Genomic DNA, 56,554 nt, shown 5'->3' with positions numbered 1-56,554 from the left:
CACCGAGGCGGACGTGCCCGACCTGGTGCCGGGCACGATGAAGCAGCAGCGGCTGCTCGCCACCTGCCCGCGCACCCCCACCGAGGACGACATCGCCGGCATCCTCACCCGCTCGGTCGAGAACTGGTGAGGGCGGGGCGCGTCACGGCGCGATGAGCTCGATGCCGGGGAAGTACGTCCGGTAGCGCGCGGCGTCCCGGGTGAGCAGCCGGTGTCCGCGGACGGCGGCGTGCGCCCCGATGTAGAAGTCGGGAAGCGGGAAACGCCGCTCACCGCCCCGGCGACGGTAGGCAAGGAACGCCTTCCCGGCCACGAATCCGGCCTGCCACGGCAGGTCCTCCCTGCCGACCGCGGAGTGCGGCACCGCCTCGTCGAGATCCTCCACCCGCCCGAACCCGGTGGAGATCTCGGCGTAGATCAGCGGATTGATCAGGACCGGTCCGTTGTCGGCGGCGTCGGCGAGAGCCGTCGAGGACCAGTCCGCCCATCGCGGATCGTCGGTCAGGACGTCGAGCAGCACGCTCGAGTCGATGAGCGTGGCGGGCCCGGTCACGGCTCGCGCAGCAGGCCGAGCAGCTCGTCGGTGCTCAGGCCGGTGTCCGCGCGGCCCCGCATCCCCCGGACGAGCCGCCGCCCCCTGGTCGGTGCGTCCTCGGTCCGGACGATGCACAGCACCCCGTCGCGCTCGACGACGTCGATCTCGTCGCCTTCGTGCAGGCCGTGCCGGTGGCGCAGCTGTGCCGGGATGGTCACCTGGCCCTTGCTCGTGAGGCGCACCGAAACCTCCGGGATGGTCGAGACCTGCCGGATCGAGGTCTCCGACGTATGACTGCTCCCACGTCATACTACGCCGCAGGCGGTAGCGTCGCGGACGTCCCGAACTGCTGGGAGGAGCTCCGTGAGCACCGCTGCGCGTCCCACCACCGCGTACCGCACCCTCGAGAACGACCTGCGTGCCGCCGTCGGCGGCGACATCCGGTTCGACGCCGCCAGCCGCGCCATGTGGTCGGCCGACGCGTCGAACTACCGCGGCGTCCCGATCGGGGTGGTCGCGCCCCGCGACGCGGACGACGTCGAGGCGGCGATGGCGGTCTGCCGGGAGCACGGCGTGCCGGTGCTGCCGGTCGGGTCGCGCACCTCGATCGCCGGGCAGGCGGTGAACACGGCGGTCGCGCTGGACTTCCGCACGCACATGGACGCGATCCTGTCCGTCGACCCGGACGCGCGGACCGCGACCGTGCAGCCCGGCGCGGTGTGCGACGCCGTCCGGGACGCCGGCAGGCCGCACGGCCTGACGTTCGGCCCGGACCCGTCCACGCACAACCGCTGCTCGATCGGCGGGATGATCGGCAACAACGCCTGCGGCTCGCACTCGGTGGCCTGGGGCAAGACCGTCGACAACGTGCACGCGCTCGACGTGCTGACCTACCGCGGCGAGCGGATCACCATCGGCGGCTCCGGCACCGAGTCCGGCGCGATCCCGGACGCGCTGCGCCGGCTCGGCGCCGAGCTCGCCCCGGAGATCGACGCGCACGTCCCCGAGCTGACCCGCCGGGTGTCCGGCTACAACCTCGACCAGCTGGTCCCCGGGAACGTCAACCTGGCGAAGGCACTGGTCGGCACCGAGGGCACCTGCGCGACGATCCTGGCCGCGACCGTCGATCTCGTCGAGTCGCCGCCGGCCCGCGCGCTGGCCGTGCTCGGCTTCCCGGACGCCTACCACGCCGCGGACAACGTGATGATCGTCCGCGAGCAGCGGCCGCTCACCATCGAGGGGATGGACGCCGGGCTGATCGCGTCGCTGCGCGCGCTGCGGCCGAACGAGACGACCAGCCGGATGCTGCCCGAGGGCAAGGGCTGGCTCTACGTGGAGACCGGCGGCGAGGACCGCGCGGCGGCCACGGCGGCGGCGCAGGCCGTCGTCGCCGCGATGAAGCCGTACACCACCGGCGCCGTCGTGGTCGCCGAGCCGAAGGAGATGGCCGCGCTGTGGCGGGTCCGCGAGGAGGGCGCCGGGCTGGTCACCCGCTCGCCGGAGGGCGGCGAGGCCTGGCCGGGCTGGGAGGACGCCGCCGTCCCGCCCGAGAAGTTCGGCGCCTACCTGCGCGAGTTCGACAAGGTCCTGGAGCGGCACGGCCGCAAGGGCATCTACTACGGCCACTTCGGCGACGGCTGCCTGCACGTCCGGATCGACTTCGACCTGCTCACCGAGCCCGGGATCGCGAACTTCCGGGAGTTCATGACCGACGCCGCCGACGTCGTCGTCGCGCACGGCGGGTCGCTGTCCGGGGAGCACGGCGACGGCCAGGCCCGCGCCGAGCTGCTGCCCCGGATGTACCCGCCGCAGATCATCGCCGGGTTCGAGCGGTTCAAGGAGATCTGGGACCCGGACGACCGGATGAACCCGGGCCGGGTCGTCCGGCCGGCCACGATGGACGAGAACCTGCGCACATGGGTCGGCATGCCCACCATGCCGGACGAGCCGAAGCTCGCGTTCGGCCACGACCGCGGCAGCTTCCACCGGGCCACCCGGCGTTGCCTCGGCGTCGGCAAGTGCGCGATCGACACCGGCTCCGGCGTGATGTGCCCCAGCTGGAACGTCACCCGCGAGGAGAAGCACTCCACCCGCGGCCGGGCCCGGCTGCTGTTCGAGATGGCGAACGGCGAGGTGATCACCGACGGCTGGCGCTCCGACGAGGTCGCCGAGTCGCTCGACCTGTGTCTGTCCTGCAAGGGCTGCAAGTCCGACTGCCCGGTCGGTGTCGACATGGCCGCCTACAAGACCGAGTTCCTGGCGAACCGCTACCACCGCCGGATCCGGCCGCGCGCGCACTACTCGATGGGCGCGCTGCCGCGCTGGCTGCGCGCCGCCGGGGTGCTGCCCGCCGCGCTGGTCGACGGGATCAACCGGCTCGCCCGGGTGCCGGCGCTGGCGCGGGTCGCGAAGCGGATCGGCGGGATCGACGCCCGCCGGGACATCCCGCCGATCGCCCGCGAGACCTACACCTCCCGGGCCGCCCGCGGCGTCCCGATGTCGGCGGTGCCCGATCTCGGCGTCGAGCCGGGCTCGCGCGGCCCGCTGTTGCTGTGGACCGACACCTTCACCGACCACTTCGACCCGGACGTCGCCGCCGACGCCGTCGCCGTGCTCACCGCGCTCGGCTACCGGGTGGAGCTGCCGCCGCGCAACGTCTGCTGCGGCCTGACCTGGACCTCCACCGGGCAGGTCACCGCGGCCCGCCGGGTGCTGGCGCGCAGCCTGCGCGCGATCGGCCCGGCGCTCGACGCCGGCGTCCCGGTGGTCGGGCTGGAGCCGTCCTGCACCGCCGCGCTGCGCAGCGACGCCGCCGAGCTGCTCCCCGACGAGCCGCGGGTGAAGCTGGTCGAGCAGCAGGTGTCGACGTTCGCCGAGCTGCTCGCCCGGCACGCCGACGAGCTGTCCGCGGCGGCCGGCACCGGCAACGGCGCCGCCCTGGTGCAGATCCACTGCCACCAGCACGCCGAGCTGGGCAGCGAACCGGACCGCGCGGTGCTGGGCGCGCTCGGCGTGGACGCCACCGTGCTCGACTCGGGTTGCTGCGGGCTCGCCGGGAACTTCGGCTTCGAGGACGGCCACTACGACGTGTCGATGGCCTGCGCCGAGCGCGCCCTACTGCCCGCCGTCCGGGCCGCAGGCGACGCGGTGGACGTGCTCGCCGACGGGTACTCCTGCCGCACCCAGGTACGCCAGGCCGGGGAGCGGGAACCGGTGCACCTGGCCCAGATCGCGCACCGCGCGCTGCGCGGGTGAGCGCGCGGCTGCTCGGCACACTCGGCGTCGCCGGCGCCGTGCTGTCGGTGCTCCTGATCGGCGCCCAGCACCTGGCCGATCCGTCGATCGACCCGGTCCGGAGCACGATCAGCGCCTACGGCCTCGGCGGCTTCACCCCGCTGTTCGACGCCGGCGTGCTCGCCCTCGCGATCGGCTCGGCCTGCGTGCTGGCCGGCGGCGTCCGGTCCGGGCTGGTGCCGGTCCGCTCGGCGGCCGCCGCCGGGTTCGCGACGTGGGTGGCCGCGCTGCTGCTGGTGGTCGCCTTCGAGAAGGTCGACTGGTCGGTCGGGGCGACCCCGTCCGGGCTGGTGCACCTCTACGCCGGGCTGGTCGCGTTCGTCGCGCTGCCGGTCGCGGTGGGCGCCCTCGCCCGGCTCCGGTGGGGGCCCGGCTGGCCGGTGCTCGCCGCGGCCGCCGCGGTCGCCGCGCTGCTCTGGTTGTCCCCCTTCGTGATCGGCGTGGTGTCGGCGCCGTGGACCGGTGTCCCGTGGTGGCGGTTCGTGCCGATCGGGTTGGTCCAGCGCGGTCTCGCGCTGACCGAGGTCGTCGCCGTCGTGATCGTGGCACTGTGGGTGCGGACACGGGAGACGGCCGAGCTGGAGGGGGCGCGATGAGCGACGACCGGCGGGCGCTGGTCCTGGGTGGCGGCGGGGTGACCGGTGTCGCCTGGATGTACGGGCTGGTCGCCGGACTGGCCGCGAACGGCGTCGACCTGGGCCGGGCCGATCTCGTCGTGGGGACCTCGGCCGGATCGGTGGTGGGCGCCAACCTGGCCGCCGGCCGGGACCCGCAGGCGTTGCTGGAGTCCCAGCTCGCACCGCCGACCGGGGAGGTCGCCGCGCAGCTCGGGATCCGGGCCGCGGCCCGGATCGGGATCGCGGCGCTGGCCGGCCCGCGCGACGCCGAGCGGGTCCGCGCCCGGCTCGGCCGGATGGCGCTGGCCGCCGACACCGGCCCGGAGTCCGAGCGGCTCGCGGTGATCGAGTCCCGGCTGGCGGGCGTCGACTGGCCCTCCGGGGGCGACCTGCGGGTCACCGCGGTGGACGCGCGCACCGGCGCGTTCCGGGTCTTCGGCCGAGACGACGGCGTCCCGCTCGCCACCGCGGTCGCCGCGAGCTGCGCCGTCCCCGGCGTGTGGCCGCCGGTCAGCGCCGCGGGCACCCGCTGGATCGACGGCGGCGTCCGGTCCACCGCGAACGCCGACCTGGCCGCCGGGTACGGCCGGGTCGTCGTCCTCGCGCCGCTGGGCGGATCCATCGGCGGTGCGGCCCGGCCCCGGGCGCAGGCCGAGGCGCTGGCGGCGCTGGCCCGGGTGGCGTTCGTCGAGCCGGACCGCAGGTCCCGCCGGGCGTTCGGCCGCAACGTCCTCGATCCGGCCCGCCGGGCCGGATCGGCGCGGGCCGGGCTGGCCCAGGCCGCGTCCGTCGCCGCGGAGGTCGCCCGGGTCTGGGCCTGAGTATTCCCGGCTGAGAGCAGTCCGACTCGCGGGCATGGCCGGCCGGTGGCGTGGGTAGCCCGGACACATGTCTGTTCCCACCATCAAGCTGAACGACGGCCGCGAGATCCCGCAGCTGGGCTTCGGTGTCTTCCAGATCGAGGCCGGGCACACCGCGGAGAAGGTGAAGGCGGCCCTGGACGTGGGCTACCGGCACATCGACACCGCCCAGATGTACGGCAACGAGGAGGGCGTCGGGCAGGCGATCGCCGACTCCGGGATCCCGCGCGACGAGCTGTTCGTCACCACCAAGCTGAACAACGACGGGCACGGCCGCGCCGAGGCCGTCCGCCGGCTCGACGAGAGCCTGGCCCGGCTCGGGCTGGACCACGTCGACCTGTACCTGATCCACTGGCCGCGGCCCGGCGAGAACCGCTACGTCGAGACCTGGCAGGGCCTCGAGGACGCCCGGGACGCCGGCAAGGTCCGCTCGATCGGCGTCTCGAACTTCCAGATCCCGCACCTGGAGCGGCTCGCCGCGGAGACCTCGACGGTGCCGGCCGTCAACCAGATCGAGTTCCATCCGCAGCTGGTGCAGCGCGAGCTGCGCGAGTACCACCAGCAGCACGACATCGCGACCGAGGCGTGGAGCCCGATCGGCCAGGGCAAGGGCCTGCTGGAGGCCCCGGAGCTGGCCGAGCTCGCCGAGCGGCACGGTCGCTCGGCCGCCCAGGTCGTGCTGCGCTGGCACATCCAGCTCGGCAACATCGTGTTCCCGAAGTCGAACAACCCGGACCGGATCCGGGAGAACTACGAGATCTTCGACTTCACCCTGTCCGACGACGACATCGCGGCGATCGAGAAGCTGCACACCGGCACGCGGATCGGGCCGGACCCGGACACCTTCGGCTGAGCACTCACGCCCCGGGGTAGGGGGCGTCCGCGCGGGCCTGCGCCAGCGCGGCCGCCCACCAGGCGAGGCTGTCGAGGACCAGCTTGGCCTGCGTCTCGGCGGCCGGGTCGTCCGGGCGCCCGTCGTCCCAGTGCAGGTAGTACTCGCCGAAGCTCAGGCCGTCGCGCACCGGGACGGCGTGCAGCTCGGCCAGGACGTTCTCCAGGTGCAGCACCGCGTGCCGGCCGCCGGACGGGCCGCCGTACGACGCGAACGCCACCGGCTTCGCCGTCCACTGGGTGAAGTGCCAGTCGATCGCCGCCTTCAGCGAGGCCGGGTAGCTGTGGTTGTACTCCGGCGTCACGATCACCGATGGCGCCCGCCGCCTCCAGCGCGTCGGTCAGCCGGGCCATCCCGGGCGGGCGCGGGTGCGCGCCGGCCCTCGGCGAGAGATCGGGCAGCGCGAGCGGCAGGTCGACGTCGGCGAGATCGACGACGTCGACGTCGAACCCGCCGTGCACCCGGGCACGGTCGGCGACCCAGGACGCCACGACCGGTCCGAACCGGCCGTTCCGGACGCTGCCGACGACGATGAGCAGTGACGATGTGGTCGTGGACCCACGGTGGGCCCGGCCCGGGGCGCCGGGGAGACCGTGCCCGGGCCGGCCCCGGCAGGGCCACCCTCCGGGACCGGTGCCGACGTAGCCTCGGTCGGGTGGCCGGATCCCCGCTGGGCGAGTTCCTCCGGACCCGGCGGGACGGCGCCCGGCCGGGCGACTTCGGGCTGCCGCTCGGCCCCGCCGCCGGGCCCCCGGGTTGCGCCGCAGCGAGCTCGCCGCGCTCGCCGGGATCAGCGTCGAGTACCTGGTCCGGATCGAGCAGGGGCGGGACCGGCACCCGTCGTCGGCGGTGGTGCGCGCGCTGGCCGACGCGCTGCGGCTGGACGCGGCCGACCGCGAGCACCTGCGGCACCTCACCAAGGTCACCGACGGGTCGGAGTGCCTGGCCGGGTCGCCCGTCCCGCGCGACGGCGTCCGGCCGGGCGTGCAGCGCCTGCTCGACCTGGTCGAGCCCGGCGTCGCGCTGGTCACCGACCGGCTGGGCACCGTGCTCGCGCACACCAGGGCGTTCGCCGTGCTGGCCGGCGCCTCCGGCCTGCTCGACGACCCGCGGCCCAGCCTGACCCGCTACCTGCTCGTCGACCCGCGGGCCCGGGAGGTCTTCCCGGACCGGGACCGGCTCGCCGACGAGCAGATCGCGCAGGTGTGGCTCGGCCCGCCGCCGGAGCAGCTGGACGGGTTCCGCGCCGGGCTGCCCGCCGCGGCGCTGGCCGAGCTCGACGACCGCCTCGCCCGGCACCCGCGAGGTGCACGGGGGGCCCTGCGCTGGCGTCATCCGGCGGGGGAGCTGCGGCTGGACCGGGAGATCCTCGAGCTGCCCGCCGACGACGGCCTGCAGCTGACCGTCCTGCTGCCCGCCGACGACCGGTCCGACGAGGTGCTGCGCGCCGTCGTCCGGGAGCGCGGCCTGCGGGTTGTGACGTAGAGCACATTCGATGTTCCCCGAGCGCACGGGCCCATCGGCGACCCGAACGGGGCCGGTGCCCGGGTGCCGCGGTGGACGCGACCGGCCGCATCCGTACGGTGGGGACGATGTTGGCGATCACCGAGAACGCTGCCGAGGCCATCAAGACCCTGAGCACCGACGCGGAGCTGCCCGAGGAGGGCGGTCTCCGGATCACCGCTCCGGACCCGGAGCAGGGCCTGGAGCTGGCGCTGGCCCCGACCGGCGACGCGCAGGACACTGTGCTCCGCGGCGAGGGCATCACCGTCTTCCTGGAGCCGGCCGCGGCCCAGATGCTCGACGACAAGGTGCTCGACGTGCAGCCGGTCCAGACCGACGCGGGCGAGCAGGAGCTGCGCTTCGCGATCGTCGCCCAGGGCGACGCCGAGGAGCCGGCCCAGAGCTGACGCCGCCGGGCGGGGCCGTGCCCGGATCAGGACTCCAGCAGGGCCCCGTCGCGGACCTCCCAGCGGCGGGTGGCGCGCACCGTGTCGAGCATCCGCCGGTCGTGGGTGACCAGCAGGACGGTCCCGGCGAACCCGTCGACCGCCTCCTCCAGCTGCTCGATCGCGGGCAGATCGAGATGGTTGGTCGGCTCGTCGAGCACCAGCAGGTTCACCCCGCGGGCCTGTAGCAGGGCGAGCGCGGCGCGGGTCCGCTCGCCGGGTGACAGCGACGCCGCGGGCCGCAGCACCGCCTCGGCGCCCAGCGCGAACTTCGCGAGCAGCGTCCGCACCTCCGACTCCGGCCAGTCCGGCACCTGCTCGCCGAACGCGCGCAGCAGCGCGTCGTCGCCGAGGAACGCCCCGCGGGCCTGGTCGATCTCCCCGACCAGCACCCCGGAGCCGAGCCCGGCCGAGCCGGACTCCGGCTCCAGCCGCCCGAGCAGCGCGGCCAGCAGGGTCGACTTCCCGGCCCCGTTCGCGCCGGTGACGACCACCCGGTCGGCCCACTCGACCTGCGCGGTCACCGGGCCCAGCACGAACCCGCCGCGGCGCAGCACGGCGCCGTCCAGCCGGGCGACGACCGAGCCGGAGCGCGGCGCGGACGCGATCGTCATCCGCAGCTCCCACTCCTTGCGCGGCTCCTCGACGACGTCCAGGCGCTCGATCGCGCGCTCGGTCTGCCGGGCCTTCGCGGCCTGCTTCTCGCTGGACTCGGCGCGCAGCGCGCGCACGTTCTTGTCCGGGTCCTTCGTCTTGCGCCGGGCGTTGCGCACGCCCTGGGCCATCCAGTTCCGCTGCATGACGGCGCGGTCCTTCAGCGACGACAGCTTGTCGGAGTACTGCTCGTAGGACTCGCGGGCGTGCCGGCGGGCGGTCTCCCGTTCCGCCAGGTAGGACTCGTAGCCGCCGTCGTAGATCCCGATCCGGTGCTGCGCCCGGTCCAGCTCGACGATCCGGTTCACCGTGCGGGACAGGAACTCCCGGTCGTGGCTGACGAGCACGGTCGGGGTCCCGCCGCGCCGGCCGAGCGCGCCGACGAACGCCTCCAGCCGGGCCAGGCCGTCCAGGTCGAGATCGTTGGTCGGCTCGTCGAGCAGCAGCAGGTCGTAGCGGGACAGCAGCAGCGCGGCCAGGTTCGCCCGGGCCGCCTGCCCGCCGGACAGCCCGGTCATCGGCGCCTGCGGGTCGATCGCCAGGCCGACCTCGCGCAGCACGTCGCCGGAGCGCTCCTCCATGTCGGCGCCGCCGAGCGCCAGCCAGCGGTCCAGCGCGGTCGCGTACCGGTCGTCGGCGCCGGGGATGCCGTCGCCGAGCGCCTCCGCCGCTGCGTCCATCGTGGACTGCGCGTCGGCGACGCCGGTGCGGCGGGCGAGGAACCCGGCCACCGTCTCGCCGGGGCGCCGGTCCGGCTCCTGGGCGAGCAGGCCGACGGTCGCGTCCGGCGGGGCGAGCGTCAGCGTCCCGGCGTCCGGTGCCCGGGAACCGGCCAGGATCGACAGCAGGGTGGACTTCCCGGCGCCGTTCGCGCCGACCAGGCCGATCACGTCGCCCGGGGCGACGACCAGGTCGAGGCCGGAGAACAGGGAACGGTCGCCGTGCCCGGCGGCGAGGCCGGAGGCGTGCAGGGTGGCGGTCATTTCCCGCGGAACGTTACCCGCAGGCGCCGCGCGTGATCACGGATCGGGCACCGATCCGGTCGCCCGGCGACCGGCCCGGTTCCCGATCCGTGATCACCGGGCACGGCCGGTCAGAGGTGCGCGGCGAGCAGGCGGTGCAGGGCCTCCCAGTGCCGCTGCTCGGCGGCCGCGTCGTGGGCGGGGGTGTCGGCGACGGCGAAGCCGTGCGCGGCCGGGTAGATCTCGACGGTGTGCTCGACGCCGGCGTCGCCCAGCGCGGCCTCGAGCCGGGCGCGCTGCTCGTCGGGGAAGCCGCGGTCGTTCTCGGCGCCCGCGACGTACACGGTCGCCCGGATCCGGTCGGCCAGCCGGTGCACGCTCGCCGGGTCGTCGGTCGCGACGTTCCCGGCGTGGAACGACGCCGCCGCGGCCACCCGCTCCGGCTGGGTGCCCGCGGTGCGCAGGCTCATCACCCCGCCCATGCAGTAGCCGGTGACCCCGATCCGGGGGCCGGCCACCTCGGGCCGGTCGAGCAGCGCGGTCACCCACGCCTCGGCGTCGACGGCGACCAGCCGCGGCTCCAGCGAGCCGACCATGCCCATCAGGCGTTCCCGCTCGGCGTCGTCGGCGAAGACCGTCGACATGTCGAACGGGGCCCAGTCGCCGTGCCGGTGGTAGACGTCGGGCAGCAGCACCGCGAAACCGAGTGCCGCGAGGTGCGCGGCCATGTCGTGCATGGCCCTGCGCACCCCGCCGGCGTCGACGTAGAGGATCACGCCGGGCCAGGGCCCGTCGCCGTCGGGGGTGTGCAGCGACGCCGGGGCGTCGCCGTCCGGCGTGGCGATCGTCAGGTCGGTGCGTGGCATCGGTCGGCTCCCGGGGGACGGAGATCGGGTGGTACCCGTTCTACGCCCCCGGGAGCCGGGCCGCTCAGCTGCGCTGCAGCTCGGCGCCGTCGAGCCGCCGGGTGCGGGTCTCGGAGTAGGCGGCGACCGCGATGATCGTCACCACCGAGCTGGCCGCGATGTAGGCCGCGATCGCGTACCCGCTGCCGGTCGCGACCAGCAGCGACGCCGCGATCAGCGGGGCCAGCCCACCGGCGAACACCGAGGCCAGCTGGTACCCGATCGAGATGCCGGAGTAGCGCACCTTGGTGCCGAACAGCTCGGACAGGAACGCCGCCTGCGGGCCGTACATGGCGCCGTGCAGCACCAGGCCGACGGTCACCGCCAGCGCGGTGAGCGCGAAGCTCTGGGTGTCGATCAGGTAGAAGAACACGAACGCCCAGAGCCCGACGCCGACCGCGCCGAACAGGTACACCGGCTTGCGGCCGACCCGGTCCGAGATCGCCCCCCAGACCGGGATGGTCACCAGGTGGACGGCGGCGCCGATCAGCACCGCACCCAGCACGAACGACGACGGCAGGTCGAACCGTTCCTGCAGGTAGGTCGCGATGACGATGGTGAAGATGTAGTACGAGACGTTCTCCGCGAAGCGGGCGCCCATCGCGGTGAGCACCTCGCGCGGGTACTCGCGCAGCACGTCCAGGATCGGCATCGTCTCCTTCTCCCCGGCGGCGCTGCGCTCGGCGGCCTTCGCCTGCGCCTCCCGGAACACCGGGGACTCCTCGACGGCGAGCCGGACGTAGAGCCCGATCAGCACCAGCACCGCCGACAGCAGGAACGGGATCCGCCAGCCCCAGGACAGGAACGCCTCCTCGGACTGCACCAGCGCCATCACGCCGAGCATCGCCTGGGCGAGCAGCTGCCCGGCCGGGGCGCCGGCCTGCGGCCAGCTCGCCCAGAACCCGCGGTGCTCGGGCCTGCCGTGCTCGGAGACGATGAGCACCGCCCCGCCCCACTCGCCGCCGAGCGCGAAGCCCTGGATGATCCGCAGCAGCACCAGCAGGATCGGCGCCAGGATGCCGATCGTGGCGTAGCCGGGCAGCAGGCCGATCGCGAACGTCGCGAAGCCCATCATCAGCAGCGACAGCACCAGCAGCTTCTTGCGGCCGATCTTGTCGCCGTAGTGACCGAACACCAGGCCGCCGAGCGGGCGGGCGATGAACCCGACCGCGAAGGTGCCCATCGACAGCAGGATCCCGACGGCGCCCTCGCTGTCCGGGAAGAACACCATCGGGAACACCAGCGCGGCCGCGACGCCGTAGAGGAAGTAGTCGTACCACTCGACCGTCGTGCCCAGCATGCTCGCGGCGACGACCCGCACGATCGGCGTGTGCGGCCGATCGGCCGCGGTCTGGCCGGGTTGTGTGTCGGACACGGTCTCTCCCCATCGTGAGACTGGTTACCTCGGTCGGTTGCGTCACGATAGGACGAGAGGGTGACGTTTTCACCGGTTGTGACCACATCCGCGGTCGGTGCCCGACGTGGCCGGGCCACACCGGGTCCCCGGCGACCGTCAGACTGGGGCACATGGCCGACCACGAGTACCTCCCGCTGCCGGACGCCGACCGCGCGCCGGCGGCCGCGCGGCCCGGGCGGCCGGGGCCGTGATCGGCGTCGCGGCGGGAACCGCGGCGACCGGCCTAGGGTCGGGACGGTGAACGGCTCCACCGCCCAGGCCAGGGTGATCGTCGACGAGCTGGTGCGCTCCGGCGTCACCGACGCGGTGCTCTGCCCCGGGTCCCGCAACGCGCCGCCGGCGTTCGCGCTGGCCCGCGCGGACGAGCTCGGGCTGCTCCGGCTGCACGTGCGGATCGACGAGCGCACCGCCGGCTTCCTCGCGCTCGGCCTGGCCGTGGCGTCCGGCCGCCCGGTCCCGGTCGTCGTGACGTCCGGGACGGCGGTCGCGAACCTGCACCCGGCGGTGCTGGAGGCCGCGCACGCCGGGGTGCCGCTGCTCGCGCTGACCGCGGACCGCCCGCCCGAGCTGGTCGGCACCGGGGCCAGCCAGACGATCGCCCAGGCTGGGATCTTCGGGACCGCCGTGCGCTGGTCCGGCTCGCTCGCGGTGCCTTCCGGGGTGTCCGGGGTGTCGGAGGCAGAGGTCCGCCGCTGGCGGTCCGGGGTGGCCCGGGCACTGGCCGCGGCGACCGGCGGCGGCTCCGGCGGGCCGGGCCCGGTCCAGCTGGACCTGCCCTACGCCGAGCCGCTGGTCCCCGACACCGACTCTGCCGATCCTGCCGCTGTCGCCGGCTCCCCGGGCGCGCCGCGCCCGGGGTCGCGGGACCTGCTCGGCCCGGGGATCCCGGGCGGGCGCCCCGGTGGCGCCGGCTGGACGGTGGCGCCCCGGCCGGTCCGCACGCTGCCGCCGCTGCCGCTGGACCCGGCCGCCCGCACCCTGGTGATCGCCGGATCCGGCGGTCCGGCCGCCGATCCCGGGCTGCTCGGCGGGGCCCCGCTCGCCGCGGAGCCGTCGTCGCCGTGGTGGCGGCACGCGCTGCGCGCGGCGCCGTGGCTGCTCGACCGGCCGGAGCTGCGGCCGTCCCAGGTGGTGGTGCTCGGCAGGCCGACCCTGCACCGCGCGGTCGCCCAGCTGCTCGCGGACCCGGACGTCGCGGTGTACGCCGATCCCGGCCCGGACGGCGACACCTGGACCGACGTGCCGGGCACCGTCCGGGCGGTCGGCGCGCTGCCCGCGCTCGCCCCGCCGGACGACTTCGCCTACGCCTGGGGCGCCGCCGACCGGGCCGCGTCGAAGGCCCTCGACGCCGCCCTGGACGGCGAGCTCGCCGCGGGCGCGCCCGGCCTGCGGCTGGCCAGGGACCTGGTCGCCGAGCAGTCGGACGGCGCGCAGCTGGTGCTCGGCTCGTCGAACCCGGTGCGCGACGTCGCGCTCGCCGCGGTGCCCCGGGACGGCCTGGTGATCCGGTCCAACCGAGGGGTGGCCGGGATCGACGGCACCGTCTCCACGGCCGTCGGCGCCGCGCTGGCGCACGCCGGGCCGACCACGCTGCTGCTCGGCGACCTGACCCTGCTGCACGACACCACCGGTCTCGTGCTGGGCCGCTCGGAGCCCGCCCCGGACCTGACCGTGGTGGTGCTCGACGACGACGGCGGCGGCATCTTCCACCTGCTGGAACAGGGCGGGCCGGAGCACGCGAGCGCGTTCGAGCGGGTGTTCGGCACCCCCACCGGCGCCGATCTGCTCGGCCTGGCCCGCGCGCTGGGCTGGACGGCCGTGGACTGGTCCGGCGACCCGGCGGAGCTGGCGGCCCGGACCGGGTCCGGGCGGCGGCTGGTGCGGGTCGCCGCCTCCCGCAGCGGGCTGCGGGACGCGCACGCCGCGCTGCAGGTAGCTGTGGGCGAGGCCGTGGTATGACTCCGCGGCCGCGGAGGCCCGAGCCGATGCACAGTCGTGAACTGACCCTCTTCGGTGCGTGAATTATTACTTGCTAGTAAGTAATAACCGCGGATTTGGGCGAGCCGGCGTGGAACAGCGCCGGGCGATGGCCGTGGCGGCGGTGGCGGCACTCGGGGTGGCGACGGTGGTCGCGACGGCGCTGGCCGCGCGCGGTCAGGCGGCCGGGCGGGACCGGCTCGACATCGAGGTGTTCGCCGAGATCCCGGTAGCGGGACAGCAGCACGTCAGTGAGCCACGCGCCGGACCGTCGAAGATCTTCGCGCTCGATCCACCGTGGAGTCCCTCGTCCCGCTCTACATCGCGGCCACGGGGTTCCTGTCCGCGGCCTTCTGTGCGCCGATGGTGCTCGGGATCTGGTCGCGGCGGTGCACCTCGGCCGCCGCCGCGGCGGGCCTGATGGTGGGAGTGGTCTCGTAGGCCGTGGTGTCCTCGTCCTGGACACACCCAGCTCCTCGGAGATCCCCGTCGGCATCCCGATGTCGTTCCTCGCTGTCGTCGTGACGGGCTCGCCGAGCCGGTGCTCATGGCGGAGGAGGTGGTGATGGCGGAGCGGGCGCGCGCGCCCGCCGGACCGGAGTGAGCAGCCGGACCTCTGGGTCCCGCCCGAGGCGATAGTCGACGGGTGAGGTCCGTCGACGTTGACGGGCATAGGGTCAATTATTACTATCGGGTTAGTAAAGATTAGATGCAGTAGTGGATGCCGACGGCTCGGGCGGGATCCGGAAGAGCGACGAAGGGACCGACGCAATGGTGCGGATCGGGATCGACACCGGTGGAACGTTCACCGATCTCGTGGTTGCCGATGGGGACGAGATCCGGATGGCGACGAAATCGCTCACCACGCACGGGGAGCTGGCCGCGGGGTTGCTGAGTGCGGTGGGCAAGGCCGAACTCGAACCCGGCGAGGTGGAGAGCGTCGTGCACGGCACGACGGTCGCGTTGAACGCGATCCTCACCCGGCGGGGCGCGTTGGTCGGGTTGCTGACGACGCGGGGCTTCCGGGACCTGCTCGACATGGGGAGGGGCTGGCGCTCCGCCGACGCGCTCACCGACCCCCGCTGGCGACGGCCGCACGAACTGCGGCCGATCGTCGAGCGGCACCTGCGCCGCTCGGTCGCCGAGCGGGTACGCGCCGATGGATCGGTGCTCCTCCCGCTCGACGAGGCGGGCCTGCTCGCCGAGGTGGACGAGTTGTACGAGCAGGGCTGCCGGAGCATCGCGGTCTGCTTCCTGCACGCCTACAAGTTCCCTGCCCACGAGGAGCGGGCGGCCGAGCTGATCCGGGAGCGCTATCCCGACGTCGGGGTCAGTCTCTCCTCGGCGGTCGCCCCGTTCCCGCGGGAGTACAACCGGCTCTCCACCTGTGTCCTCAACGCCTACGCCCGGCCACTGATGCAGAGCTACACCCGCTCGGTCGAGGAGCGGCTCGCCGGTGCCGGGCACGCTGCACCTCTGAACTTCATGACCAACGACGGCGGGGTGAGCAGTCCCGCCGCCGTCTCCGCACGCCCGGTGACCACGCTGAACAGTGGCCCCGTCGGCGGCGTGATGGGGGTGCAGAGCTATTCCCGCTCGTTGGGACAGCCGAACCTGGTCGGCTTCGACATGGGCGGGACCAGCACCGACGTCGCCGTTATCACCGAGGGCAGGGCCTCGACGAAGCGTGAGCTGGAACTGGAGCACGACCTGATCGTCAGCATGCCGGTGCTCGAGATCCACAGCATCGGGGCCGGGGGCGGCAGCATCGCCGCACTGGACGCCGCGGGCGGGGTGGCGGTCGGGCCGCAGAGCGCGGGCAGCGTCCCCGGGCCTGCTTGTTACGGCCGCGGTGGGGAGGTCCCGACCGTGACCGACGCGCTGCTGCTGCTCGGCTGGCTGGATCCGAAGATCCCGCTCGGTGGGGAGATCCGGCCCGACACCGCGGCGGCCGAGCGCGCGTTCGGTCCACTTGCCGAGGGGCTCGCGACCACTCCCGAGCAGGTTGCGGGCACCGTCGCCCAGGTCGCGATCCACAACATGGCCGAGGCAATCCGTCAGCTCACCGTCTACCGGGGCGTTGATCCTCGCGAGTTCGGTCTGCTCGCTTACGGTGCCGCCGGACCGCTCGCCGCGACCCAGGTCGCCCGGATCCTGGAGATGCCCCGGGTGGTCTTCCCTGCGCTGGCCGGCGTGTTCTCGGCGTTCGGCCTGCTGGAGGGGGCCGGATTCGACGAGGAGGTCGTCCCGGTGATGGCGATCGCGACTGAGGAGGTAGCCGCCGGCGCGTTCGCGACGATGCGTGAGACCGCCGTGAAGGTCCGCGAACGGTTCGGGCATCCCGACGCGCACGCCGAGTTCGTCGTCGACGGCATGTACGCCGGGCAGCGGTGGGAGCTCCCGGCGCTGGTCGACCCGACCCAGCCGGATCCGGCCGCGCACCTGGCGGAGCAGTTCGGCGAGGCGCACCGGCGCCAGTACGGCTACCAGCTGCCGGCGCCGGTGCAGATCGCCAACCTGCGGGTCCGGCTGGTGGTCCCAGAGTCCCGGGCGCCGCGCCCGCCCGCGTTGACCCGGACCGATCCGGCACCACCGCGCGCCGGCCGGGACATCGTCGTCGGCGGAGAACGCGTCACCGCGTCGGTCTTCGGGGCGGAGGAGCTCGCGGCGGGCCAGATCGTGCGCGGCCCTGCCGTCATCGAGGCACCCAGCTACACCGGCGTCCTGGTCCCGGGCGACGTCGCCCGGGTCAACCAGGTCGGCGACATCGTGGTCGAGCTTGAGGAGAGCGTCCGATGAGCACGAGCATCACCCCGACCGCCGACGAGATCCGGTCCACCTACGGCCTCGATCTCACCACCGCCGAGGTGCTCCGGCACGCGCTGCGGTTCGTCTCCCTGCAGATGCAGCTGAAGATCAACACTGCTGCGCTGAGCCCGCTGCTGAACGAGGTCAACGACTTCGGGATCGGCCTGCTCGGGCCGCGCGACCCGGATCGCGACCTGGACTTCGACGCGATCGCGATGGCGACCGCGGCGCCCGGGCACTACGTGATCAACCAGTTCTACGCGCGGATGGCGATCGAACACTTCGGAGCGGAGAACTTCCGGCCCGGCGACGTGGTCGTCTACAACGACCCGTACCGCGGCGGTAGCCATGTCAACGACGTCGGTGCCCTGATGCCGATCTTCGACGGCGACGAGCTGATGGGCTTCGCCGTCAGCATCACGCACTGGCTCGACATCGGCGGCCCGGTCCCCGGCGGCCTGGGCGCCGGTCTGCAGCGGGACATGTACGCCGAAGGAATCAAGATCACCCCTCGGCGGCTCTACCGGGAAGGGGAGCTGGTCACCGAGACGCTGGAGCTGTTCACCGAGCAGACCCGGATCCCGGACCTGTCGGTGAACGACCTGCAGGTGATCCGGTCGGCGCTGCAGCTCGGTGCCGACATGGTCGGGCACTATCTGCGGCGCTACGGCGCCGCCGCCTACCGCAGCGCTGCCCAGTACACGGTGGACTACTCCGAGCGACTCGTGCGGCACGCGCTCACCCGGATCCCGGACGGCGTCTACGAGGCGCAGGACCACCTGGACAACGACGCCGCCGGCAATCCGATGCTGCTGCGCTGCACCGTGCGCAAGCACGCCGACCGGGTGGAGGTCGACTACTCCGGCAGCTGCCGCGCCGAGTGGTTCGGCTACGCCTCGCAGTGGTCGGACACCGTCTGCGCCGCGCACCTCGGGGTCGCCGCGATCCTGGACCAGACCGGGATCACGCCGAACGCCGGCGGTTACCGGCCGATCGACGTCGTCGTCCCGCCCGGATCGTGCCTGCACGCTCTGCCGCCAATGTCGACCAACGCCGGGCACACCATGCTGCTGACCAAGGCGTTGAACCTGGTCAAACAGGCCCTCTCGCAGGCCGACCCGGAGCTGGCCGTCGGCGAGAACTACGACGACGTCTCGGTGATCGGGTTCGCGGGGCTCGACGACCGCGGCCCGGCGCCGGTGCCGTTCGTCGCGATGCGGCCGTTCTCCGGCCCCTACGGCGGTACCCGGCGCGGCGACGGCTGCGCGTTCACCCTGGTCGAGGGAGGCAACTGCGTCGAACCCTCGATCGAGCTCGACGAGATCGCCTACCCGGTGCTGATCCTGGAACGCGAGTTCGTCGCCGACACCGCGGGACCCGGCGAGCACCGCGGTGGCCCGGCGAACCGGGTGCTGCTCTCCCCGCAGGTCGACGTCGAATCGCTCTACCAGGTCGACCAGTGCCGGTTCCCGACCAAAGGGGTGATCGGCGGCGGTGCCGGTGCCCTGGCGTCGATCACCGTGTACCGCGCCGCCGTCGGGGAGTGGGCCGCCGGCCGGGAGCTGGCAGATCCGGAGGTGGTGGCCGGGATCGCGGACGCGGCGACCGGTCGTCCGGTTGCGTCCGAGGACGTGCCGGGCGCCGAGTTCCGGCTGAGCAAGCGGGCCGGGGTCCAGTTCGGCGCCGGTGACGTAATCGCGGTCCAGCTGCCGGGTGGTGGCGGCTACGGAGCGCCGTCCCGGCGCAGCGACGAGGCCGTCCGGCGGGACCTGCGGGACGGGATCTACACGACCGAGACGCGGGCCCGCGGTGCGGTGTCCGGCGCGGAGGGAGAGTGACATGCTGTACCCCCAAGCAACCGAGAAGACCCTGGACGAGCCCGTCGAGCACGTGGACGGTGTCTGCGCGGCCTGCGGCGCGGCCGAGCTGCACCGCTACCGGCTGGCCGACTACCGGGGCTGGCTGCGGGTCGTGAAGTGCCGCGGCTGCCTGACCACCGCGGAGCGCGAGCGTGTCCCCGCGCCACCGCAGGGCACGTCGTGAGCTGGACACCGCCGACCTCGCTGGACGCACCGCTGCCCTTCGAGCTCGACCCGATGGACCGGGTGTTCAGCGTGGTCGTCGAACGATGGGCCGCGCATGATCCCGACCGCGAGTGCCTGGTGCAGGACGACGGCAGCACCCTGACCTACGGCGAGCTGGACCGGTCGGCGAGCACCATCGCCGCCGGGCTGCGTGAGCTCGGGATCGGGATCGGGGACCGGGTCGCGACCCTGCTGGAGAACGACCTGCGGGTCGTCCAGGTCGGGATCGCACTGTCCAAGCTGGGGGCGGTCGAGGTCCCGGTGAACCCGGCCCTGGTCGGCGCCAGCATGCGGCACGTGCTGGCCGACGCCGACCCGACGGCCTCGGTCGTGGCACCACGGTTCCGGGACGCGCTGGTCGCGGCGCTACCCGACGGCGGGGCCCCGGTGCTGGTGTCGGCCGGGCCGCTCGACGGTTCGGCGGAGCCGGAGCCGGGGCCGTCGCCCTCGGTCGAGGAGATGCTGGCCGGTCCCACGGTGGAGCTGCGGACCTCCGCCGAGATCCGGGCGAGCTCGCCCACGGCGATCATGTACACCTCTGGGACGACCGGCCTGCCCAAGGGAGCCCTGCTCCCGCACCACCACTGTTTCCGGATCGCCCAGCGCACGGCCGGTGCCCTCGCCCTGACCACCGAGGACACGCTGATCTCGATCCTGCCGCTGTTCCACGCCGGCGGCCGGTACATGAACGTCGGCGCCTGCCTGCTCTCCGGTGCGCGGTGCGGCTTCGTCCGCCGGTTCAGCGGCGCGGCCTACTTCGAGCAGGCACGGGCGTTCGGCGCCACGGCCATGCACGCCGTCGTCTCGGTGGGGCACTTCCTGCTGGCACAGGAGCCCTCCGCGGCCGATCGCGACCACACGATCACCAGGGGCCTGCTGGCCCCGCGTCCGACGGCGGTGGGGGACGCGTTCACCGAGCGCTTCGGGTTCGAGGTGTTCGAGGCCTACGCCAGCACCGAGAGCAACATCTCGGTGTTCAACCTGGACGGGCGCAAGGGCGCATGCGGGCGTGCCTACCTGCCGTACCGGGTCCGGATCGTCGACGAGCACGACCGGGAGCTGCCCGCCGGGGAGACCGGCGAGATCGTGGTCGGCTGCGACGAGCCGTGGTCGACCTTCTCCGGCTACTGGAACCAGCCGGCAACGTCGCTCGAGGTCCTGCGGAACTTCGGCCTGCACACCGGCGACGCCGGCTACCTCGACGCCGACGGCTTCCTGCACTACGTCGACCGGATCAAGGACATGATCCGGCGCCGCGGGGAGAACGTCGCCGCCCAGACCGTCGAGGACGTGGTCAACATGATCGACGGGGTGGCGGAGTCGGCGGCCTACCCGGTCCCCTCGGAGTTCGGCGAGGAGGAGATCGCGGTCGCCGTGGTGGCCCGCGCCGGGCATGCCCCGACCTCGGAGGAGATCGTCACGGCCTGCCGGCAGAAGCTGCCGCGTTTCGCGGTTCCCCGCTACGTGCGCCTCGTCGACGACCTGCCGCGGACCGAGACCGGAAAGATCCAGAAGTTCCGGCTCAAGCAGGCCGGAACCGCCGGCGCCCACGACCACCCGGAGGTGCGCACATGAAGTTCCTCGTCCGTCAGGCGCTCGGCGAGGGTGGTGACGTCACCCGCGACCACCTGCAGCCGATGGCCCGGGTGGTGGCAGGCTCGCTGGAGGACCCGCCGCGCGGACCGGTCGTCTGGCTCGGCGGCTGCGGCGACATCGAGACGAGCGAGTTCTTCATGCTCTTCGAGGCGCCGGACCAGGCGACCATCGACTCCGCCGTCGCCGAACTGCCCGGGCTCATCTCCTGCAAGCGGGTGATGGCGGTGGACCGCTCTACGCTGGCCCGTGGACTGATGCTCGGCCTGGCCAAGGACTATGAGGACCGTCGCGGGACCGAGGATGAGCACCGTGCGTGAGGTCGTCGTCAGCGGGGTCGGGATGACCCGCTTCGGGAAGCATCCGGACCGGCCGGTCTCCTCGCTGGTCGCCGAGGCGACCGGAGAGGCGCTGGCCGACGCCGGGAGGACCGCGGCCGATCCGGCGATCGGCGCGATCTACTACGGCAACGTCCTCGGCGGTCTGTTGCAGGGCCAGGAGTCGGTCCGCGGCCAGCACGCGATCCGGGCGACCGGGCTGTCCGGGGTCCCGCTGGTCAACGTCGAGAACGCCTGCGCCTCCGGGGCGACGGCGCTGCACCAGGCGTGGCTCGCGGTGGCGTCCGGGCAGACCGAGAGCGCGGCCGCGATCGGGGCCGAGAAGCTGGTCGTGGCGGAGAAGGGACGAGCCCAGGCGGCGCTGACCTCGGCGCTGGACCAGGAGCGGCTCGACGAGATCCGCGACGAGCTCGGGAGCCGGGACACCGGATCGGTGTTCATGGATGTCTACGCCCGCTTCGCCGCCCGGTACCAGGAGTCCTCCGGCGCGACGCCGGAGGACTTCGCCACGGTCGCGGTCAAGAACGCCGCGCACGGGGCGCTCAACCCGAAGGCGCAGTACGGCCGGGAGCTGACCGTCGCCGACGTGCTCTGCGCCCGGCGGGTCACCGGTCCGCTGACGGTGCCGATGTGCGCCCCGCTGTCCGACGGCGCGGCGGCGGTCGTGCTGACGACGCCCGGTCGCGCGCGGCGGGACGGTGCGGACCCGGTCCGGCTGCTCGCGACCGCGCTCGGCTCCGGGAGCCCCGGACAGTACGGCGAGCTGGTGCCCGAGGTGGCCCGGCGGGCGTTCCTGGCGGCCGGCGTCGAACCCGGCGATATCGACGTCGTCGAGTGCCACGACGCGGCCGCGCCCGCCGAGCTGATCGTCCTCGAACAGCTCGGGCTGTGCGCCGAGGGTGCGGCCCCGGCCCTGCTCCGCGACGGGGCGACCCGGATCGGTGGCCGGCTCCCGGTCAACCCGAGCGGCGGGCTGCAGTCGAAGGGACATCCGCTGGGCGCCACCGGGCTTGCTCAGGTGGTCGAGCTGGCCGACCAGCTGCGCGACCGAGCCGGGGCCCGGCAGGTCGACGGCGCACGGTACGCGATCGCCGAGAACGCGGGCGGCTATCTCGGACCAGACGCCGCGGTCGCGGCCGTCACCGTCCTGGGAAGGAACCGGACATGAACGACGAGGACAGCACCCGGCCGCGGGTGCGGCTCGAACACCCCGCCGACGGGGTCGCCAGGGTGGTGCTGACCCGCTCGGCGAAGCTCAATGCGCAGGACCGGCGGATGCTGCACGAGCTCGACGACGCCTACCAGGCTGCCGTCCGCGACGAGTCGGTCCGGGTGATCGTCCTCGCCGCCGAGGGGGACGACTTCTCCGCCGGTCACGACCTGAACCTCGACCGGGCCTTCGACATGGACGGCGTCACCCCGCGCACGCTCACCGGCGGCTTCGCCGCCCCCGGCGCCGAGGGCTGGTACGCCGTGGAGGAGGAGGTCTTCCTGGGCCTGTGCCTGCGCTGGCGGGAACTGCCCCGGCCGCTGATTGCGCAGGTGCAGGGCCGCGCGATCGGCGGGGCGCTGGAGCTGATCTGGCCGTGCGACCTCATCGTCGCCGCCGACGATGCCGTCTTTCTCGACCCGACCAGCGCGTTCGGTGCGGCGGCGGCCGAGTACTTCGTGCACCCGTGGGAGCTGGGACACCGCCGCGCGAAGGAGATGCTGTTCACCGGTGAGCCGATCGGTGCACAGGACGCCCGTGCGCTCGGCATGGTGAACCGGGTCGTCGCACGGGCGGACCTGGAGGCCGAGACGCTGGCGCTCGCCCGGCGGATCGCAGCCCGCCCGCAGTTCGGCATCCGGCTGGCCAAGCGTGCGGTCAATCGGGCGCTCGACCTGCAGGGCATGCGCTCCACGGTGGAGTCCACCTTCGACACCCACCATCTCGCGCACGCACACAACCGCGAGCTCTTCGGCAGCATCGTCGACCCGTCCGGGCCGGCGATCATCCGCGCCGACGCTCAGCGCGGACCCGATCACCGCACCACCGAACGGAGTGACGACGCGTGACACAGGACGACGTCCGGTTCGAGGTCCGGGGCAGCGCCGCCTGGATCACCCTGAACCGGCCCGAGCGGCGCAACGCGCTGTCGGTCGAGCTGCTCGACGGCGTCGCGTCCGCGCTGCGCACGGCCGAGGGAGATCGTGCCGTGCGCTCGGTCGTGTTCGCCGGGGCCGGTCCGATGTTCTGCGCCGGCGCCGACCTCACCCGGGTGCTCGACGAGCTGGGCGGCGCCGGGGTGGCCCGCTTCCTGCGCCGGGCCGCCGGGCTGTTCGACCAGGTCGCCCGGCACCCGAAACCGGTGATCGCGGCCGTGCACGGCGGTGTGGTCGCCGGCGGGCTGGAGCTGGTGCTGGCCTGTGACCTGGTGCTGGCCGCCCGCAGTGCCACTTTCGCCGATGGGCATGCCCGGTACGGCATGTTCCCGGCCGCGGGCGGCGCGACACGGCTGCCCCGGCGGATCGGGGCGAACCGGGCCAAGCAACTGCTGTTCACCGCGGAGAGCTGGAGCGCCGAGCGGATGTACGAGGCGGGCCTGGTCACCGAGGTGGTCGACGACGACCGGCTGGCCGCCGCCGCCCAGCAGCTCGCCGACCGGATCGGCCGGCTCAGCCCGCTCGGCCTGGCGGGGATCAAGGACGTCGTCGACACCGGTCTGGAGCGTCCGCTGGAGGATGCGCTGGCCTACGAGCTGGCCGCCTGCGAGGAGTACACCGGCAGCCGGGACTTCGCGGAGGGACTGCGGGCCTTCGCCGCCCGCCGCGAGCCGGGGTTCGTCGGCGAATGAACGTGACGGGGAAGGTCGCGATGGTCGCCGGCGGTGCGTCGGGCCTCGGCCGGGCCGTGTGCACCCACCTGGCTCAGTCCGGCACGTCGGTGGCCGTGCTGGACCGGGACGGGACCGGTGCGACGGCACTCGCGGCGGAGCTGCCCGCGGCGATCGGGATCGAGGCCGACGTGGCCGACGCCGGCGCGGTGGAACGCGCGCTGGAGCGGACGCTGGCCGAGTTCGGCGCGGTCCACATCGGGGTCAACACCGCCGGGGTGGTTGATGCGGCCCGAATCGTCTCCCGGCGCGGCCCGGCGGCGCTCGAGGACTTCGAACGCGTCATGCGGATCAACCTGTGCGGCACCTTCAACGTCATGCGGGTCGCGGTCGCGGCGATGCTGGCGAACGAGCCGGACGAGGACGGCGAACGCGGCGTCATGATCAACACGGCATCCGGGGCGGCCTATGACGGGCAGAGCGGCCAGGCCGCCTACAGCGCCAGCAAAGCCGGTGTGATCGGGCTGGCGCTGCCGGTCGCGCGGGACCTGGCGGGCACCGGCGTGCGGGTCAACACGATCGCACCCGGGCTGTTCGAGACGCCGATGACCGGCTCGCTGCCGGACCGGGTCCGGGCCGGGATCGAGCAGACCCTCCTCGAGCCGCCCCGGATGGGGCGGCCCGAGGAGTTCGCGAGGATGGTCCGCTCGATCGTCGAGAACGGGTATCTCAACGCCGAGTGCATCCGGCTCGACGCCGCCGTCCGCCCGCCGCCGCGCTGAACGGTGCGTTCCGGCCGGTAACGTTCGACAAGGGTGCCCGGCGGGGCCGCGGCACCGAGAAGGAGAGGGATGGCACGGCAGCGAGCCACCAGCGTCCAGGAACTCGTCGACGCCGCGGCGAGGGTGTTCGAGCGCAAGGGCTACGTCGACGCCACGATCAGCGACGTCGCGGCCGAGGCCGGGGTCAGCAAGCCCACGCTCTACCAGTACGTCGACTCCAAGGGCTGGCTGCTGGAGACCATCGTCGAGCAGGTCATCTACCCGCTCCGGCACGGCGTCGAGGAGATCGTCACGAGCGACGGGTCCCCGCGCGAGAAGCTCGAGGCATACCTGCGGCTGCAGGTGGACTCGGCCGTCCGGTACCGAACCTACTACCGGGTGCTCACCGCGGACGAGCACCAGCTCTCGCCGCAGGCTCTGCGGAACTACCGGTCGTGGGCCCGTGACGTCAACCACGCCGCGGAGAAGCTGCTGCACGACTGTGTGCAGGACGGGGTCGTCCGGGACGACCTGGACATCCCGACCATGGTGAACCTGATCAACGGGATGCTGCTGTCGGTGTCCCGCTGGTACCACGGCTCCGGCCGGCTGGGTCCCGACGACCTGCACGCCCAGGTGCTGGGCCTGCTGACCGGATACGTGCTCCCGGTGCGGGACTGATCCGGTCAGCCCTCCAGCGCGTCGCGCACCGCCCGCATCTTCGCGGCGGCCTCGCGCACCTCGGCGTCCGGATCGGAGTCGGCGACGATCCCGCACCCGGCGAACAGCCGCGCGGTGCGGCCCTGCAGCTCCGCGCAGCGCAGCGCGATGCCCATCTCGCCGCCGCCGTCGGCGTCGACGTAGCCGACCGGGCCCGCGTAGCGGCCGCGGTCGAGCCCCTCGATCTCGCTGATCAGCGCGGTCGCGTCCGGGGTCGGGGTGCCGCCCACGGCGGCGGTCGGGTGCACCGCGCCGGTCAGCGTGAGCAGCGACGCGGGCCGGTCCGGGTCGAGCCGGGCGCGCACGTCGCTGGCCAGGTGCGACACGTTCGGCAGGGTCAGCACGGCCGGGGTGTCCGGCACGGCCAGCTCGGCGACCAGCGGGCGCAGCGACGCGGCCAGCGAGTCGACGGCGTAGGCGTGCTCGCGGCGGTCCTTCGCCGAGCCGTACAGCGCGGTGCCGACGTCGGCGCCGGAACCGGAGGGCCACATCGTCCCGGCCAGCACCCGGGACTCGACGGTCTGCCCGTCGAGCCGCAGCAGCAGCTCCGGGGTGGCACCCACCAGGCCGTCGACGGCGAAGCTCCAGCAGGTCGGGTAGCGCCGGGCGAGCCCGTGCAGCAGGAACCGTGGATCGAGCGGCGCGTCGGCGTGCGCCAGCAGGTCGTGCGCGAGCACCGCCTTCGCCAGCTCCCCGGCGCGCATCCGCTGCACCGCCTCGGCGACGGCGACCCGGTAGCGGTGCGCGGGCACGTCGCCGTCGGCGTAGCGCAGCCGCCCGCCGGGGCGCACCGGGGCCGGCGGCCGGATCGCCGCCTGCGCGAACGGCGCGTCCGCCGGGGTGATCTCGGTGATCCACGCCCGGGACCCGCGCCGCCCGACGACCACCCGCGGCACCACCAGGACCGAGCCGGGGGCGTCGTCGTCGAAGGTGAAGGACGCGAACGCGACCGCACCGGTGCCGGGCAGCCGGACGTCGTCGCTGTGGCCGTCGAGACCGTCCACCACCGAGCGCCACCACCGGTCGGCCTCGGCGAACCGGTCGGGGCCGGAACCGGTGAACCGGGCGACCTCGCCCCAGCCGACGATCCCCTCGTCACCCCCGGCGTCGCCACGGACCCAGCTCAGCGGGTCGGCGTCGCCGGGGAGGGTGTCCAGGAGCGGTCCGTCCAGCCGGAGCGGGCGGGTGCGGACGCGCAACGCGGTGGTGGCCGGTGCGACAGTCACAATCCGAGAGTAGGCAACGCGCCGTACCGGCGTGGCGTCCCGGGGCGAGGTCCCGGCCACACCCGGGTGGCCGGCGCTTCCTAGACTCGCCGATCGTGACCAGTCCGACGGGCGACGTGCTGACCGAGACCCGGGCCGCGGCGGGCCGCCTCCTGAGCCGGGTGCGCTACCGCGTTCCGGAGATCGTCGCCGGGGTCGGCGCCACGCTGACGCTGCTGGCCGTGATCGCTCTGGGCGGGGCGTTCCTGAACGACGCGCAGATCGACGCGAACCGCGGCACGACGGCGGCGACCGTCCTGGAGGGATCGGACTACTGGCGCACCGTCGTCCGGTTCGTCGACGACCAGGGGCGCCTGCAGACCCCCGGATCGGGGATCTCGTACCCGGCCGGGCTGACCCCCGGCGAGAACATCTACGTCGAGTACGACACGACGGAGCCGACCCGGTTGCGGGTCGCCGGCCGGTCCGCGGTGGACGGGATCCTGCCGATCGCCGGTGGGATCGCGGCGGTCTGGGTGGTCGTCGGCCCGGCGTACGTGGTGCTGCGGCGGCGCCGCGACCGGCGCGACCGGCAGGACTGACCCGACCGGCGGGCCCGACCGTCCCGACCGGCGGGCCCGGGCCCCGGTCAGTCCCGCCACAGCGCGGCGACCTCGGCGGCCGCGTGCGGGGCGACGACGAGCATCCCGCCCTCGGGCATCGCCGCGGCCCGGCCGTCCCGGCCGAGCACCAGCGCCCCGGCCTCGGTGGCCAGGCAGAGCGCCCCGGCCACGTCCCACTCGTGGTAGCGCTCCAGGGTCGCCGCGACCGCGTGCCCCAGCGCGACCTGGGTGATCGCGAGTGCGGCCGACCCGAGCACCCGCACCCCGGCGTGCGCCGACCGGCAGCGCCGGAGGAACCCGGGCTCCGGGTCCTCGGCGCAGACCAGCGCCCCGGCGGGCCCGGTGGTCCGCGGCGCGGGCACCGGCACCCCGTTCGCCCGGAACCCGCGGCCGCGGGCGGCGGCGTAGATCTGGCCGCGGCCCGGATCGGCGACGACCCCGACGACCGGCCCGTCGTCGTCGACCAGCGCCAGGCTGTAGGCGCACCAGGGGAGCCCGGCGACGTAGTTCGCGGTGCCGTCGATCGGGTCCACCACCCAGCGCAGCGGCGCGGCGTCGGCGTCGGCGCGGCTGTCGTCGCCGGTGCCGTACTCCTCGCCGACGACCGGGCAGCCCGGGAAGTCCGCGGCCAGCACCCGGCGGGTGTGCCGCTCCAGGGTCCGGTCGGTGTCGGTGACCCAGTCGAACGGGTTGGCCTTGACGCTGCGGCCGTGCTCCTGGCCGAGCGTCGCGGTGATCACCTCGGCAGCGTCGTTCGCCAGCCGGCCCGCGGTCTCCAGCGCGCGGGACAGCAGTGCCGGATCGACCGGTCGGGCGGGTCGGGAGGTGTGCGGGACGGCCGTCATGCCACCCGAGTGTCCGGGCGGGGGATGACCCGGTCGCGACCGCGAGATGACGCGTGCGCGCCGGGAACGCCAACTCGCGTGCGCCGTACCCGATGTTCGCGCGTCGTTCTGCGGGTGATCACGCCGCGGACCCGGCCCGGCGTTCCGCCGGCGCCACTGTCGGGTCGTGCGCATCGCGATCGTCTCCGAATGCTTCCTGCCGGTGGTCAACGGTGTCACCAACTCGGTGCTGCGGGTGTGCGAGCACCTGCGCGCCCACGGGCACGACGTGCTGGTGATCGCCCCGGGGACCGGTGAGCCCGCCGAGCACGACGGCGTGCCGGTGGTCCGGGTCCCGGCGGTCGGGCTGCCGGTGGTCAACTCGATGCCGGTCGGCGTGCCGAGCCGCCGGGTGCTGACGGCGCTGCGGGCGTTCCGGCCGGACGTCGTGCACCTGGCCGCGCCGTTCGTCGTCGGTGCCCGCGGGCTGGCCGCCGCCCGGCGGCTCGGCATCCCGACCGTCGCCGTCTACCAGACCGACGTGGCCGGTTTCGCGTCGTCCTACGGACTCGGCCTGACCGCCCGCGCGGCCTGGCGCTGGACCTGCCGGCTGCACTCGCAGGCCGACCGGACGCTCGCGCCGTCCAGCTGGGCGACCGGAGCGCTGCGCGAGCGCGGGGTGCCGCGGGTGCACCAGTGGGCGCGCGGCGTCGACACCCGCCGGTTCACCCCGTCCCGGCGCAGCGCCGCCCGGCGGGCCGAGCTGGCGCCGGGCGGCGAGCGGCTGGTCGGCTTCGTCGGCAGGCTCGCCCCGGAGAAGCAGGTCGACCGGCTCGCCGTGCTCGGAGACCTGCCCGGCACGCGGCTGGTCGTCGTCGGCGACGGGCCGAGCGCCGACGGCCTGCGCGAGCGGCTGCCCGCGGCGGCGTTCCTCGGGCACCGCGGCGGCGACGAGCTCGCCGAGATCTACGCCAGCCTCGACGTCTTCGTGCACACCGGCCAGTCCGAGACGTTCTGCCAGGCCGTCCAGGAAGCGCTCGCCTCCGGGATCCCGGTGGTTGCGCCGGACGCCGGCGGGCCGCGCGACCTGGTGCTCCCCGGCCGCACCGGGTACCTGGTGGCGCCGCGGCCGGAGCCGGCCGGCGAGCCCGGCGATCCGGCCACCGACGCCGCCGACCGCGAGCTGGTGGCCGCCGTGCGGGCGCTCTGCGACCCGGACCGCAACCGGGCGTTCGGTGCGGCCGCCCGGCAGTCGGTGCTGCGCCGCACCTGGTCGGCGGTGGGGGACGAGCTGCTCGCGCACTACGCCCAGGTGCTGCGCGAGGCCCCTGACCGGCTGGTGGCCTGAACGATCCTTCCCGCACCGCGTGCGCCGCCGCACCCCGGTTCGGTCGCCGCACCGGGTGGAGCGGGTGCGCGGTGGTGCTGGGGGTGCGAGGAGCCCGGGCGCCCGGGTGCCCGCGCGCCGGCCCCGTTCCCCGGGCGGTGGGCTCTCGCACCACCCCTCGCCCCATCGCCGCGCGCCCTCGCCTCGGGCCGCGAGCCGCGAGCCCTCGCCGCGAGCTGCGCGCCCCACCCCGAACCGCGCACCGGACCCCACCAGCACCGGCCCCACCCCCACACGGACTCCGTAGTCGTGCGGACCCGCACGCCCGCCTCCCACGTCAACCTGATGGACATGACACGCCTGGGCCGCACGATCGTCGTCGAACCGCAGGGCGAGCTCCGCACGGTGGACACCTCGGCCGCGGTGGCCCTGACCGGCCGCCTGCTGCACGCCGGACCCGCCGTCCGTGCGGCCGCCCGCACCGAGGTGCTGGCCGCTCCGCAGCGGATGATGCCGCCGGTGCTGTTCGCCCTCTCGGCGAGCCTGGTCGCCGGGGACGCGATGGCCGACGCCGCGGCCTGGTTCTACGCAGCGCAGGTCAGGGCCCGGTTCGACGCGGTCCGCTGCACCGATCCCACGGCCGCGTCCGCGCTGGCGGTGCTGCGGGACCGCTACGGCGAGCCGGTGAACCGCTGGGCGTTCGCCGATCCGGCGCGGGTCCGGCGGGCCGCGGTCCGGGGCGTCGCCTGGGACCGCACCGCGCCGCACGACTACGACCACCGCTGGATCGCGCTGCACGGCATGGGCGCGTTCACCGGGCCCGGCACCGGGGTGAGCATCCCGCGCGAGGAGTGGGCGCCGGCCGCGGCCAGGGTCCGCGCCGAGTACCTGGCCGGGCTGCGGGCGGTGCTGGCCGAGCAGTTCGGCCGCTGAGCCGGGCACTGCGTAATCTCGTGGTGTGTCCCGCGCCGAGCTCGACCGGAACCCGCACGACGTCGCCCGCATGTTCGACGGCGTCGCCCGGCGCTACGACCTGACCAACACCGCGCTGTCCGGCGGGATGGACCGCTACTGGCGGATCCAGACCCGGCGCGCGCTGGCCCCGCAGCCGGGGGAGCGGGTCCTCGATCTCGCCGCGGGCACCGCGGTGTCCACTGTGGAGCTCGCGAAGGACGGCGCCTGGTGCGTGGCCGCCGACTTCTCGCTGGGCATGCTGCGCGCCGGCGCCCACCGGGACGTGCCGAAGGCCGCCGCCGACGCCATGCACCTGCCGTTCGCCGACGGCGCGTTCGACGCGGTCACCATCTCGTTCGGCCTGCGCAACGTCGCCGACCCGGCGGCCGGCCTGCGCGAGCTGGCCCGGGTCACCCGGCCCGGCGGGCGGCTGGTCGTCTGCGAGTTCTCCACCCCGACCTGGGCCCCGTTCCGCGCGCTGTACCAGGGCGCCGTGCTCGGGCACGTGCTGCCCGCGGTGGCCCGGACGCTGTCGTCGAACCCGGACGCCTACCTCTATCTCGCCGAGTCGATCCGGGACTGGCCGGACCAGCCCGCGCTGGCCCGGCGGATCGCCGAGGCCGGCTGGGAGCGGGTCGCCTGGCGGAACCTCACGGTCGGCGCCGTCGCGCTGCACCGGGCCGTCAGACCGGTCTGATCGTTTCCGGCCCGGCCGGTCCTTCCTCGTTGCGCTGCAACATTTCCTCATCCGTCGTGCAATCCACCGAGACGGATTCCGGGAGCACGCCCTACACTCGTCCGCACGTTCGTGAAGTTTTTCACAAGCGTGGTGGCCGACAGGCCGATCGGAGGGGCCCGACCTGGGTGGACGTGCGCCGTGACCGGCGCGTCGGCCGCCCCAGGTAAGGCTCACCTGGGTCGTTCGTCACACGGCGACGGACATAGGGTCTCCGGCGACCGGCTTGTGGATCACCACTACCAACGGCGGTGGCCGCGCGACTACGAAGGTGTACGGATGCTCGATCCCTATCTCCCGCTCGTCCTGCTGTTCGCGTTGGCAGCCGGTTTCGCGCTGTTCTCGGTCGCCTCCGCCCCGCTCATCGGACCGCGCCGGTACAACCGGGCCAAGCTCGACTCCTACGAGTGCGGCATCGAGCCCTCGCCGCAGCCGATCGTCGGTGGTGGACGGATCCCGGTCGCCTACTACCTCACCGCGATGCTGTTCATCCTGTTCGACATCGAGCTGGTGTTCATGTACCCCTACGCCGTCATCGCGGATGCGGTCGGTGTCTTCGGGTTCGTGGCCATCACGCTCTACATCGCCACCATCGCCTTCGCGTACGCCTACGAATGGCGGCGCGGCGGACTCGAGTGGAGCTGACGGAGCCGAAATGGGACTCGAGGAGAACCTGCCCAGCGGTGTCCTGCTGACCAGCGTCGAGAAGCTGGTCAACTGGACCCGGAAGTCGTCGCTCTGGCCCGCCACGTTCGGCCTGGCCTGCTGCGCGATCGAGATGATGACGACCGGTGCCCCGCGCTACGACCTCGCCCGCTTCGGCATGGAGGTCTTCCGGGCCTCGCCGCGGCAGGCCGACCTGATGATCGTCGCGGGCCGGGTGAGCAACAAGATGGCCCCGGTCCTGCGCCAGATCTACGACCAGATGCCCGAGCCGCGCTGGGTGCTGGCGATGGGCGTGTGCGCCAGCTCCGGCGGCATGTTCAACAACTACGCGATCGTCCAGGGCGTCGACCACGTGGTGCCGGTCGACATGTACCTGCCCGGCTGCCCGCCGCGGCCGGAGATGCTGATGGACGCGATCCTGAAGATCCACGCCAAGATCTCCGACGAGCCGCTCGGCCCGAAGCGGGCCGCGGAGCTGGCCGAGTCCGGCTACCGCACGCCGATGGTCCCGTCGTCGATCAAGTTCGCGCCGAAGCACAAGGGCCTCGACGCGCTGAAGAACACCCACACCCCGGACGTCCCGAACTACCTGGAGCCGGGTGCGCAGCCCAAGGTGAGCGACGGCGGACTGCCCTCGCTCGCCGAGGCCGCGCGGCAGCAGCAGCTCACCGGGGGTGAGGACAGGTGACCGAGCCGACCGGCACGTCCAAGGACGAGGCCCCCGAGCCGGAGGCCGCGGGCGTCGGCGCCGAGCCCACCGGCGGACCGCACTCGTCGGCCCAGGAGAGCGGCGCCGAGCTGGAGCAGCAGCAGGCCGCCGGCGGCGGCGACGCGCTCGCCGGCACCCGCCCGGCCGCCGCCATCTCCGAGACCCGCACCCGGTCGGGCATGTTCGGCGTCCGCGGCACCGGCGACACCTCCGGCTACGGCGGCCTGCGGCTGCCCGGCCACGCGCCGGCTCCGGCGGAGCGCCCGTTCGGCGGCTGGTTCGACGAGTTCGCCGACGAGCTGGGGGCCGCCCTCGACGAGCGGGGCATCCCGCGGGACTCGATCGAGCAGGTCACCGTCGACCGCGACGAGCTGACCCTCTACATCGTCCCGGCCCGGCTGAACGCGGTCGCCCGCACCCTGCGCGACGACCCCGGCCTGCGCTTCGAGTTCTGTTCCGGGGTGTCCGGTGTGGACTACTCCGCGCCGGACGGCAGCCCGGTCGACCGGCCGCTGCACGTCGTCTACCACCTGCTCTCGATGACCTACCGGCGCCGGGTCCGGCTGGAGGTCGCGCTCGACCTGGAGCAGCCGCACGTGGACAGCGTGGTGGACGTCTACCCGACCGCGGACTGGCACGAGCGCGAGACCTGGGACATGTTCGGCGTCGTCTTCGACGGCCATCCCGCGCTCACCCGGATCCTCATGCCCGACGACTGGGACGGCCATCCGCAGCGCAAGAGCTACCCGCTCGGCGGCATCCCGGTCGAGTACAAGGGCGCGGAGATCCCGCCCCCGGACGAGCGGCGGGCCTACTCGTGACCGGCCGATCCCGGCAGCGACCGGACGAGCGGAGGACGAATCCGTGACCAGCACTGACGACCGCTCCACCACACCGAAGCAGGACCCGTACGCCGCGCCGGGCCGCCCGACCACCGAGGGCACCGTCTACACGGTCACCGGCGGCGACTGGGACACCCTGATGGATGCGGAGCACGACGACCGCATCGTCATCAACATGGGTCCGCAGCACCCGTCCACGCACGGCGTGCTGCGCCTGGTCCTGGAGCTCGAGGGCGAGACCGTCACCCAGGGCCGCGCCGTCATCGGCTACCTGCACACCGGCATCGAGAAGAACTGCGAGTACCGGACGTGGACCCAGGGGGTCACGTTCGTGACCCGCGCGGACTACCTGTCGCCGCTGTTCAACGAGGCTGCGTACTGCATGGCCGTGGAGAAGCTGCTCGGCGTCACCGTCCCGGACCGGGCCGAGCACATCCGGGTGCTGCTCATGGAGCTGAACCGGATCGGCTCGCACCTGGTCGCGCTCGCCACCGGCGGCATGGAGCTGGGTGCGCTGACCGGCATGACCTCGGGCTTCCGTGAGCGCGAAGAGGTGCTGCACCTGCTGGAGCACCTGACCGGGCTGCGGATGAACCACGCGTTCATCCGCCCGGGCGGGCTCGCCCAGGACCTGCCCGCGGACTACCAGGAGAAGATCACCGACTTCCTGAAGGTGATGAACTCCCGGCTGCCCGACTACGACAAGCTGCTCACCGGCCAGCCGATCTGGCGCCAGCGCCTGGAGGGCGTCGGCTACCTGCCGGTCGACGGCTGCCTGGCGCTCGGCGCGTCCGGCCCGATCCTGCGGTCCGCCGGCCTGGCCTGGGACCTGCGCAAGCACATGCCGTACTCGGTGTACGACCAGTACGACTTCGAGGTGCCGACGGCGACCGAGGCCGACTGCTACGCCCGGTACCGGCTGCGGGTCGCCGAGATCCACGAGTCGCTCAAGATCATGGAACAGGCGCTGGCGCATCTCGCGGAGATCGGGCCGGGCCGGGTCATGGTGGACGACCCGAAGGTCGCCTGGCCGGCCCAGCTCTCGATCGGCAGCGACGGCATGGGGAACACCCTCGAGCACGTCCGCAAGATCATGGGTCAGTCGATGGAGTCGCTGATCCACCACTTCAAGCTGGTCACCGAGGGCTTCCACGTGCCGCCCGGCCAGGCGTACGCAGCGGTCGAGTCGCCGCGCGGCGAGCTCGCCGCGCACCTGGTGTCCGACGGCGGCACCCGCCCGGTCCGCGTGCACCTGCGGGATCCCAGCTTCGTGAACCTGCAGATGATGCCCGCGATGAGCGAGGGCGGCCAGGTCGCCGACGTGATCGCGGCCGTCGCCTCGATCGATCCCGTGATGGGAGGTTGCGACCGATGACGCTCCCGGAGGGCAACCCGGAGACGAACTCGCCCGCGCCGGTCACCCCGACCGAGCGTCACTTCCCGGCCCCGGCCGAGCCGTCGCCGGTCTCGCCGGTCTTCGACGAACTCACCCGGCAGCGGACCAAGGAGATCATCTCCCTGTACCCGCAGTCCCGGTCCGCGCTGCTCCCGCTGCTGCACCTGGTGCAGTCGGTGGAGGGCTACGTCAGCACCGACGGCATCCGGTACTGCGCCGAGGCGCTGGACCTGACCACCGCCGAGGTCTCGGCGGTGGCGACCTTCTACACGATGTACAAGCGCAGCCCGTGCGGCGAGCACCTGGTCAGCGTGTGCACCAACACGCTGTGCGCGGCGCTCGGCGGCGACGACATCTACGACCGGCTGCGCACCCACCTCGGGTCCGCGGACCGGCCGCTGCGGCACGAGGAGACGGCCGGCGAGCCGGGCAGCCCGGGGTCGATCACCCTGGAGCACGCCGAGTGCCTGGCGGCCTGCGATCTCGCGCCGGTGCTGCAGGTCAACTACGAGTACTTCGACAACCAGACGGTCGACTCCGCGGTCGAGCTGGTCGACGCGCTGCGCCGCGGCGAGCGGCCGCAGCCGACCCGCGGCGCCCCGCTGACCGACCTGCGCACGGTCGAGCTGGAGCTGGCCGGCTTCACCGACGAGGCGTCCACCGTGGACACGACCGCGCGGGTCGAGGGCCCGTCGTCGGCGGTCGAGTCGGTCCGCGGGGTGCGGCTCGCCGAGGAGAACGGCTGGACCGCCCCGGCGATGCCGGACGAGCCGCCCGCGATGCCCGCGCTACCGGAGAAGAAGTGATGAGCACTCCCGATCCGATCACCCCCGTCCTGACCCGGCGCTGGCTGTCCCCGCGCTCCTGGTCGATCGACACCTACACCCGGCTGGAGGGCTACTCCTCGCTGCGCACCGCGTTCGCCGCGCACCCGGACCAGCTGATCCAGCTGGTGAAGGACTCCGGCCTGCGCGGCCGCGGCGGCGCCGGGTTCCCGACCGGGATGAAGTGGGGCTTCATCCCGCAGGACGACGGCAGCGGCAAGGGTCCCGGCGCGAAGCCCAAGTACCTGGTGATCAACGCCGACGAGGGCGAGCCGGGCACCTGCAAGGACATCCCGACGATGATGGCCGATCCGCACGCGCTGATCGAGGGCTGCATCGTCACCTCCTACGCGATCCGGGCGAACTTCTGCGCCATCTACGTGCGCGGCGAGGCGCTGCACTGCATCCGCCGGCTGCGCGCCGCCGTCCGGGAGGCGAAGGAGGCCGGCTACCTCGGGCGCGACATCCTCGGCTCCGGCTTCGACCTGGAGATCGTGGTGCACGCCGGGGCGGGCGCCTACATCTGCGGCGAGGAGACGGCGCTGCTGGACTCGCTGGAGGGCCGGCGCGGCCAGCCGCGGCTCAAGCCGCCGTTCCCGGCGACGTCCGGGCTCTACGCCAGCCCGACGGTCGTCAACAACGTCGAGACCATCGCCTCGGTCCCGGCGATCGTGGCCGGTGGCGCGGACTGGTTCCGCTCGATGGGCCGGGAGAAGTCGCCCGGCCCGAAGATCTACTCGATCTCCGGGCACGTCGAGCGCCCCGGCCAGTACGAGGCGCCGCTCGGCGTCACGCTGCGCGGGCTGCTGGAGCTGGCGGGCGGCATGAAGGACGGCGTCCCGCTCAAGTTCTGGACGCCCGGCGGCTCCTCGACGCCGCTGCTCACCGCCGACCACCTCGACGTGCCGCTCGACTTCGAGGGCGCCGCCGAGGCCGGCTCGATGCTCGGCACCACGGCCGTGCAGGTCTTCAACGAGACCGTCTCGGTGCCGTGGGCGGTGATGAAGTGGACCGAGTTCTACAAGCACGAGAGCTGCGGCAAGTGCACCCCGTGCCGGGAGGGCACGTTCTGGCTGGTGCAGGTGCTACAGCGGATGGTGCGCGGCGAGGGGACGACGGCCGACATCGACATGATGGTCGACGTCTGCGACAACATCCTCGGCCGCTCGTTCTGCGCGCTGGGTGACGGGGCGACGAGCCCGATCACCAGTGCGATCCAGTACTTCCGGCAGGAGTTCCTGGACCTGATCGCGTCGCAGCCCGACGTCGAGAGGCCCGAGCAGCTCGCGGACGTGGAGCTCGCGGAACGGACCGACGGAACAGAACTCACCGGAGCCCACGCATGACCCTCTCCCCCGAGAAGTCGACCGACACCCCGGTTCCCGACGGGCACGTCCGGCTCACCATCGACGGCCAGGTCGTCGACGCCCCCAAGGGCGAGCTGCTGATCCGGACCTGCGAGCGGATCGGCATCGTGATCCCGCGGTTCTGCGACCATCCGCTGCTCGACCCGGCCGGCGCCTGCCGCCAGTGCCTGGTCGAGGTCGAGATGGGCGGCCGGCCGATGCCGAAGCCGCAGGCCAGCTGCACCATGACCGTCGCGGACGGGATGGTGGTCAAGACCCAGAACACCTCCGAGCGGGCCGACAAGGCGCAGCAGGGTGTGATGGAGCTGCTGCTCATCAACCACCCGCTGGACTGCCCGATCTGCGACAAGGGCGGCGAGTGCCCGCTGCAGAACCAGGCGATGGCGCACGGCCGGGCCGACTCCCGGTTCGTCGAGCGGAAGCGGACCTTCCCTAAGCCGCTGCCGATCAGCTCGCAGGTGCTGCTCGACCGCGAGCGCTGCGTGCTCTGCCAGCGCTGCACCCGGTTCTCCGAGGAGATCGCCGGCGACCCGTTCATCGACCTGCTGGAGCGCGGCGCGAACCAGCAGATCGGGATCGCCGAGGACCAGCCGTTCCAGTCCTACTTCTCCGGCAACACCATCCAGATCTGCCCGGTCGGCGCGCTGACCAGCGCCGCGTACCGGTTCCGGTCGCGGCCGTTCGACCTGCGCTCCACCCCGGGCACCTGCGAGCACTGCAGCTCGGGCTGCGACATGCGGACCGACTCCCGCCGCGGCACCGTGCTGCGCCGGCTGGCCGGCAACGATCCCGAGGTGAACGAGGAGTGGCTCTGCGACAAGGGCCGGTTCGCCTTCCGCTACCTGGGCAGCGCGGGCCGGATCACCCGGCCGCTGGTCCGCCGCGCCGACGGTGAGCTGGCGGAGACCTCCTGGACCGAGGCGCTGCAGATCGCCGCGGAGGGCCTGACCGCCGCCCGCGACGGCGCCGGGATCGGCGTGCTGACCGGCGGCCGGCTGACCGTCGAGGACGCCTACGCCTACGCGAAGTTCGCCCGCCTCGCCGCCCGCACCAACGACATCGACTTCCGCTCCCGGCCGCACTCGGACGAGGAGCTGGAGTTCCTCGCCGCGCACGTCGTCGGGACCGCACCCGACGGCGTCCCGGGCGAGGCCGCGGTGACCTTCGAGAAGATCGAGAACGCGCCCGCGGTGCTCACCGTCGGCACCGACCCCGAGGAGGAGTCGGGCATCGTCTTCCTCCGGCTGCGCAAGGCGTGGCGGAAGAAGGGGCTGCGGCACTTCCAGGTCGCGCCGTTCACCAGCACCGGCGCCGAGAAGACCGGCGCCACCGTGCTGCACGCGGTGCCGGGTGCCGAGGCCGCCGTCGTCACCGAGCCGGGTGCCGACGTCACCGCCGCCCTGGAGCAGCCGGGCGCGGTGATCCTGGTCGGCGACCGGGCCGCCGAGTCGCCCGGGCTGTACTCCGCGGTGTCCGCGCTCGCCGCCCGCACCGGCGCGTCGATCGGCTGGCTGCCGCGCCGGGCCGGCGACCGCGGGGCGCTGGAGGCCGGCGCGGTGCCGACCCTGCTGCCCGGCGGACGGCCGGTCACCGACGCGGCCGCCCGCGCCGAGCTGGAGCGGCTGTGGGGCTCCGGCCCGCTGCCCGCCGAGCCGGGCCGTGACGGCGACGCGATCCTGGCCGCCGCCGCGGCCGGTGAGCTCGCCGCCCTGGTGGTCGGCGGGGTCGACCCGCAGGACATGGCCGACCCGCAGGCCGCGATCACCGCGCTGCGCGAGGTCGGCTTCCTGGTCAGCCTGGAGATGCACACCTCGGCGGTCACCGAGCTGGCCGACGTGGTGCTGCCGGTCGCGCCGGACGCCCAGCGCTCCGGGACCTACGTCAACTGGGAGGGCAGGCACCGCCCGTTCGGCGTCGCCCTGGACGCGACCGGCGTGCTCCCGGACTGCCGGGTGCTGGACACCCTCGGCGTCGAGATGGACACCGACCTTTTCACCCAGACCCCGGCCGCCGCGGCCGGCGAGCTGGCCCGGCTGGGCACCCGCCGGGCCGGGACGCTCGCCCCCGCGGTCGCGGCGGGCGAGGCGAAGCGGCCCGGCTACGGCCAGGCCGTCCTCGCCACCTCCCGTCAGCTGGTCGACGACGCGTCGCTGTCGATCGACGAGCCGGCGCTGGCCGGGACCGCACGACGGCCCTACGTGAAGCTGAACGCGGCGACCGCCGAGCGGCTCGGGCTGATCGAGGGCGAGGACGCCGCCGTCCGGACCGACCGGGGCACGATCACGCTGCCGGTCGCGCTCGCCGACGCCCCGGACGGCGTGGTCTGGCTGCCGACCTGCTCGCCCGGATCGCACGTGCGGCCCACGCTCGGCGCCGGGCACGGTGACCTGGTCGGGGTGGTCCCGGCCACCGGAAACGGAAGTGCGTCGTGAACCTCCTCCAGACCCCGGACGGTCTGACCCGCACCCAGGAGCTGCTGGCGAGCGACCCGCTGTGGCTGACCCTGCTGAAGGTGCTCGGCCTGTTCGTGATCGGGGTCGTGCTGACCCTGTTCATGATCAACTGGGAGCGCAAGGTCGTCGGCCGGATGCAGCACCGGCCCGGGCCGAACCGGACCGGCCCCGGCGGCTGGCTGCAGAGCCTCGCCGACGGGCTGAAGCTGGCGTTCAAGGAAGACATCATGCCGGCGCTGGCCGACAAGAAGGTCTACTTCATCGCCCCGGTCATCTCGACGATCCCGGCGTTCGTCGCGCTCTCGGTGATCCCGTTCGGCGGTGAGGTCACGATCTTCGGCCAGCAGACGGTGCTGCAGCTGGTCGACGTCCCGGTCGGCGTGCTCGTGGTGCTGGCCTGCTCCTCGATCGGCGTCTACGGGATCGTGCTCGGCGGCTGGGCGTCCGGCTCGCCGTACTCGCTGCTCGGCTCGCTGCGCTCGGCCGCCCAGGTCATCTCCTACGAGATCGCGCTCGGCCTGGCCGTGGTCGGCGTGGTGCTCTACGCCGGATCGCTGTCGACCGCGTCGATCGTCGGGGCGCAGGCCCAGGGCTGGTACGTCTGGCTGCTCTTCCCGAGCTTCGTGGTCTTCGTGATCGCGATGGTCGGCGAGACCAACCGGGCGCCGTTCGACCTGCCGGAGGCCGAGTCCGAGCTGGTCGGCGGCTTCCACACCGAGTACTCGTCGCTGAAGTTCGCGCTGTTCTTCCTCGCCGAGTACGTGAACATGGTGACCGTCTCGGCGATGGCGGTGACGCTGTTCCTCGGCGGCGGCATGTGGCCGTGGCCGCTGAGCTTCCTCAACGAGTACGGCTGGATGCAGTTCCTGGCCTTCATCCTGAAGACCCTGCTGTTCCTGTTCATGTTCATCTGGCTGCGCGGCACGCTGCCCCGGTTCCGCTACGACCAGTTCATGAAGCTGGGCTGGAAGGTCCTGGTCCCGGTGATGCTGGTCTGGATCGTCGCGATCTTCGGCATCCGCGCCTTCCAGTCGACCGGCGGCGACAACATCGTGCTGCTGCTCTCGCTGATCGGGTTCGCGCTGGCCGTCGTGCTGGCGGTGGCCTTCCTGCTGCCGGACCGGCAGGTCGAGGCCCCGCCGGTGGAACCGGCGTCGGACTACCCGGTGCCACCACTGGACCTGAAGGTCCCCGAGTCACCACCGAAGCGCCGCAAGGCCGTGCGGGCAGGACAGGAGGCCGAGTAGATGTTCGACTTCTTCAAGGGTTTCGGCGTCACCTTCTCGACGATGTTCAAGAAGGTCGTCACCGAGGAGTACCCGGAGGACTTCCCGCCCGCCGCGCCCCGCTACCACGGTCGCCACCAGCTCAACCGGCACCCGGACGGGCTGGAGAAGTGCGTCGGCTGCGAGCTGTGCGCCTGGGCCTGCCCGGCGGACGCGATCTACGTCGAGGGCGGGGACAACACCGAGGAGGCCCGGTACTCCCCGGGTGAGCGCTACGGCGCGATCTACCAGATCAACTACCTGCGGTGCATCGGCTGCGGCCTGTGCATCGAGGCCTGCCCGACCCGGTCGCTGACGATGACCAACTTCTACGAGCTGGCCGACGACAACCGGCAGGACCTCATCTACACCAAGGAGCAGCTGATGGCTCCGCTGCTGCCCGGCATGGAGCAGCCGCCGCACCCGATGCGTCTCGGCGAGGACGAGCAGGACTACTACGTGCAGGGCCCGACGCTGGCGAAGACGTCGGTGCTCGACCAGACCGGGGAGCAGATCCGATGACGGCGCTGGCCCCCCTGTCCGGGTTGCCGGTCGTGCTCGCCCAGGCCGGCGGCGAGGTCACCACCGGCGAGGCGATCGCGTTCTGGGTGCTCGGCCCGGTCGCCCTGGCCGGCGCGCTCGGCCTGGTGTTCGCCCGGCACGCCGTGCACGCGGCGCTGCTGCTGGTGCTGACGATGTTCTCGATCGCCGTGCTGTACCTGGTGCAGTCCGCGCCGTTCCTCGGCTTCGTGCAGATCATCGTCTACACCGGCGCGGTGATGATGCTGTTCCTGTTCGTGCTGATGCTGGTCGGCCGGGACTCCAAGGACTCGGTGATCGAGGTGCTGCGCGGGCAGCGCGCCGCGGCGCTGGTGTTCGGCGTCGGACTGGCCGCGCTGCTGGTCGGCGGCCTGTCCCGCGGGCTCACCGACGTCACCCCGGCCGGTCTGGCGCAGGGCGGGCTCGGCTGGAACGGCAACGTCCCCGAGCTCGGACGGCTGATCTTCACCGACTACCTGCTGGCGTTCGAGCTGACCGCGGCGCTGCTGATGGTCGCCGCGCTCGGCGCGATGGTGCTGACCGGCTCGCAGAGCTCGCAGCACGCGAAGCTCAGCCAGCGCGAGACGGTGCTGCGCCGGCTGCGCGGCGAGCACGCCCGGATCTCCCCGCTGCCCGGCCCGGGCGTCTACGCCACCGCGAACTCGGTGGCGCTGCCCGCGCTGCTGCCGGACGGCTCGATCGCGCCGGAGTCCCTCGCCGAGATCATCGAGTCGGTGTCGGTGGACGTCCCGGACACGACGACGCCGGACGCGCACGCGCTGACCGGCCGCCCGGCCCCCGACCGGACGATCGAGTCGGGCGAGGCGAGTGAGACCGGGGCGGGCCCCGCAGGCAGCACCGGGGCGGGCCCCGCAGGCGACACCGGGGCGGGCCCCGCAGGCGACACCGGGGCGGGCCCCGCAGGCGACACCGGGGAGCACCGATGACCCCCGAGTACTATCTGCTGCTCTCCGCCCTGCTGTTCACGATCGGTGCGGTCGGCGTGCTGGTCCGCCGGAACGCGGTCGTGGTGTTCATGTGCGTCGAGCTGATGCTGAACGCGGTGAACCTGTCCCTGGTCACGTTCTCCCGGATCCACGGCAACCTCGACGGGCAGGTGATGGCGCTGTTCGTGATGGTCGTCGCCGCCTGCGAGGTGGTCGTCGGACTCGCGATCATCACCGCGATCTTCCGCACCCGTCAGTCGTCCTCGGTGGACGACGCGAACCTGCTCAAGTACTAGGAGCCCCCGGGTGACCCTCCAACTCGCACAGGCCACTGCGGTAGCGCAGGGTGCGGCGCCGGCGACCGGCGCCGCGTCGCTGGCCTGGTTGCTGATCGCGCTCCCCGCCGCCGGTGCGCTCGTCCTGTTCCTGGCGGGCCGCCGGGCCGACGCCTGGGGCCACTGGCTCGGCGTCGCGACCGTGGTCGGCTCGTTCGCCGTCGGTCTCGCGATCTTCGTGCAGACGCTCGGCCTCGCCCCGGACGAGCGGCTGCGCGAGCAGTCGCTCTGGTCCTGGATGGAGTCCAGCGCGCTCAGCGTCGACTTCGGACTCCGGCTCGATCCGCTGTCGATCACGTTCGTCCTGCTGATCACCGGTGTCGGTGCGCTCATCCACCTCTACTCGGTGGGCTACATGAGCCACGACCCGAACCGGCGCCGGTTCTTCGCCCAGCTGAACCTGTTCGTCGCGGCGATGCTGGTGCTGGTCCTGGGCAACAACTTCGTGATGCTCTACCTCGGCTGGGAGGGCGTCGGCCTGGCGTCCTACCTGCTGATCGGGTTCTTCCAGGACCGGCCGGCCGCGGCGACCGCGGCGAAGAAGGCCTTCATCATGAACCGGGTCGGCGACGTCGGCCTGGCCATCGCGATCTTCCTGATCTGGCTCGAGCTCGGCACGCTGCAGTACTCCGACGTCTTCGCCCGGATCGGCGAGGTCCCCGGCGGCACCGTCCTGGCGATCACGCTGCTGCTCCTGCTCGGCGCCTGCGGCAAGTCCGGCCAGTTCCCGCTGCAGGCGTGGCTGCCGGACGCGATGGAGGGCCCGACGCCGGTGTCGGCGCTGATCCACGCGGCGACCATGGTCACCGCGGGCGTCTACCTGATCGCCCGGTCCGCGCCGATCTACAACCTGTCCGAGACCGGACGGCTGGTGGTCTGCCTGATCGGCGTGGTGACGCTGATGATCGGCGCGATCATCGGCTGCGCCTACGACGACATCAAGAAGGTGCTGGCCTACTCCACGGTCAGCCAGATCGGCTACATGGTGCTGGCCGTCGGGCTCGGCCCGGCCGGCTACGCGCTGGGCATCCTGCACCTGCTCACGCACGGCTTCTTCAAGGCCGGGCTGTTCCTCGGCGCCGGATCGGTCATGCACGCCATGAACGACGACGTCGACATGCGCCGATTCGGCGGGCTGTGGCGGAAGATGCCGGTCACCTTCGTGACGTTCGGCCTCGGCTACCTGGCGCTGATCGGCTTCCCGTTCCTGTCCGGCTACTTCTCCAAGGACGCGATCATCGAGGCCGCGTTCGCCCAGGAGGGCTGGCAGGGCTGGGCGTTCGGCGGCCTGGCGACCCTGGCCGCCGGCCTGACCGGCTTCTACATGACGCGGCTGATGCTGATGACCTTCTTCGGCGAGAGCCGCTGGAAGGAGATCCGCTCCACCGACGGCCGGGAGTACCACCCGCACGAGTCGCCCGCCTCGATGACGGCGCCGATGATCGTGCTGGCGTTCGGCTCGGTGTTCGCCGGGTTCCTGCTCTACCCGGTGCTGCCGGGCTGGCTGGCCCCGTCGGTCGGCGAGCGGGTGGCCGCCGAGGGCGGTCCGCTGCCGCACGCGGTGATCCCGTTCCTGGTGGTCGGCGTCTCGCTGCTCGGCGTGCTGCTGGCCTACCTGTTCGTGGGCCGCCGCCCGGTCCCGGTCGAGCGCCCGCAGCGGGTCTCGCCGGTGGTCGCCGCGGCCCGCGCCGATCTCGGCGCGAACGCCTTCAACGAGGCGTTCCTGGAGCGGCCCGGCATCTGGCTCACCCGGGTGCTGGTCTTCTTCGACAACCGGGGGATCGATGGCCTGGTCAACGGCACGGCCGCCGCGTTCGGCGGCGGCTCCGGCAGGCTCCGCCGGACCCAGACCGGCTTCGTCCGGTCCTATGCACTCTCGATGCTCGGCGGCGGGGTCCTCATCGTCGCCGCGATGCTGGCGGTGAGGTTCGCCTGATGATCGTCCCCGTAGACCCCATCGTCCCGGGCAGCGGCGGGAACCCGCTCCTGATCGTCCTGCTCCTGGTACCGCTGGTCGGCGCCGTGGCGCTGTACCCGGCGCGCCGCAACGCGCCGGCGGCCAAGGCGATCGCGATGGCGACCGCGCTGGTCGAGCTGGCGCTCGTGGTCGTGGCGTGGTCGCTGTACTCCGTCCCGTCGGCGCAGGCCGGCACCCGGTTCCAGTTCGAGTTCTCGATGCCCTGGATCCCGGCCTTCGGCACGCACATCGCGTTCGGGGTGGACGGCATCTCGCTGGCGCTGATCGCGCTCACCGCCTTCCTGGTGCCGATCCTGCTGCTGTTCGCCTGGTCGGAGAAGCTGCCCGAGGGCCGCTCGGTGGCCGGCTACTTCGGGCTGCTGCTCGCCACCCAGGCGACGCTGGTCGGGGTGTTCGCGGCGACCGACGTGTTCCTGTTCTACGTGTTCTTCGAGGCCATGCTGGTCCCGATGTACTTCCTGATCGGGCGCTTCGGCGGCCCGCGCCGGCAGTACGCGGCGGTCAAGTTCTTCCTGTACTCGCTGCTCGGCGGGCTGATCATGCTGGCGTCGCTGATCGGGCTGTACGTGACGAGCGCCGAGCAGCTCGGCCGGGGCACGTTCACCTGGGCCGACCTACAGGCGATCGCCGCCGACACCCCGACGTCGGTGCAGATCTGGCTGTTCCTCGGCTTCTTCGTCGCATTCGCGATCAAGGCCCCGCTGGTGCCGTTCCACACCTGGCTGCCCGACGCCGGCGCCGAGGCGCCGATCGTCGCCGCGGTGCTGCTGGTCGGCGTGCTCGACAAGGTCGGCACCTACGGCTTCCTGCGCTACCTGCTGCCGCTGTTCCCGCAGGCCAGCCAGGTGCTGGCGCCGCTGGTGCTGGTGCTCGCCGTGGCCGGCGTCATCTACGCCGCGCTGCTCGCCGTCGGGCAGACCGACATGGGCCGGTTCGTCGCCTACACCTCGGTGGCGCACTTCGGGTTCATCGCGCTCGGGGTGTTCGCGTTCTCCAGCCAGGCGTTCGCCGGCGCCACCCTCTACATGGTCAACCACGGCCTCTCCACCGGGATGCTGTTCCTGATGGTCGGCATGCTGATCGCCCGCGGCGGGTCCCGGCTGATCGCCGACTACGGCGGCGTCGCGAAGCTCGCCCCGGTGATGGCCGGCTGCCTGCTGCTGGCCGGGATGAGCTCGCTGGCGCTGCCCGGGACGAACTCGTTCGTCTCCGAGTTCCTGGTGCTGATCGGCTCGTTCCCGACCCGGCCGGTGTTCACGATCATCGCGACGGTCGGCATCATCTTCGCCGCGCTGTACGTGCTCTGGTTCTACCAGCGCACGATGCAGGGCCCGGTGCGCGGCACCGCGGTGATCGGCGCGCTGGAGCGGGCCGGCGCCGGCGGCCCCGGCACCATGCTGGACCCGGGCGTCGCCGCGGACCGGAAGTCGTCCGGCTTCCCCGACCTGGGCCGTCGTGAGATCGGCCTGCTCGCGCCGCTGATCGTGGTGATCGTGGTGCTCGGCTTCTACCCGGCCCCGGTGCTCGACGTGATCAACCCGTCGGTGACGGCGACCATGGCCGAGCTCGGCCTGCCCGACCCGGTGCCCGCTGGAGGGATCGTCCGATGAGTTCCGTCGCCCAGGCAGTCTCCCAGGTGCCGACCACGATCGAGATGCCGCCGATCGACTGGGCAGCGTCCGCGCCGCTGTGGATCGTGTTCGCCGGGGCCTGCGTCTCGGTGCTGCTGGAGGCGTTCCTGCCGCGGCACCAGCGCTGGCCGGTGCAGGTCGTCGCGACCGGGCTGACCCTGCTCGCGGCGCTGGTCGCGCTCGCCGGGTACGCGCTGTCCGGCCCGGAGCCGGTGCTGACGTTCGGCCACGCGCTGGCGGTGGACGCACCCGCGCTGTTCCTCTGGGGCACGCTGATCGTGCTGACCATCCCCAGCCTGCTGCTGCTCGCGGACCGCTCGGTCGAACCCGGCGGGGTGTTCGTCGCCTCCGCCGCGGAGCGGGCCGCGGCCCGCACCGGTGGCTCCGGATCGGTGCCCGCGGGCGGCGGCCCCGCCGGGGAGCACGTCGACCGCTCCTACGGCACGCCGGACCAGACGCCGACGATGCAGACCGAGCCGTTCCCGTTCGTGCTGTTCGCGCTCGGCGGGATGATGGCGTTCGTCGCGGCGAACGACCTGCTGACGATGTTCATCGCGCTCGAGGTGCTGTCGCTGCCGCTGTACCTGCTCTGCGGCCTCGCCCGCCGCCGCCGGCTGCTCTCCCAGGAGGCGGCCGTCAAGTACTTCCTGCTGGGCGCGTTCGGCTCGGCGTTCTTCCTGTACGGGATCGCGCTGCTCTACGGCTACGCGGGCTCGGTGCGGCTCTCCGAGATCTCCGAGTCCGCCGCGGGCTCGCTCGCCTCGGACACGCTGCTGTTCGCCGGCCTCGCGCTGCTGCTGGTCGGACTGCTGTTCAAGGGCTCGGTGGCGCCGTTCCACACCTGGACGCCGGACGTCTACCAGGGCGCCCCGACGCCGGTCACCGCCTTCATGGCGGCCTGCACCAAGGTCGCCGCGTTCGGCGCGATCGCCCGGGTGCTCTACGTCGCGTTCGGTTCCACCGTGTGGGAGTGGCGGCCGGTGCTGTGGGCGGTCGCGATCATCTCGATGGTCGTCGGCGCCGTGCTCGGCCTCACCCAGACCGACGTGAAGCGGATGATCGCCTACTCGTCGATCGCGCACGCCGGGTTCCTGATGCTCGGCGCGATGGCGATCACCCCGGACGGCACCGCCGGCCTGCTGTTCTACCTGGTGGCCTACGGCTTCACCACGATCGCCGTGTTCGGCGTCGTCTCGCTGGTCCGCGGGCCGGACGGCGAGGCGGGCCACCTGTCGGCGTGGGCCGGGCTGGCGAAGCGGTCCCCGCTCGCCGCGGGGGTCATGACCTTCCTCCTGCTCGCGCTCGCCGGGATCCCGCTGACCAGCGGGTTCACCGCCAAGTTCGCGCTGTTCTCGGCGGCCGCCGCGGATGGCATGGTGCCGCTGGTGGTGATCGCGCTGATCGCCTCGGCGGTGGCCGCGTTCTTCTACCTGCGGGTGGTCGTGCTGATGTGGTTCAGCGAGCCCGCCGACGACGGCCCGACGGTCGTCGTCCCGGGCGCGTTCACCACGGTCGCCATCACGCTGGGCACCCTGGCGACGCTCGTTCTCGGGATTCTTCCCACACCCGTCCTCGAATGGGCCGCCAGCGGCGCGTTCATCGGCTGACGTTCGTACGCTGTGGGGGTGGAGACACAGAGTGTGGCCGGGGTCCGGATGGCCGATCCGATCCTGGCCGAGGCCACGGCCGACGGGCTGAAGCGGGTCGAGGACCTGCTGCACCGCGAGGTGCACAGCGACTATGAGTTCGTCACCGAGACCTCGTTGCACCTGATCGAGGCGGGCGGCAAGCGGTTCCGGCCGCTGTTCACCCTGCTCGCGGCCCAGGTCGGGCCGCATCCGGAGCGCGACGAGGTGATCACGGCGGCGGCGGTGGTGGAGCTCATCCACCTGGCGACGCTGTACCACGACGACGTGATGGACGAGGCCGCGATGCGCCGCGGCGCGGAGTCGGCCAACTCCCGCTGGGACAACTCGGTCGCGATCCTCACCGGGGACTTCCTGTTCGCGCACGCGTCGCGGCTGGTCGCCGATCTCGGCCCGGACGCGGTCCGGATCATCGCCGAGACGTTCGCCCAGCTGGTGACCGGGCAGATGCGGGAGACCCGCGGCCCCAAGGCGTCCGACGACCCGGTCGCGCACTACCTGCGGGTGGTGGGGGAGAAGACCGGGTCGCTGATCGCCACCTCCGGCCGGTACGGCGGGATGTTCTCGCTGGCCCCCGCCGAGCACGTGGAGGCGCTGCGCCGGTTCGGCGACCTGATCGGCACCGCCTTCCAGATCTCCGACGACATCATCGACATCGCCAGCCCGGCGGACGACTCCGGCAAGACGCCGGGCACCGACCTGCGGGAGGGCGTGCACACGCTGCCGATGCTGTACGCGCTGCGCGACGGTGACGACTCGCCGTCGTCGCGCAGGCTGCGGGAGCTGCTGGCCGCCCCGATCACCGACGACGGCGAGGTCGCCGAGGCGCTGGAGCTGCTGCGCTCCGGGGAGGCGCTGGTGAAGGCGCGGGAGACGGTCGCCGGGTACGCCGACCGGGCCCGCGCCGAGCTGGCCGTGCTGCCCGCCTGCCCGGCGATCGACGCGCTGCGGACGCTGACCGACTACACCGTCGAACGCACCGGCTGAGCGCGGCGGGCCCGCCGCACCAGGTCGACGGTGAACACCACCAGCGCGACCCAGACCAGGGAGAACCCGATCCAGCGGGCCGGTGGCATGTCCTCGCCGACGGCGAGCACGCCCCACAGGAACTGCAGGGTCGGGTTGATGTAGAGCAGCACGCCCAGCGTGCTCAGCGGGATCCGGCGCGCGGACACGCCGTAGAGCAGCAGCGGCAGCGCCGTCGCCGGGCCCGCGGACAGCATCAGCAGCAGGTGCCACGGGCCGAGATCGAGGAACGTCCCGGCGCCGGAGGTCTCCAACACCAGCAGGTACACCGCGGCCGGGAGCACGAGGACCAGGCCCTCGGCGGTGAGGCCGGCCGCCGCCGGTACCGGCACCGTCGCCTTCAGCAGGCCGTAGATCCCGAACGAGCAGGCCAGCGCCATCGACAGCCAGGGCGGGCTGCCTGCCCCGATCCCGATGACCAGCACGGCGACGGCGGCCAGCGCCAGCGCCACCCACTGCGCGACCCGCAACCGCTCCCGCAGCACGACGACGCCGAGTAGTACCCCGACCAGCGGCGTCATGTAGTAGCCCAGCGCGATCTCGACGACCCGGCCGACCGACACGCCCCAGATGAACAGGCCCCAGTTCACCGAGATGAGCACCGCGGCGGCGCAGATCGCGAGCCGGCCGCGGTGGCCGAGCCCCTTCAGGTGCCGCCATCCGCGCAGCGCGGTGAGCACGGCGGCCATCAGCACGGTCGTCCACACGATCCGGTGCGCGAGCACCTCGACCGGTGCGGCCGGGTCCAGCAGCGGCCAGAACGCCGGGAACAGCCCCCACAGCACGTACGACCCGACGCCGGCCGCCAGGCCCGTCCGGTCCAGCTCGTCCCGACCGGGGGTGGTTCGTTCGGGCGAATGCGCGGTCATCCGGTTACCGTTCGGTCGCCCATCACAGGCACCATGATCCGGGAAGGGTGCACGGACGCGCGACCGCGGTGACGGCGTGCACGATCCGTGATACCAAGCACTGCGCCCGGGACGCTCCCGGGTGGACGGAGGTCCGGTCATGGGCTGGATGTGGGCACTGCTCGCGATCGTCGTCGTGCTCGCGGTGGTCGGGCTGCTGGTGGTCCGGGCACGCAGCAACGGCGGCCCGGTCCCGGAGGCAGCCGGGTCCCCGCCGGAGCAACCCCCCGGCCCGTTCGACGCCCCGACCCCGACCGGCCCCGACGCCGATCGAGCGTTGCGAGTTGGCGGTTCCGACGACCATCGTGCAACGCTCGACGTGCCGCGGCCCCGTCCCGGGGAGGAGGAGGTCGAACCGGCCGGACGGCACGCGCTGCCCGACGACGTCGAGCCGGAGCCGCTCCCGGAGCCGGTGCTGCCCGAGCAGGCCGGGCCGCCGGAACCGCTGGTGCCGGCCCGCCCGCCCCGGGCCGGCCGGCCGGCCGAGCCGTCCCGACCCGCCCGACCGTCCGAGCCGGCCCAGCCGTCCCAACCGGTCCAGTCGGCCGAGCCGTTCCGGCCCGCCCAGCCGGTCCAGTCGGCCCAGCCGCCGTCCACCGGCGGCTCTGCGTTGGCCGCGCTCGACTCGCGGCTGATCGGGCCGGCGGCGGCCTCGGCGCCGCTGCCCGAGGGCGTCCGGCCGGGCCCCTACCTGGGCTCGGTACTGGCGCCCGAGGACGGCTCGGAGCCGCCCGACACGCACCGGGTCAAGGTGCACAGCGGGTCCCGCCGGTTCCACACGACCGACTCGCCGTACTACGTGCGGACCCGCGCCGACCTCTACTTCGAGAGCGAGTCCGGCGCCCGGGCCGCCGGGTTCATCGCCTGGCACGAGCGGCCCGGGGCGCGCTGACTAGAGGATCGTCCAGGTGTCGCGGCCGTTGAGCAGCGCCTGAAGGTCGGCGTTGCCGGTCTGCTCGGCGTGGTCGACCTGGGCGCGGGCGGCGTCGTCGTAGGTGGTGCGCGGCGCGTTGCGGAAGATGCCGGTGACGGTGTGGTTGAGGTCCTGGTCGGAAAGCCGAGACAGGGCGAAGGCGAGTTCGTGGTCGGCGGCGTCGTGCACCACGATCTGCGGCTCGTCCACGGTGGCGGCTTCGACGACCTTCAACCCGAACCCGTCCTGAACGACGGCGTGGGTGCCCAGGCCGTCGTCGCCGGCGGGGCCGAACCGGATCGGTTCGCCGTGGGTGACCGGCACGACCCGCTGCTCCTTGGTGTCGGGCTTGCGCAGCACGTCGAAGCTGCCGTCGTTGAAGATCGGGCAGTCCTGGAAGATCTCGACCAGCGCCGAACCGCGGTGTGCCGCAGCCGCGGACAGGACCGCGGTGAGGCCCTTGCGGTCGGAGTCCAGCGCCCGGCCGACGAAGCTGGCCTCGGCGCCCAGGGCGAGGGAGATCGGGTTGAACGGGTGGTCGACCGAGCCCATGGGGGTGGACTTGGTGACCTTGCCGACCTCGCTGGTGGGCGAGTACTGGCCCTTGGTCAGGCCGTAGATCCGGTTGTTGAACAGCAGGATCTTGATGTTGACGTTGCGGCGCAGGGCGTGGATCAGGTGGTTGCCGCCGATGGACAGGGCGTCGCCGTCGCCGGTGACGACCCACACGCTCAGGTCGGGCCGGGAGGTGGCCAGGCCGGTGGCGATCGTCGGGGCGCGGCCGTGGATGGAGTGCATCCCGTAGGTGTTGAGGTAGTAGGGGAAGCGGCTCGAGCAGCCGATGCCGGAGACGAACACGGTGTTCTCGCGGCGGATGCCCAGGGTGGGCAGGAACTGGCGGACGGCGGCGAGCACGGCGTAGTCGCCGCAGCCCGGGCACCAGCGGACCTCCTGGTCGGAGGTGTAGTCCTTCGCGGTCTGTGTGGCGTCGGTGGTGGGGACGCCGTCGAGGCCGCCGATCGTGGGGAGACCGAGATCGGTGCTCATGCGTGGGCCTCCAGCCCGGTGAGGTGATCGAGGAACACGTCCTGGAGTTCCTCGGCGCCGAAGGGCAGCCCGGCGACCTTGGTGTAGGACCTGACGTCGACGAGGTGCCGCGCGCGGAGCAGCATCGCGAGCTGGCCGAGGTTCATCTCGGGGCAGAGCACGGTGCGGTAGCCGGACAGGACCTCGCCGAGGTTGGCCGGCATCGGGTTGAGGTGGCGCAGGTGTGTGGTGGCGACCGGGTGGCCGAGCTTGCGCACGCGGCGGGCGGCGGCGTTGATCGGGCCGTAGGTGGAGCCCCAGCCGATCACCAGCACCTCGGCGGTGCCGTCGGGGTCGTCGACGGTGAGATCGGGGACCTCGATACCGTCGATCTTGGCCTGGCGCAGCCGGACCATCCGGTCGTGGTTGTCGGGGTCGTAGGAGATCGAGCCGCGCCCGTCGGCCTTCTCCAGCCCGCCGACGCGGTGCTCGAGCCCGGGGGTGCCCGGGATCGCCCAGGGCCGGGCGAGGGTCTCGGGATCGCGCAGGTAGGGCCAGAACTCGCCGGACCCGTCCGGGGCGTTCGGCTCGGTGGCGAACCCCGGGTCGACGGTGGGCAGCGAGTCGGCGTCGGGGATGCGCCACGGCTCGGAGCCGTTGGCCAGCGCGCCGTCGGAGAGCAGCATCACCGGGGTGCGGTAGCGGACCGCGATCGCGGCGGCCTCGACCGCGGCGGAGAAGCAGTCCCCGGGGGTGGCGGGGGCGATCACCGGCAGCGGGGCCTCGCCGTTGCGGCCGTGCAGGGCCTGGAGCAGGTCGGCCTGCTCGGTCTTGGTGGGCAGCCCGGTCGAGGGGCCGCCACGCTGGACGTCGATCACCAGCAGCGGCAGTTCCAGAGCTACGGCCAGGCCGACGGTCTCGGCCTTGAGCGCGATCCCCGGCCCGGAGGTGGTGGTGACGCCCAGCGCGCCACCGAAGCTGGCGCCCAGGGCGGCGCCGACACCGGAGATCTCGTCCTCGGCCTGGAAGGTGGTCACACCGAACGCCTTGTGCTTGGACAGCTCGTGCAGCACGTCGGAGGCCGGAGTGATCGGGTAGGTGCCCAGGAACACCGGCAGCCCGGTGGTGCGCCCGGCCGCGACGATGCCGTAGGCCAGCGCGACGTTGCCGGTGATCTGGCGGTAGGTGCCCGGATCGAGCCGGGCCGGGGCGACCTCGTAGGTGACCGCGAACGCCTCGGTGGTCTCGCCGTAGGCGTGCCCGGCGCGGAAGGCCAGCACGTTGGCCTCGGCGATGTCGGGGCGCTTGGCGAACTTCTCGCGCAGGAACCGCTCGGTCGACTCCGAGGGCCGGTGATACATCCACGACAGCAACCCGAGCGCGAACATGTTCTTCGCCCGCTCGGCGTCCTTCTTCGACAGCCCGGTCTCGGCCAGCGCACCCCGGGTCAGGGTGGCCATCGCCACGCCGTGCACCGCGTAGGCGGCCAGCGAGTCGTCCTCCAGCGGGTTCGCGTCGTAGCCGACCTTGGTCAGGTTCCGCTTGGTGAACTCGTCGGTGTTGACGATCAGCACCCCGCCCGGGGGCAGATCGGCGATGTTGGCCTTCAACGCGGCCGGGTTCATCGCGACCAGCACATCCGGGCGGTCACCAGGGGTCAGGATGTCGTAGTTCGCGAAGTGCAGCTGGAACGACGACACCCCCGGCAGCGTCCCGGCAGGCGCCCGGATCTCGGCCGGGAAGTTCGGCAGCGTGGACAGGTCGTTGCCGAAGTTCGCCGTCTCCGATGTGAACCGGTCACCGGTCAGCTGCATACCGTCACCGGAGTCACCCGCGAACCGGATCACCACCCGGTCACGCTGCACGACCCGGGGGTCCGCTGCGCCTCCGGACTCAGGTGCCTCGACAGGAGTGTCGCTGGTGGTCATGGGCAGATCGGCCCCCGGTTCCGTCGAAAGTTCGGTGCTAAGTCGAGGTTAACTCGCGAATCGGACCAGCGTCGCGCAGCCCCGGGCGACGTCACAGGCCGGGTCCACTCCGTGGGAGTGACGTCACTCACCGGCTGCTGATCTTCTTCTGCAGGGCGGCGACCCGTTCGGCGAACGCAGCGGAGTGCACGGACTCGGCCTGGGCGCGGACCTCGATGTCCGTGGCGTCGGCGTGCGCGTCCAGTCGGGAGGTGACCCGCATGGTCGCCTTCGTCGTCTCGATCAGGTCCCGCGGGGCGGCCGCGGCCCGGCCGGCCAGCTCGCGGGCCGTGGCCAGCAGCTCGTCGTCGCTGTCGTAGGCGCGCCAGGCCAGGCCGACCCGCTCGGCCTCGCGGGCGTCCAGGACGTCGCCGAACAGGGTCATCGCGGCGGTGCCCTGGGCGCCCAGCGCGCGTTGCGCCATCCAGGTGAACCCGCCGCCGGGGTGCAGCCCGAGCTGCATGAACCGCACGTCGAACCGGGCGGTCGGGCCGGCCAGTCGCACGTCGCAGGCCAGCGCCAGGTTGATGCCGGCCCCGACGGCCGCGCCGTTCACCGCGGCCAGCGTCGGCAGCGGGCAGTTCGCGAGCGCGAGGAAGCCCGAGTAGACGCGCTTGAGCGTCGCCGGGTCGGCCTGCTCCAGCTCGGCCAGGTCGCCGCCGGCGCAGAACGCGGGGGGATCGCCGGTGACCACGATCGCGCCGACCCCAGGTGCCGCCACCGCCTCGTCGACGGCCGCGACGAGCCGGCCGGACAGCTCCAGATTCAGCGCGTTGCGCCGCGCCGGGTTCGAGACGGTGAGCACCGCGACGCCGTCGGTGACGTCGGTGCGGACCTCGATGCCGGTACCCGTGCCGGCTCCTGTGCGGACCTCGCTGTCGCTCATGTCGAGATCATGCACCCGTCGCCGGGCCGTGTGCACCCGTCCCGGATGGTGCTGGATCACATGCCGGGCGGGCCGGGAACGTCGTGACCGGTTCGTCCGTTCCACGAGGTGAACCCCCTGCAGGACCGCACGGAAGGTGAGGGCGGCGTGCACAGCCACATGAACGGCCTGAAGACGGCCGTGCTCCTCGGCGCGATGAGTGCCCTGATCATCGCGATCGGGGGCCTGATCGGAAGTCGCAGCGGCCTGGTGATCGCGCTGGTGGTCGCGCTGGCGATGAACGGCTGGGCCTACTTCAACTCGGCGAAGCTCGCGCTGCGCTCGATGCACGCGCAGCCGATCACCGAGGCCGAGTACCCGCAGCTGTTCCGGATGGTGCGCGAGCTCAGCCAGAAGGCGCGCCAGCCGATGCCGGCGCTCTACATCAGCCCGACCGAGGCGCCGAACGCGTTCGCGACCGGACGCAACCCGCGCAACGCCGCGGTGTGCGTGACGATCGGCCTGATGCAGTTGCTCGACGAGCGCGAGCTGCGGGCCGTGATCGGGCACGAGCTCAGCCACGTCTACAACCGGGACATCCTGATCTCCTCGGTGGCCGGTGCGATGGCGTCGGCCGTGTCGTTCATCGCGAACATGGCCATGTTCGCGTCGATCTTCGGCGGCGGCGACGAGGACCGGCCCAACCCGATCGCGATCATCCTGGTCGCGATGCTCGGCCCGGTCGCCGCGGGCATCGTGCAGATGGCGGTCAGCCGCTCCCGGGAGTACCAGGCCGACGCGTCCGGGGCCGAGCTGACCGGGGACCCGCTGGGGCTCGCCTCGGCGCTGTACAAGCTCAAGTACGGGACGGCCGCCGCGCCGCTCCCGCCGGACCCGCGGCTCACCTCGCAGTCGCACCTGATGATCGCGAACCCGTTCCGCCCCGGCGAGCGGATGGCCCGCTGGTTCTCCACGCACCCGCCGATGGAGGAGCGGATCGCGCGGTTGCAGCGGATGGCCCGCTGACGGCGTCCGGACGTACGCACCGCAGATCGCGGACGCGTAACGGTGCCGGGGGCCCCGGGCGATGTAGGGGTGGCAGAGCTCCCCTGCGGAAGAGGACCGATGAGCGAGACCCCGAGCCGCAAGCCCCGGCACGCGCTGTCCGACACGGGACCGTCCGTGCCGGTGCAGCACGGCCCGTGGGACGGCCCCGGAGCCGGCACCGGAGCCGACGCCACACCGCGGGCGTCCGTCCCCGAACAGGCCGCCGCGCCGGTGGACGGGCCGTACACCGCCGCCGCGCCGGACGGCGCACCGCTGGACGGGCCGCATCCCGCCGCCGTCCCGCAGCCGTCGCCGGCCGGGGACGAGCTGTTCGCGGACCGGGAGGCGCCGTACGCCCCGAACGCCGGGCCCGGTGCTCCGGAGCGCGCGGACCTGCCGGCCGATCCAGGTGACGCGCCCACCCAGGCGCTGCCGGTGATCCCCCGCCCGCGGACCGACGGCGACCCGTCGGTCGCGCGGCTCCCCGAGCCGTTCCGGCCGGGCCCGGTGCAGGGCACCGCGGCCCGCCCTACCGGTGTGCCCGGCCTGCCGGAGCTGCCGTCGAAGGTGCGCCCGGTGCTGCCCGCCGCCCTGGGCGCGGCGACCGCGCTGCTGCTCACGCTCGGCGTCGTGGCCGGGGTGAACGGCGCACCGGACCCGGCGCCCGCGCCGCCCGCCCCGGTGTCGGAGCCGTGAGCGTCTGATTCGATCGCCCCATGGGCATCGGGTGGGACGACTACCGCAGGCACGACGCCGTCGGGCTGGCCGCGCTGGTCGCGGCCGGTGAGGTGAGCGCGGCCGAGCTGCTGGACGCGGCGACCGACCGCGCGGACGCCGTCGAGCCGACGATCAACGCGATCCGGCACCGGATGACCGACGCCGCCCGGGCCCGCGCCCGCGGCCCGCTGTCCGGGCCGTTCGCCGGGGTCTCGTTCCTGGTCAAGGACCTCTCCCAGCACATCGCCGGGGTCCCGACCGGCAGCGGCTCCCGGGCGCTCGCCGGATACCCGCGACCGGAGACGTCGACCGTCGTCCGGCGCTGGACCGACGCCGGGCTGGTGATCTTCGGCCGGACCGCGACGCCCGAGTTCGGCGCCCGCGCGGTGACCGAGCCGGTCGCCGGCGGCCCGACCCGCAACCCGTGGGACCCGGGCCGCACCCCGGGCGGCAGCTCCGGCGGGGCGGCCGCCGCGGTCGCGGCCGGGATCGTGCCGGTGGCCGGGGCGAGCGACGGCGGCGGCTCGATCCGGATCCCGGCCGCCGCCTGCGGGCTGTTCGGGCTCAAGCCCGGCCGCGGCGTCGTCCCGTCCGGCCCGGAGGTCGGCGAGGGCTTCCACGGCGCCGCCGTGCAG

General features: G+C 73.3%; 54 protein-coding genes and 1 pseudogene (2 of these 55 only partly in view). 42 read left to right on the top strand and 13 right to left on the bottom strand.

The features are described from left to right. Nucleotides 1-130, top strand: the end of a protein-coding gene (locus ACVJO7_RS06780) for a hydroxyacid-oxoacid transhydrogenase (RefSeq protein ID WP_491672145.1). Its footprint begins 1,166 nt before the window's first position; only the last 130 of its 1,296 coding nucleotides appear in the window; its start codon lies off the left edge, out of view; the stop codon is at nt 128-130. A gap of 12 nt (nt 131-142) precedes the next feature. Here ACVJO7_RS06780 and ACVJO7_RS06775 read toward each other — a convergent pair whose 3' ends face one another. Beyond that, on the bottom strand, nt 143-553 hold the full coding sequence (locus ACVJO7_RS06775; protein WP_491672144.1) for a type II toxin-antitoxin system VapC family toxin: 411 nt from the start codon (nt 551-553) through the stop codon (nt 143-145). After that, nucleotides 550-777, bottom strand: coding sequence for an AbrB/MazE/SpoVT family DNA-binding domain-containing protein (locus tag ACVJO7_RS06770; protein WP_344027088.1), 228 nt, complete (start codon nt 775-777; stop codon nt 550-552). The genes ACVJO7_RS06775 and ACVJO7_RS06770 overlap by 4 nt, the downstream gene beginning before the upstream one ends. Nucleotides 778-898: 121 nt before the next feature. On the opposite strand from ACVJO7_RS06770, the gene ACVJO7_RS06765 reads away from it, so the two are divergent. The 4 genes from ACVJO7_RS06765 to ACVJO7_RS06750 all read left to right on the top strand — a co-directional run bounded on the left by ACVJO7_RS06765 (nt 899) and on the right by ACVJO7_RS06750 (nt 6,159). Then, the gene (locus ACVJO7_RS06765; protein WP_491672143.1) at nt 899-3,790 is read left to right on the top strand and encodes an FAD-binding and (Fe-S)-binding domain-containing protein; all 2,892 of its coding nucleotides are present in this window, start codon (nt 899-901) and stop codon (nt 3,788-3,790) included. Next, nucleotides 3,787-4,425 (top strand): DUF998 domain-containing protein, encoded by a 639-nt coding sequence (locus ACVJO7_RS06760; RefSeq protein ID WP_491672142.1) that lies wholly within the window; start codon nt 3,787-3,789, stop codon nt 4,423-4,425. The genes ACVJO7_RS06765 and ACVJO7_RS06760 overlap by 4 nt, the downstream gene beginning before the upstream one ends. Beyond that, nucleotides 4,422-5,267 carry a patatin-like phospholipase family protein gene (locus ACVJO7_RS06755; protein WP_344027094.1) on the top strand — a complete coding sequence of 282 codons (846 nt, stop codon included), beginning with the start codon at nt 4,422-4,424 and terminating at the stop codon, nt 5,265-5,267. Before ACVJO7_RS06760 ends, ACVJO7_RS06755 begins: the two co-directional genes overlap by 4 nt. 67 nt (nt 5,268-5,334) lie before the next feature. Continuing rightward, the gene (locus ACVJO7_RS06750; RefSeq protein WP_344027096.1) at nt 5,335-6,159 is read left to right on the top strand and encodes an aldo/keto reductase; all 825 of its coding nucleotides are present in this window, start codon (nt 5,335-5,337) and stop codon (nt 6,157-6,159) included. Between the two features lie 4 nt (nt 6,160-6,163). Here the strand turns inward: ACVJO7_RS06750 and ACVJO7_RS06745 are convergent, their stop codons facing one another. Together ACVJO7_RS06745 and ACVJO7_RS06740 are read right to left on the bottom strand one after the other, a co-directional pair. Beyond that, a complete protein-coding gene (locus ACVJO7_RS06745) occupies nt 6,164-6,508 on the bottom strand; it encodes an NADPH-dependent FMN reductase (protein WP_491672141.1) in 345 nt (114 codons plus the stop codon). A 61-nt stretch (nt 6,509-6,569) separates the two neighbouring features. Continuing rightward, nucleotides 6,570-6,689 (bottom strand): annotated as a pseudogene (locus ACVJO7_RS06740) (NADPH-dependent FMN reductase); the annotation flags it as partial. Nucleotides 6,690-6,954: 265 nt separating this feature from the next. On the opposite strand from ACVJO7_RS06740, the gene ACVJO7_RS06735 reads away from it, so the two are divergent. Together ACVJO7_RS06735 and ACVJO7_RS06730 are read left to right on the top strand one after the other, a co-directional pair. After that, nucleotides 6,955-7,683, top strand: a complete 729-nt coding sequence (locus ACVJO7_RS06735; RefSeq protein WP_491672140.1) for a helix-turn-helix domain-containing protein — start codon at nt 6,955-6,957, stop codon at nt 7,681-7,683. A gap of 107 nt (nt 7,684-7,790) precedes the next feature. After that, a complete protein-coding gene (locus tag ACVJO7_RS06730; protein WP_344027102.1) occupies nt 7,791-8,108 on the top strand; it encodes an adhesin in 318 nt (105 codons plus the stop codon). A gap of 26 nt (nt 8,109-8,134) precedes the next feature. On the opposite strand, the gene ACVJO7_RS06725 is transcribed toward ACVJO7_RS06730, so the two are convergent. The 3 genes from ACVJO7_RS06725 to ACVJO7_RS06715 form a co-directional block, all read right to left on the bottom strand. Continuing rightward, on the bottom strand, nt 8,135-9,784 hold the full coding sequence (locus ACVJO7_RS06725; protein WP_491672139.1) for an ABC-F family ATP-binding cassette domain-containing protein: 1,650 nt from the start codon (nt 9,782-9,784) through the stop codon (nt 8,135-8,137). 110 nt (nt 9,785-9,894) lie between these two features. After that, entirely contained in the window at nt 9,895-10,629 is a 735-nt protein-coding gene (locus ACVJO7_RS06720) for a dienelactone hydrolase family protein (RefSeq protein WP_344027106.1), read from the bottom strand. Between the two features lie 64 nt (nt 10,630-10,693). After that, nucleotides 10,694-11,968 carry an MFS transporter gene (locus ACVJO7_RS06715; RefSeq protein WP_344027152.1) on the bottom strand — a complete coding sequence of 425 codons (1,275 nt, stop codon included), beginning with the start codon at nt 11,966-11,968 and terminating at the stop codon, nt 10,694-10,696. Between the two features lie 354 nt (nt 11,969-12,322). On the opposite strand from ACVJO7_RS06715, the gene menD reads away from it, so the two are divergent. From menD to ACVJO7_RS06655, 12 genes are all read left to right on the top strand, one after another. Then, nucleotides 12,323-14,044, top strand: a complete 1,722-nt coding sequence (gene menD / locus ACVJO7_RS06710) for a 2-succinyl-5-enolpyruvyl-6-hydroxy-3-cyclohexene-1-carboxylic-acid synthase (RefSeq protein WP_491672138.1) — start codon at nt 12,323-12,325, stop codon at nt 14,042-14,044. A gap of 315 nt (nt 14,045-14,359) precedes the next feature. Next, nucleotides 14,360-14,503 carry a hypothetical protein gene (locus ACVJO7_RS06705; protein ID WP_491672137.1) on the top strand — a complete coding sequence of 48 codons (144 nt, stop codon included), beginning with the start codon at nt 14,360-14,362 and terminating at the stop codon, nt 14,501-14,503. Between the two features lie 330 nt (nt 14,504-14,833). Then, nucleotides 14,834-16,861 carry a hydantoinase/oxoprolinase family protein gene (locus tag ACVJO7_RS06700; RefSeq protein ID WP_491672136.1) on the top strand — a complete coding sequence of 676 codons (2,028 nt, stop codon included), beginning with the start codon at nt 14,834-14,836 and terminating at the stop codon, nt 16,859-16,861. Then, a complete protein-coding gene (locus ACVJO7_RS06695) occupies nt 16,858-18,708 on the top strand; it encodes a hydantoinase B/oxoprolinase family protein (protein WP_491672135.1) in 1,851 nt (616 codons plus the stop codon). The genes ACVJO7_RS06700 and ACVJO7_RS06695 overlap by 4 nt, the downstream gene beginning before the upstream one ends. Nucleotide 18,709: 1 nt before the next feature. Then, entirely contained in the window at nt 18,710-18,913 is a 204-nt protein-coding gene (locus ACVJO7_RS06690; protein ID WP_491672134.1) for a hypothetical protein, read from the top strand. Beyond that, complete coding sequence (locus tag ACVJO7_RS06685; protein ID WP_491672133.1) at nt 18,910-20,529, top strand: AMP-binding protein; 1,620 nt, start codon at nt 18,910-18,912, stop codon at nt 20,527-20,529. Before ACVJO7_RS06690 ends, ACVJO7_RS06685 begins: the two co-directional genes overlap by 4 nt. Further along, nucleotides 20,526-20,867, top strand: a complete 342-nt coding sequence (locus ACVJO7_RS06680; protein WP_491672132.1) for a hypothetical protein — start codon at nt 20,526-20,528, stop codon at nt 20,865-20,867. The genes ACVJO7_RS06685 and ACVJO7_RS06680 overlap by 4 nt, the downstream gene beginning before the upstream one ends. Continuing rightward, the gene (locus ACVJO7_RS06675; RefSeq protein ID WP_491672131.1) at nt 20,851-22,053 is read left to right on the top strand and encodes a thiolase family protein; all 1,203 of its coding nucleotides are present in this window, start codon (nt 20,851-20,853) and stop codon (nt 22,051-22,053) included. The genes ACVJO7_RS06680 and ACVJO7_RS06675 overlap by 17 nt, the downstream gene beginning before the upstream one ends. Then, nucleotides 22,050-22,943, top strand: a complete 894-nt coding sequence (locus tag ACVJO7_RS06670) for an enoyl-CoA hydratase (RefSeq protein WP_491672130.1) — start codon at nt 22,050-22,052, stop codon at nt 22,941-22,943. Before ACVJO7_RS06675 ends, ACVJO7_RS06670 begins: the two co-directional genes overlap by 4 nt. Next, nucleotides 22,940-23,722: an enoyl-CoA hydratase/isomerase family protein gene (locus tag ACVJO7_RS06665; RefSeq protein ID WP_491672129.1), complete on the top strand. Its 783-nt coding sequence runs from the start codon at nt 22,940-22,942 to the stop codon at nt 23,720-23,722. Before ACVJO7_RS06670 ends, ACVJO7_RS06665 begins: the two co-directional genes overlap by 4 nt. Then, nucleotides 23,719-24,483 (top strand): SDR family NAD(P)-dependent oxidoreductase, encoded by a 765-nt coding sequence (locus tag ACVJO7_RS06660; RefSeq protein WP_491672128.1) that lies wholly within the window; start codon nt 23,719-23,721, stop codon nt 24,481-24,483. Before ACVJO7_RS06665 ends, ACVJO7_RS06660 begins: the two co-directional genes overlap by 4 nt. Before the next feature lie 69 nt (nt 24,484-24,552). Beyond that, the gene (locus ACVJO7_RS06655; RefSeq protein ID WP_491672127.1) at nt 24,553-25,143 is read left to right on the top strand and encodes a TetR/AcrR family transcriptional regulator; all 591 of its coding nucleotides are present in this window, start codon (nt 24,553-24,555) and stop codon (nt 25,141-25,143) included. A 5-nt stretch (nt 25,144-25,148) separates the two neighbouring features. Here ACVJO7_RS06655 and ACVJO7_RS06650 read toward each other — a convergent pair whose 3' ends face one another. Continuing rightward, complete coding sequence (locus ACVJO7_RS06650; RefSeq protein ID WP_344027110.1) at nt 25,149-26,408, bottom strand: isochorismate synthase; 1,260 nt, start codon at nt 26,406-26,408, stop codon at nt 25,149-25,151. Between the two features lie 95 nt (nt 26,409-26,503). On the opposite strand from ACVJO7_RS06650, the gene ACVJO7_RS06645 reads away from it, so the two are divergent. Continuing rightward, complete coding sequence (locus ACVJO7_RS06645) at nt 26,504-26,989, top strand: DUF3592 domain-containing protein (RefSeq protein WP_491672126.1); 486 nt, start codon at nt 26,504-26,506, stop codon at nt 26,987-26,989. Nucleotides 26,990-27,036: 47 nt separating this feature from the next. Here ACVJO7_RS06645 and ACVJO7_RS06640 read toward each other — a convergent pair whose 3' ends face one another. Beyond that, a complete protein-coding gene (locus ACVJO7_RS06640) occupies nt 27,037-27,855 on the bottom strand; it encodes an inositol monophosphatase family protein (RefSeq protein ID WP_491672125.1) in 819 nt (272 codons plus the stop codon). A gap of 166 nt (nt 27,856-28,021) precedes the next feature. Here ACVJO7_RS06640 and ACVJO7_RS06635 point away from each other — a divergent pair, with 166 nt between their 5' ends. The 18 genes from ACVJO7_RS06635 to ACVJO7_RS06550 all read left to right on the top strand — a co-directional run bounded on the left by ACVJO7_RS06635 (nt 28,022) and on the right by ACVJO7_RS06550 (nt 48,437). Continuing rightward, nucleotides 28,022-29,182 carry a glycosyltransferase family 4 protein gene (locus tag ACVJO7_RS06635; RefSeq protein WP_491672124.1) on the top strand — a complete coding sequence of 387 codons (1,161 nt, stop codon included), beginning with the start codon at nt 28,022-28,024 and terminating at the stop codon, nt 29,180-29,182. Between the two features lie 330 nt (nt 29,183-29,512). Next, nucleotides 29,513-30,094, top strand: a complete 582-nt coding sequence (locus tag ACVJO7_RS06630; RefSeq protein WP_491672123.1) for a hypothetical protein — start codon at nt 29,513-29,515, stop codon at nt 30,092-30,094. Nucleotides 30,095-30,119: 25 nt separating this feature from the next. Further along, nucleotides 30,120-30,812, top strand: a complete 693-nt coding sequence (locus ACVJO7_RS06625) for a demethylmenaquinone methyltransferase (protein WP_491672122.1) — start codon at nt 30,120-30,122, stop codon at nt 30,810-30,812. A gap of 318 nt (nt 30,813-31,130) precedes the next feature. Next, nucleotides 31,131-31,496, top strand: coding sequence for an NADH-quinone oxidoreductase subunit A (locus ACVJO7_RS06620; protein WP_085910676.1), 366 nt, complete (start codon nt 31,131-31,133; stop codon nt 31,494-31,496). Nucleotides 31,497-31,506: 10 nt separating this feature from the next. Continuing rightward, nucleotides 31,507-32,205 (top strand): NuoB/complex I 20 kDa subunit family protein, encoded by a 699-nt coding sequence (locus tag ACVJO7_RS06615; protein ID WP_344027121.1) that lies wholly within the window; start codon nt 31,507-31,509, stop codon nt 32,203-32,205. Next, a complete protein-coding gene (locus tag ACVJO7_RS06610; protein ID WP_425563663.1) occupies nt 32,202-33,047 on the top strand; it encodes an NADH-quinone oxidoreductase subunit C in 846 nt (281 codons plus the stop codon). The genes ACVJO7_RS06615 and ACVJO7_RS06610 overlap by 4 nt, the downstream gene beginning before the upstream one ends. A 43-nt stretch (nt 33,048-33,090) precedes the next feature. Beyond that, nucleotides 33,091-34,443, top strand: coding sequence for an NADH-quinone oxidoreductase subunit D (locus ACVJO7_RS06605; protein WP_491672121.1), 1,353 nt, complete (start codon nt 33,091-33,093; stop codon nt 34,441-34,443). Continuing rightward, the gene (gene nuoE, locus ACVJO7_RS06600; RefSeq protein ID WP_344027125.1) at nt 34,440-35,270 is read left to right on the top strand and encodes an NADH-quinone oxidoreductase subunit NuoE; all 831 of its coding nucleotides are present in this window, start codon (nt 34,440-34,442) and stop codon (nt 35,268-35,270) included. The genes ACVJO7_RS06605 and nuoE overlap by 4 nt, the downstream gene beginning before the upstream one ends. Beyond that, nucleotides 35,270-36,634: an NADH-quinone oxidoreductase subunit NuoF gene (gene nuoF, locus ACVJO7_RS06595; RefSeq protein ID WP_491672120.1), complete on the top strand. Its 1,365-nt coding sequence runs from the start codon at nt 35,270-35,272 to the stop codon at nt 36,632-36,634. Before nuoE ends, nuoF begins: the two co-directional genes overlap by 1 nt. After that, nucleotides 36,631-39,087: an NADH-quinone oxidoreductase subunit G gene (locus tag ACVJO7_RS06590; RefSeq protein ID WP_491672119.1), complete on the top strand. Its 2,457-nt coding sequence runs from the start codon at nt 36,631-36,633 to the stop codon at nt 39,085-39,087. The genes nuoF and ACVJO7_RS06590 overlap by 4 nt, the downstream gene beginning before the upstream one ends. Nucleotides 39,088-39,110: 23 nt before the next feature. Beyond that, entirely contained in the window at nt 39,111-40,355 is a 1,245-nt protein-coding gene (gene nuoH / locus ACVJO7_RS06585) for an NADH-quinone oxidoreductase subunit NuoH (RefSeq protein ID WP_491672218.1), read from the top strand. Continuing rightward, the gene (nuoI, locus tag ACVJO7_RS06580; protein ID WP_085915823.1) at nt 40,356-40,895 is read left to right on the top strand and encodes an NADH-quinone oxidoreductase subunit NuoI; all 540 of its coding nucleotides are present in this window, start codon (nt 40,356-40,358) and stop codon (nt 40,893-40,895) included. It abuts the gene before it with no gap. Beyond that, nucleotides 40,892-41,860 (top strand): NADH-quinone oxidoreductase subunit J, encoded by a 969-nt coding sequence (locus ACVJO7_RS06575; protein ID WP_491672118.1) that lies wholly within the window; start codon nt 40,892-40,894, stop codon nt 41,858-41,860. Before nuoI ends, ACVJO7_RS06575 begins: the two co-directional genes overlap by 4 nt. Next, nucleotides 41,857-42,156, top strand: coding sequence for an NADH-quinone oxidoreductase subunit NuoK (gene nuoK / locus ACVJO7_RS06570; protein WP_344027134.1), 300 nt, complete (start codon nt 41,857-41,859; stop codon nt 42,154-42,156). The genes ACVJO7_RS06575 and nuoK overlap by 4 nt, the downstream gene beginning before the upstream one ends. A gap of 79 nt (nt 42,157-42,235) precedes the next feature. Continuing rightward, nucleotides 42,236-44,131: an NADH-quinone oxidoreductase subunit L gene (nuoL, locus tag ACVJO7_RS06565; protein WP_344027158.1), complete on the top strand. Its 1,896-nt coding sequence runs from the start codon at nt 42,236-42,238 to the stop codon at nt 44,129-44,131. After that, nucleotides 44,131-45,783, top strand: coding sequence for an NADH-quinone oxidoreductase subunit M (locus ACVJO7_RS06560; RefSeq protein WP_491672117.1), 1,653 nt, complete (start codon nt 44,131-44,133; stop codon nt 45,781-45,783). The genes nuoL and ACVJO7_RS06560 overlap by 1 nt, the downstream gene beginning before the upstream one ends. Next, complete coding sequence (nuoN, locus tag ACVJO7_RS06555; RefSeq protein WP_491672116.1) at nt 45,780-47,411, top strand: NADH-quinone oxidoreductase subunit NuoN; 1,632 nt, start codon at nt 45,780-45,782, stop codon at nt 47,409-47,411. The genes ACVJO7_RS06560 and nuoN overlap by 4 nt, the downstream gene beginning before the upstream one ends. A gap of 48 nt (nt 47,412-47,459) precedes the next feature. Beyond that, complete coding sequence (locus tag ACVJO7_RS06550) at nt 47,460-48,437, top strand: polyprenyl synthetase family protein (RefSeq protein WP_344027160.1); 978 nt, start codon at nt 47,460-47,462, stop codon at nt 48,435-48,437. Here the strand turns inward: ACVJO7_RS06550 and rarD are convergent. Continuing rightward, on the bottom strand, nt 48,413-49,345 hold the full coding sequence (gene rarD, locus ACVJO7_RS06545; protein WP_344027140.1) for an EamA family transporter RarD: 933 nt from the start codon (nt 49,343-49,345) through the stop codon (nt 48,413-48,415). The genes ACVJO7_RS06550 and rarD overlap by 25 nt on opposite strands. Nucleotides 49,346-49,484: 139 nt before the next feature. Between rarD and ACVJO7_RS06540 the strand changes: the two genes are divergently transcribed. After that, complete coding sequence (locus tag ACVJO7_RS06540) at nt 49,485-50,276, top strand: sunset domain-containing protein (RefSeq protein WP_491672115.1); 792 nt, start codon at nt 49,485-49,487, stop codon at nt 50,274-50,276. Here the strand turns inward: ACVJO7_RS06540 and ACVJO7_RS06535 are convergent, their stop codons facing one another. The 3 genes from ACVJO7_RS06535 to ACVJO7_RS06525 form a co-directional block, all read right to left on the bottom strand. Then, entirely contained in the window at nt 50,277-51,344 is a 1,068-nt protein-coding gene (locus ACVJO7_RS06535) for a 2-oxoacid:ferredoxin oxidoreductase subunit beta (protein ID WP_491672114.1), read from the bottom strand. Next, complete coding sequence (locus ACVJO7_RS06530; RefSeq protein WP_491672113.1) at nt 51,341-53,251, bottom strand: 2-oxoacid:acceptor oxidoreductase subunit alpha; 1,911 nt, start codon at nt 53,249-53,251, stop codon at nt 51,341-51,343. The genes ACVJO7_RS06535 and ACVJO7_RS06530 overlap by 4 nt, the downstream gene beginning before the upstream one ends. Before the next feature lie 127 nt (nt 53,252-53,378). Beyond that, entirely contained in the window at nt 53,379-54,176 is a 798-nt protein-coding gene (locus tag ACVJO7_RS06525; protein WP_491672112.1) for an enoyl-CoA hydratase, read from the bottom strand. 147 nt (nt 54,177-54,323) lie between these two features. Here ACVJO7_RS06525 and htpX point away from each other — a divergent pair, with 147 nt between their 5' ends. From htpX to ACVJO7_RS06510, 3 genes are all read left to right on the top strand, one after another. Then, the gene (gene htpX / locus ACVJO7_RS06520) at nt 54,324-55,181 is read left to right on the top strand and encodes a zinc metalloprotease HtpX (protein WP_491672217.1); all 858 of its coding nucleotides are present in this window, start codon (nt 54,324-54,326) and stop codon (nt 55,179-55,181) included. A gap of 99 nt (nt 55,182-55,280) precedes the next feature. Beyond that, a complete protein-coding gene (locus ACVJO7_RS06515) occupies nt 55,281-55,898 on the top strand; it encodes a hypothetical protein (protein ID WP_491672111.1) in 618 nt (205 codons plus the stop codon). Between the two features lie 20 nt (nt 55,899-55,918). Next, nucleotides 55,919-56,554, top strand: partial view of an amidase gene (locus ACVJO7_RS06510; protein WP_491672110.1) — the start only. The gene runs 849 nt beyond the window's last position; the window shows 636 of its 1,485 coding nt (coding positions 1-636); the start codon lies at nt 55,919-55,921; the stop codon falls past the right edge of the window.

Source organism: Pseudonocardia sp. DxW, assembly GCF_058448985.1.
The sequence above is the reverse complement of the archived record's forward strand: the minus strand, read 5'-3'. Positions and strand labels throughout refer to the sequence as shown.

Bases quoted from the DNA above. Each gene is read 5' to 3' on its own strand.
- nuoN (WP_491672116.1), top strand. From the start codon at position 45,780: ATGAGTTCCGTCGCCCAGGCAGTCTCCCAGGTGCCGACCACGATCGAG.
- ACVJO7_RS06730 (WP_344027102.1), top strand. From the start codon at position 7,791: ATGTTGGCGATCACCGAGAACGCTGCCGAGGCCATCAAGACCCTGAGC.
- nuoK (WP_344027134.1), top strand. From the start codon at position 41,857: ATGACCCCCGAGTACTATCTGCTGCTCTCCGCCCTGCTGTTCACGATC.
- ACVJO7_RS06515 (WP_491672111.1), top strand. From the start codon at position 55,281: ATGAGCGAGACCCCGAGCCGCAAGCCCCGGCACGCGCTGTCCGACACG.
- ACVJO7_RS06540 (WP_491672115.1), top strand. From the start codon at position 49,485: ATGGGCTGGATGTGGGCACTGCTCGCGATCGTCGTCGTGCTCGCGGTG.
- ACVJO7_RS06660 (WP_491672128.1), top strand. From the start codon at position 23,719: ATGAACGTGACGGGGAAGGTCGCGATGGTCGCCGGCGGTGCGTCGGGC.
- ACVJO7_RS06720 (WP_344027106.1), bottom strand. From the start codon at position 10,629: ATGCCACGCACCGACCTGACGATCGCCACGCCGGACGGCGACGCCCCG.
- nuoF (WP_491672120.1), top strand. From the start codon at position 35,270: ATGAGCACTCCCGATCCGATCACCCCCGTCCTGACCCGGCGCTGGCTG.
- ACVJO7_RS06530 (WP_491672113.1), bottom strand. From the start codon at position 53,251: ATGACCACCAGCGACACTCCTGTCGAGGCACCTGAGTCCGGAGGCGCA.
- ACVJO7_RS06725 (WP_491672139.1), bottom strand. From the start codon at position 9,784: ATGACCGCCACCCTGCACGCCTCCGGCCTCGCCGCCGGGCACGGCGAC.
- ACVJO7_RS06590 (WP_491672119.1), top strand. From the start codon at position 36,631: ATGACCCTCTCCCCCGAGAAGTCGACCGACACCCCGGTTCCCGACGGG.
- rarD (WP_344027140.1), bottom strand. From the start codon at position 49,345: ATGACCGCGCATTCGCCCGAACGAACCACCCCCGGTCGGGACGAGCTG.
- ACVJO7_RS06690 (WP_491672134.1), top strand. From the start codon at position 18,710: ATGCTGTACCCCCAAGCAACCGAGAAGACCCTGGACGAGCCCGTCGAG.
- nuoE (WP_344027125.1), top strand. From the start codon at position 34,440: ATGACGCTCCCGGAGGGCAACCCGGAGACGAACTCGCCCGCGCCGGTC.
- ACVJO7_RS06620 (WP_085910676.1), top strand. From the start codon at position 31,131: ATGCTCGATCCCTATCTCCCGCTCGTCCTGCTGTTCGCGTTGGCAGCC.
- ACVJO7_RS06630 (WP_491672123.1), top strand. From the start codon at position 29,513: ATGACACGCCTGGGCCGCACGATCGTCGTCGAACCGCAGGGCGAGCTC.
- ACVJO7_RS06695 (WP_491672135.1), top strand. From the start codon at position 16,858: ATGAGCACGAGCATCACCCCGACCGCCGACGAGATCCGGTCCACCTAC.
- ACVJO7_RS06640 (WP_491672125.1), bottom strand. From the start codon at position 27,855: ATGACGGCCGTCCCGCACACCTCCCGACCCGCCCGACCGGTCGATCCG.
- ACVJO7_RS06525 (WP_491672112.1), bottom strand. From the start codon at position 54,176: ATGAGCGACAGCGAGGTCCGCACAGGAGCCGGCACGGGTACCGGCATC.
- ACVJO7_RS06560 (WP_491672117.1), top strand. From the start codon at position 44,131: ATGATCGTCCCCGTAGACCCCATCGTCCCGGGCAGCGGCGGGAACCCG.
- ACVJO7_RS06655 (WP_491672127.1), top strand. From the start codon at position 24,553: ATGGCACGGCAGCGAGCCACCAGCGTCCAGGAACTCGTCGACGCCGCG.
- ACVJO7_RS06535 (WP_491672114.1), bottom strand. From the start codon at position 51,344: ATGAGCACCGATCTCGGTCTCCCCACGATCGGCGGCCTCGACGGCGTC.
- ACVJO7_RS06615 (WP_344027121.1), top strand. From the start codon at position 31,507: ATGGGACTCGAGGAGAACCTGCCCAGCGGTGTCCTGCTGACCAGCGTC.
- nuoI (WP_085915823.1), top strand. From the start codon at position 40,356: ATGTTCGACTTCTTCAAGGGTTTCGGCGTCACCTTCTCGACGATGTTC.
- ACVJO7_RS06550 (WP_344027160.1), top strand. From the start codon at position 47,460: ATGGCCGATCCGATCCTGGCCGAGGCCACGGCCGACGGGCTGAAGCGG.
- ACVJO7_RS06715 (WP_344027152.1), bottom strand. From the start codon at position 11,968: ATGCTGGGCACGACGGTCGAGTGGTACGACTACTTCCTCTACGGCGTC.
- ACVJO7_RS06675 (WP_491672131.1), top strand. From the start codon at position 20,851: ATGAGCACCGTGCGTGAGGTCGTCGTCAGCGGGGTCGGGATGACCCGC.
- ACVJO7_RS06670 (WP_491672130.1), top strand. From the start codon at position 22,050: ATGAACGACGAGGACAGCACCCGGCCGCGGGTGCGGCTCGAACACCCC.
- ACVJO7_RS06755 (WP_344027094.1), top strand. From the start codon at position 4,422: ATGAGCGACGACCGGCGGGCGCTGGTCCTGGGTGGCGGCGGGGTGACC.
- ACVJO7_RS06750 (WP_344027096.1), top strand. From the start codon at position 5,335: ATGTCTGTTCCCACCATCAAGCTGAACGACGGCCGCGAGATCCCGCAG.
- ACVJO7_RS06700 (WP_491672136.1), top strand. From the start codon at position 14,834: ATGGTGCGGATCGGGATCGACACCGGTGGAACGTTCACCGATCTCGTG.
- ACVJO7_RS06680 (WP_491672132.1), top strand. From the start codon at position 20,526: ATGAAGTTCCTCGTCCGTCAGGCGCTCGGCGAGGGTGGTGACGTCACC.
- ACVJO7_RS06575 (WP_491672118.1), top strand. From the start codon at position 40,892: ATGACGGCGCTGGCCCCCCTGTCCGGGTTGCCGGTCGTGCTCGCCCAG.